Origin of the sequence: Sporomusa rhizae, assembly GCF_041428845.1 — a bacterium.
In the GTDB taxonomy this organism is placed as follows: Bacteria; Bacillota; Negativicutes; order Sporomusales; family Sporomusaceae; genus Sporomusa; species Sporomusa rhizae.
The window spans coordinates 5,687,805-5,745,475 of the sequence record NZ_CP156925.1 but is presented as its reverse complement, the minus strand read 5'-3'; the positions used below and the strand labels follow the sequence as shown (position 1 = coordinate 5,745,475).

Annotated in this window: 57 protein-coding genes, 3 tRNA genes, 1 pseudogene and 2 riboswitches (1 of these 63 only partly in view); of the genes and pseudogenes, 45 read left to right on the top strand and 16 right to left on the bottom strand. The window is 40.5% G+C overall.

Going from position 1 to position 57,671, the window contains the following annotated elements; genetic code table 11:
- The first annotated feature begins 56 nt into the window (after positions 1-56).
- From SRRS_RS26930 to SRRS_RS26915, 4 genes are all read left to right on the top strand, one after another.
- Positions 57-707 (top strand): phosphoribosyltransferase, encoded by a 651-nt coding sequence (locus SRRS_RS26930; protein WP_371364929.1) that lies wholly within the window; start codon positions 57-59, stop codon positions 705-707.
- Positions 708-1,404: 697 nt separating this feature from the next.
- Positions 1,405-1,800 carry a CBO0543 family protein gene (locus tag SRRS_RS26925; RefSeq protein ID WP_371364927.1) on the top strand — a complete coding sequence of 132 codons (396 nt, stop codon included), beginning with the start codon at positions 1,405-1,407 and terminating at the stop codon, positions 1,798-1,800.
- 266 nt (positions 1,801-2,066) lie between these two features.
- A tRNA-Gly gene (locus SRRS_RS26920) sits at positions 2,067-2,141 on the top strand.
- A gap of 191 nt (positions 2,142-2,332) precedes the next feature.
- Positions 2,333-3,289 (top strand): tyrosine-type recombinase/integrase, encoded by a 957-nt coding sequence (locus SRRS_RS26915; protein WP_371364925.1) that lies wholly within the window; start codon positions 2,333-2,335, stop codon positions 3,287-3,289.
- Between the two features lie 78 nt (positions 3,290-3,367).
- Here SRRS_RS26915 and SRRS_RS26910 read toward each other — a convergent pair whose 3' ends face one another.
- Complete coding sequence (locus SRRS_RS26910) at positions 3,368-4,180, bottom strand: hypothetical protein (protein ID WP_371364923.1); 813 nt, start codon at positions 4,178-4,180, stop codon at positions 3,368-3,370.
- A gap of 217 nt (positions 4,181-4,397) precedes the next feature.
- Positions 4,398-4,865, bottom strand: a complete 468-nt coding sequence (locus tag SRRS_RS26905) for a RadC family protein (RefSeq protein ID WP_371364920.1) — start codon at positions 4,863-4,865, stop codon at positions 4,398-4,400.
- Between the two features lie 399 nt (positions 4,866-5,264).
- On the opposite strand from SRRS_RS26905, the gene SRRS_RS26900 reads away from it, so the two are divergent.
- Positions 5,265-5,744, top strand: coding sequence for a hypothetical protein (locus SRRS_RS26900; protein WP_371364918.1), 480 nt, complete (start codon positions 5,265-5,267; stop codon positions 5,742-5,744).
- Between the two features lie 36 nt (positions 5,745-5,780).
- Here the strand turns inward: SRRS_RS26900 and SRRS_RS26895 are convergent, their stop codons facing one another.
- Positions 5,781-6,431 (bottom strand): hypothetical protein, encoded by a 651-nt coding sequence (locus SRRS_RS26895; RefSeq protein WP_371364916.1) that lies wholly within the window; start codon positions 6,429-6,431, stop codon positions 5,781-5,783.
- A 1,190-nt stretch (positions 6,432-7,621) separates the two neighbouring features.
- Here SRRS_RS26895 and SRRS_RS26890 point away from each other — a divergent pair.
- A complete protein-coding gene (locus SRRS_RS26890) occupies positions 7,622-8,056 on the top strand; it encodes a hypothetical protein (RefSeq protein WP_371364914.1) in 435 nt (144 codons plus the stop codon).
- Between the two features lie 552 nt (positions 8,057-8,608).
- Here the strand turns inward: SRRS_RS26890 and SRRS_RS26885 are convergent.
- From SRRS_RS26885 to SRRS_RS26875, 3 genes are all read right to left on the bottom strand, one after another.
- Entirely contained in the window at positions 8,609-9,934 is a 1,326-nt protein-coding gene (locus SRRS_RS26885; protein WP_371364912.1) for a phage/plasmid primase, P4 family, read from the bottom strand.
- A gap of 82 nt (positions 9,935-10,016) precedes the next feature.
- On the bottom strand, positions 10,017-10,610 hold the full coding sequence (locus SRRS_RS26880; RefSeq protein WP_371364909.1) for an ERF family protein: 594 nt from the start codon (positions 10,608-10,610) through the stop codon (positions 10,017-10,019).
- Positions 10,607-10,936 (bottom strand): DUF6166 domain-containing protein, encoded by a 330-nt coding sequence (locus SRRS_RS26875; protein ID WP_371364905.1) that lies wholly within the window; start codon positions 10,934-10,936, stop codon positions 10,607-10,609. Before SRRS_RS26875 ends, SRRS_RS26880 begins: the two co-directional genes overlap by 4 nt.
- A gap of 930 nt (positions 10,937-11,866) precedes the next feature.
- Between SRRS_RS26875 and SRRS_RS26870 the strand changes: the two genes are divergently transcribed.
- From SRRS_RS26870 to SRRS_RS26860, 3 genes are all read left to right on the top strand, one after another.
- Positions 11,867-12,088: a hypothetical protein gene (locus SRRS_RS26870; protein ID WP_371364903.1), complete on the top strand. Its 222-nt coding sequence runs from the start codon at positions 11,867-11,869 to the stop codon at positions 12,086-12,088.
- A 36-nt stretch (positions 12,089-12,124) separates the two neighbouring features.
- On the top strand, positions 12,125-12,805 hold the full coding sequence (locus tag SRRS_RS26865) for a hypothetical protein (protein ID WP_371364900.1): 681 nt from the start codon (positions 12,125-12,127) through the stop codon (positions 12,803-12,805).
- Positions 12,806-13,084: 279 nt separating this feature from the next.
- Positions 13,085-13,864 (top strand): hypothetical protein, encoded by a 780-nt coding sequence (locus SRRS_RS26860; protein WP_371364897.1) that lies wholly within the window; start codon positions 13,085-13,087, stop codon positions 13,862-13,864.
- 81 nt (positions 13,865-13,945) lie between these two features.
- On the opposite strand, the gene SRRS_RS26855 is transcribed toward SRRS_RS26860, so the two are convergent.
- Positions 13,946-14,536: a tyrosine-type recombinase/integrase gene (locus tag SRRS_RS26855; RefSeq protein ID WP_371364894.1), complete on the bottom strand. Its 591-nt coding sequence runs from the start codon at positions 14,534-14,536 to the stop codon at positions 13,946-13,948.
- A 297-nt stretch (positions 14,537-14,833) separates the two neighbouring features.
- Here SRRS_RS26855 and SRRS_RS26850 point away from each other — a divergent pair, with 297 nt between their 5' ends.
- From SRRS_RS26850 to SRRS_RS26810, 9 genes are all read left to right on the top strand, one after another.
- Positions 14,834-15,796 carry a DUF1837 domain-containing protein gene (locus SRRS_RS26850; RefSeq protein WP_371364891.1) on the top strand — a complete coding sequence of 321 codons (963 nt, stop codon included), beginning with the start codon at positions 14,834-14,836 and terminating at the stop codon, positions 15,794-15,796.
- Positions 15,793-18,360, top strand: a complete 2,568-nt coding sequence (locus tag SRRS_RS26845; protein ID WP_371364887.1) for a DEAD/DEAH box helicase — start codon at positions 15,793-15,795, stop codon at positions 18,358-18,360. Before SRRS_RS26850 ends, SRRS_RS26845 begins: the two co-directional genes overlap by 4 nt.
- Before the next feature lie 78 nt (positions 18,361-18,438).
- The gene (locus tag SRRS_RS26840; RefSeq protein WP_371364885.1) at positions 18,439-18,930 is read left to right on the top strand and encodes a hypothetical protein; all 492 of its coding nucleotides are present in this window, start codon (positions 18,439-18,441) and stop codon (positions 18,928-18,930) included.
- 84 nt (positions 18,931-19,014) lie between these two features.
- Entirely contained in the window at positions 19,015-19,881 is an 867-nt protein-coding gene (locus tag SRRS_RS26835) for a hypothetical protein (protein WP_371364883.1), read from the top strand.
- 37 nt (positions 19,882-19,918) lie between these two features.
- Positions 19,919-21,373, top strand: a complete 1,455-nt coding sequence (locus tag SRRS_RS26830) for a reverse transcriptase domain-containing protein (RefSeq protein WP_371364880.1) — start codon at positions 19,919-19,921, stop codon at positions 21,371-21,373.
- An 857-nt stretch (positions 21,374-22,230) separates the two neighbouring features.
- Positions 22,231-22,401, top strand: coding sequence for a hypothetical protein (locus SRRS_RS26825; protein ID WP_371364878.1), 171 nt, complete (start codon positions 22,231-22,233; stop codon positions 22,399-22,401).
- Between the two features lie 275 nt (positions 22,402-22,676).
- Positions 22,677-22,752, top strand: a tRNA-Gly gene (locus tag SRRS_RS26820).
- 463 nt (positions 22,753-23,215) lie between these two features.
- Entirely contained in the window at positions 23,216-23,782 is a 567-nt protein-coding gene (locus SRRS_RS26815; protein WP_371364876.1) for a GH25 family lysozyme, read from the top strand.
- Positions 23,783-24,174: 392 nt separating this feature from the next.
- A riboswitch (cyclic di-GMP riboswitch) is annotated at positions 24,175-24,260 on the top strand.
- Positions 24,261-24,317: 57 nt separating this feature from the next.
- Positions 24,318-24,452 carry a hypothetical protein gene (locus SRRS_RS26810; RefSeq protein ID WP_371364873.1) on the top strand — a complete coding sequence of 45 codons (135 nt, stop codon included), beginning with the start codon at positions 24,318-24,320 and terminating at the stop codon, positions 24,450-24,452.
- Between the two features lie 103 nt (positions 24,453-24,555).
- Here the strand turns inward: SRRS_RS26810 and SRRS_RS26805 are convergent, their stop codons facing one another.
- Positions 24,556-26,214 carry a hypothetical protein gene (locus tag SRRS_RS26805; RefSeq protein ID WP_371364871.1) on the bottom strand — a complete coding sequence of 553 codons (1,659 nt, stop codon included), beginning with the start codon at positions 26,212-26,214 and terminating at the stop codon, positions 24,556-24,558.
- 253 nt (positions 26,215-26,467) lie between these two features.
- On the opposite strand from SRRS_RS26805, the gene SRRS_RS26800 reads away from it, so the two are divergent.
- Positions 26,468-26,788 (top strand): carboxymuconolactone decarboxylase family protein, encoded by a 321-nt coding sequence (locus SRRS_RS26800; RefSeq protein ID WP_371364868.1) that lies wholly within the window; start codon positions 26,468-26,470, stop codon positions 26,786-26,788.
- 104 nt (positions 26,789-26,892) lie between these two features.
- Here the strand turns inward: SRRS_RS26800 and SRRS_RS26795 are convergent, their stop codons facing one another.
- Both SRRS_RS26795 and SRRS_RS26790 read right to left on the bottom strand, forming a co-directional pair.
- Positions 26,893-28,089 carry a glycosyl hydrolase family 18 protein gene (locus SRRS_RS26795; protein ID WP_371364866.1) on the bottom strand — a complete coding sequence of 399 codons (1,197 nt, stop codon included), beginning with the start codon at positions 28,087-28,089 and terminating at the stop codon, positions 26,893-26,895.
- Positions 28,090-28,217: 128 nt separating this feature from the next.
- Entirely contained in the window at positions 28,218-28,469 is a 252-nt protein-coding gene (locus SRRS_RS26790) for a hypothetical protein (RefSeq protein WP_371364863.1), read from the bottom strand.
- A gap of 234 nt (positions 28,470-28,703) precedes the next feature.
- Between SRRS_RS26790 and SRRS_RS26785 the strand changes: the two genes are divergently transcribed.
- From SRRS_RS26785 to prfH, 6 genes are all read left to right on the top strand, one after another.
- Entirely contained in the window at positions 28,704-29,612 is a 909-nt protein-coding gene (locus tag SRRS_RS26785) for a hypothetical protein (protein WP_371364860.1), read from the top strand.
- Between the two features lie 245 nt (positions 29,613-29,857).
- Positions 29,858-30,307, top strand: a complete 450-nt coding sequence (locus SRRS_RS26780) for a hypothetical protein (RefSeq protein WP_371364858.1) — start codon at positions 29,858-29,860, stop codon at positions 30,305-30,307.
- A 251-nt stretch (positions 30,308-30,558) separates the two neighbouring features.
- Positions 30,559-30,726, top strand: a riboswitch (Lysine riboswitch).
- Between the two features lie 111 nt (positions 30,727-30,837).
- A complete protein-coding gene (locus tag SRRS_RS26775) occupies positions 30,838-32,259 on the top strand; it encodes an amino acid permease (protein ID WP_371364855.1) in 1,422 nt (473 codons plus the stop codon).
- Positions 32,260-32,678: 419 nt separating this feature from the next.
- Entirely contained in the window at positions 32,679-34,040 is a 1,362-nt protein-coding gene (locus SRRS_RS26770; RefSeq protein ID WP_371364852.1) for a nitrogen regulation protein NR(II), read from the top strand.
- A gap of 365 nt (positions 34,041-34,405) precedes the next feature.
- On the top strand, positions 34,406-35,473 hold the full coding sequence (locus SRRS_RS26765; RefSeq protein ID WP_371364850.1) for an RNA ligase RtcB family protein: 1,068 nt from the start codon (positions 34,406-34,408) through the stop codon (positions 35,471-35,473).
- 4 nt (positions 35,474-35,477) lie between these two features.
- Positions 35,478-36,086 carry a peptide chain release factor H gene (gene prfH / locus SRRS_RS26760; RefSeq protein WP_371364848.1) on the top strand — a complete coding sequence of 203 codons (609 nt, stop codon included), beginning with the start codon at positions 35,478-35,480 and terminating at the stop codon, positions 36,084-36,086.
- Positions 36,087-36,203: 117 nt separating this feature from the next.
- On the opposite strand, the gene SRRS_RS26755 is transcribed toward prfH, so the two are convergent.
- Positions 36,204-37,199 (bottom strand): WYL domain-containing protein, encoded by a 996-nt coding sequence (locus SRRS_RS26755; RefSeq protein WP_371364845.1) that lies wholly within the window; start codon positions 37,197-37,199, stop codon positions 36,204-36,206.
- A 24-nt stretch (positions 37,200-37,223) separates the two neighbouring features.
- Complete coding sequence (locus tag SRRS_RS26750; protein ID WP_371364843.1) at positions 37,224-38,474, bottom strand: WYL domain-containing protein; 1,251 nt, start codon at positions 38,472-38,474, stop codon at positions 37,224-37,226.
- 123 nt (positions 38,475-38,597) lie between these two features.
- On the opposite strand from SRRS_RS26750, the gene SRRS_RS26745 reads away from it, so the two are divergent.
- From SRRS_RS26745 to SRRS_RS26735, 3 genes are read left to right on the top strand one after another with little or no spacing between them, the layout of a single operon-like run.
- A complete protein-coding gene (locus tag SRRS_RS26745; protein ID WP_371364840.1) occupies positions 38,598-39,833 on the top strand; it encodes an RtcB family protein in 1,236 nt (411 codons plus the stop codon).
- 30 nt (positions 39,834-39,863) lie between these two features.
- The gene (locus SRRS_RS26740; RefSeq protein WP_371364837.1) at positions 39,864-40,679 is read left to right on the top strand and encodes a nucleotidyltransferase domain-containing protein; all 816 of its coding nucleotides are present in this window, start codon (positions 39,864-39,866) and stop codon (positions 40,677-40,679) included.
- Positions 40,658-41,209, top strand: a complete 552-nt coding sequence (locus tag SRRS_RS26735; protein ID WP_371364835.1) for an SGNH/GDSL hydrolase family protein — start codon at positions 40,658-40,660, stop codon at positions 41,207-41,209. The genes SRRS_RS26740 and SRRS_RS26735 overlap by 22 nt, the downstream gene beginning before the upstream one ends.
- 54 nt (positions 41,210-41,263) lie before the next feature.
- Here SRRS_RS26735 and SRRS_RS26730 read toward each other — a convergent pair whose 3' ends face one another.
- Positions 41,264-42,367: an efflux RND transporter periplasmic adaptor subunit gene (locus tag SRRS_RS26730; RefSeq protein WP_371364832.1), complete on the bottom strand. Its 1,104-nt coding sequence runs from the start codon at positions 42,365-42,367 to the stop codon at positions 41,264-41,266.
- A 460-nt stretch (positions 42,368-42,827) separates the two neighbouring features.
- Here SRRS_RS26730 and SRRS_RS26725 point away from each other — a divergent pair.
- From SRRS_RS26725 to SRRS_RS26710, 4 genes and pseudogenes are all read left to right on the top strand, one after another.
- A pseudogene (locus tag SRRS_RS26725) lies at positions 42,828-43,223 on the top strand (M23 family metallopeptidase); the annotation flags it as partial.
- 153 nt (positions 43,224-43,376) lie between these two features.
- Complete coding sequence (nrdD, locus tag SRRS_RS26720) at positions 43,377-43,649, top strand: anaerobic ribonucleoside-triphosphate reductase (RefSeq protein ID WP_371364829.1); 273 nt, start codon at positions 43,377-43,379, stop codon at positions 43,647-43,649.
- A 134-nt stretch (positions 43,650-43,783) separates the two neighbouring features.
- Positions 43,784-45,040, top strand: a complete 1,257-nt coding sequence (locus tag SRRS_RS26715) for an HD domain-containing phosphohydrolase (protein WP_371364827.1) — start codon at positions 43,784-43,786, stop codon at positions 45,038-45,040.
- Between the two features lie 54 nt (positions 45,041-45,094).
- Positions 45,095-45,170 (top strand) — tRNA-Thr (locus tag SRRS_RS26710).
- 164 nt (positions 45,171-45,334) lie between these two features.
- Here the strand turns inward: SRRS_RS26710 and SRRS_RS26705 are convergent.
- Positions 45,335-45,559, bottom strand: coding sequence for a hypothetical protein (locus SRRS_RS26705; RefSeq protein WP_371364825.1), 225 nt, complete (start codon positions 45,557-45,559; stop codon positions 45,335-45,337).
- A gap of 94 nt (positions 45,560-45,653) precedes the next feature.
- Between SRRS_RS26705 and SRRS_RS26700 the strand changes: the two genes are divergently transcribed.
- From SRRS_RS26700 to SRRS_RS26675, 6 genes are all read left to right on the top strand, one after another.
- Positions 45,654-46,139: a sigma-70 family RNA polymerase sigma factor gene (locus SRRS_RS26700; protein ID WP_371369934.1), complete on the top strand. Its 486-nt coding sequence runs from the start codon at positions 45,654-45,656 to the stop codon at positions 46,137-46,139.
- 99 nt (positions 46,140-46,238) lie between these two features.
- The gene (locus SRRS_RS26695; RefSeq protein ID WP_371364822.1) at positions 46,239-47,426 is read left to right on the top strand and encodes an Ig-like domain-containing protein; all 1,188 of its coding nucleotides are present in this window, start codon (positions 46,239-46,241) and stop codon (positions 47,424-47,426) included.
- A gap of 2,038 nt (positions 47,427-49,464) precedes the next feature.
- Positions 49,465-50,007 carry a hypothetical protein gene (locus tag SRRS_RS26690; RefSeq protein ID WP_371364819.1) on the top strand — a complete coding sequence of 181 codons (543 nt, stop codon included), beginning with the start codon at positions 49,465-49,467 and terminating at the stop codon, positions 50,005-50,007.
- Between the two features lie 224 nt (positions 50,008-50,231).
- A complete protein-coding gene (locus SRRS_RS26685; RefSeq protein ID WP_371364817.1) occupies positions 50,232-50,501 on the top strand; it encodes a hypothetical protein in 270 nt (89 codons plus the stop codon).
- Between the two features lie 1,143 nt (positions 50,502-51,644).
- Positions 51,645-51,848, top strand: a complete 204-nt coding sequence (locus SRRS_RS26680; RefSeq protein ID WP_371364814.1) for a hypothetical protein — start codon at positions 51,645-51,647, stop codon at positions 51,846-51,848.
- A 266-nt stretch (positions 51,849-52,114) separates the two neighbouring features.
- Positions 52,115-52,768, top strand: a complete 654-nt coding sequence (locus tag SRRS_RS26675) for a dienelactone hydrolase family protein (protein WP_371364811.1) — start codon at positions 52,115-52,117, stop codon at positions 52,766-52,768.
- 301 nt (positions 52,769-53,069) lie between these two features.
- Here SRRS_RS26675 and SRRS_RS26670 read toward each other — a convergent pair whose 3' ends face one another.
- Positions 53,070-53,207 (bottom strand): hypothetical protein, encoded by a 138-nt coding sequence (locus SRRS_RS26670; protein WP_371364808.1) that lies wholly within the window; start codon positions 53,205-53,207, stop codon positions 53,070-53,072.
- Between the two features lie 251 nt (positions 53,208-53,458).
- On the opposite strand from SRRS_RS26670, the gene SRRS_RS26665 reads away from it, so the two are divergent.
- Complete coding sequence (locus SRRS_RS26665; RefSeq protein ID WP_371364805.1) at positions 53,459-53,629, top strand: hypothetical protein; 171 nt, start codon at positions 53,459-53,461, stop codon at positions 53,627-53,629.
- Here the strand turns inward: SRRS_RS26665 and SRRS_RS26660 are convergent.
- The gene (locus SRRS_RS26660; protein WP_371364804.1) at positions 53,626-53,994 is read right to left on the bottom strand and encodes a helix-turn-helix domain-containing protein; all 369 of its coding nucleotides are present in this window, start codon (positions 53,992-53,994) and stop codon (positions 53,626-53,628) included. The genes SRRS_RS26665 and SRRS_RS26660 overlap by 4 nt on opposite strands.
- A gap of 254 nt (positions 53,995-54,248) precedes the next feature.
- Here SRRS_RS26660 and SRRS_RS26655 point away from each other — a divergent pair, with 254 nt between their 5' ends.
- From SRRS_RS26655 to atpA, 6 genes are all read left to right on the top strand, one after another.
- Positions 54,249-54,656 carry an ATP synthase subunit I gene (locus tag SRRS_RS26655; RefSeq protein ID WP_371364802.1) on the top strand — a complete coding sequence of 136 codons (408 nt, stop codon included), beginning with the start codon at positions 54,249-54,251 and terminating at the stop codon, positions 54,654-54,656.
- Between the two features lie 21 nt (positions 54,657-54,677).
- Complete coding sequence (atpB, locus tag SRRS_RS26650; protein ID WP_371364799.1) at positions 54,678-55,370, top strand: F0F1 ATP synthase subunit A; 693 nt, start codon at positions 54,678-54,680, stop codon at positions 55,368-55,370.
- A 2-nt stretch (positions 55,371-55,372) separates the two neighbouring features.
- On the top strand, positions 55,373-55,624 hold the full coding sequence (gene atpE, locus SRRS_RS26645) for a F0F1 ATP synthase subunit C (RefSeq protein WP_371364797.1): 252 nt from the start codon (positions 55,373-55,375) through the stop codon (positions 55,622-55,624).
- A 68-nt stretch (positions 55,625-55,692) separates the two neighbouring features.
- Positions 55,693-56,193, top strand: coding sequence for a F0F1 ATP synthase subunit B (atpF, locus tag SRRS_RS26640; protein WP_371364795.1), 501 nt, complete (start codon positions 55,693-55,695; stop codon positions 56,191-56,193).
- Positions 56,190-56,723 (top strand): ATP synthase F1 subunit delta, encoded by a 534-nt coding sequence (gene atpH / locus SRRS_RS26635; protein ID WP_371364793.1) that lies wholly within the window; start codon positions 56,190-56,192, stop codon positions 56,721-56,723. Before atpF ends, atpH begins: the two co-directional genes overlap by 4 nt.
- A 29-nt stretch (positions 56,724-56,752) precedes the next feature.
- Positions 56,753-57,671 carry the 5' portion of a F0F1 ATP synthase subunit alpha gene (gene atpA / locus SRRS_RS26630; RefSeq protein ID WP_371364790.1) on the top strand. Its footprint extends 590 nt past the window's final position, so the window shows 919 of its 1,509 coding nt (coding positions 1-919); the start codon lies at positions 56,753-56,755; its stop codon lies beyond the right edge, outside the window.

Here is a 57,671-nt window from a genome sequence, read left to right as displayed (position 1 = left end):
CATTAAAAGAACGACAGCCACAAATCATATAAATATGAATTTAAGGAGGGTGAACTATGTTTGACGACCGTAATCATGCCGGACAAGTGTTGGCGAAAAAAGTAGCCGAGCTCAACCTGAAAAATCCTTATATCCTGGCAGTTCCTCGCGGCGGCTTGGCAGTTGCATCCCCGGTTGCAGAAAAGCTCCAATGCAAAATGGCTGTTCTTATTGCCAAAAAGGTCGGACATCCGCTCAACCCTGAAGTGGCGATTGGCGCCATTATGCCTGACGGTAGCCTGATTCATGACAATCAGTACGTCAGTGGGATTGGCGTAAAACAGGAGAACTTTGATAGACTTGTTGCCGAAGCGCGTAAAGCTTTTGACGAGCGGGTTAAAGTTTATGAAGCTATGATTATAAAAAACCACGAAGTCAAAGATCGCGATATTATTATTGTTGATGACGGTATTGCGACAGGCTATACCATAATGGCTGCCGTCAAATGGGTTAAAAAATGGAACCCCGCCAGCGTGACCATAGCCGTACCTGTTGCTCCCAATGACGTTACCTATAGATTGCGTGATCAACAAGTTAACATTGTTTGTCTACTCGAACCTGACGTGTTTACGGCAGTAGGCAGCTATTACAAAGACTTTCGGGATATGACCGATAAAGAAGCACTGGAATATCATCGCTTGGCCCCTGACAGTATCATCAGACTGTAGTAGATACAATAAACCGCTAAAACCAGTTGCAATGGCTTTAGCGGTTTTAGTTTTTGCAGGTGTCTTAAAACTTTTAATTATTTAAGAAAAACTAATCCTATCGCCATTGCCAAGATAAATATCATTTTCCTGCCGTTACGTATCCGGTACAGTGGTTGGTGTCGAGCTTCTCAATATATATTCTTTTAGGGTGATTAATAGGTCATCAAATTTAGGATCCCAGTTTTCAAAGGGTGAGATAGGTGATATTTATATTTTATTTATCAAAATAATATTTTGTCTGTATGATGTACTTCGCCCTATGTAAAAGTTTTCCTCCTGACTAGCTGTCGTCTTTTGGATATTGAAGGTGGCGAATTAAATTGCTAGTTTTATTGTACAAAGAGCTATTCCAGTAGCCCTTTAACTAAGCTGAAATATATTTTAGATTTTTGCTTGGTATGGATTTTTCACAATTTTACATATCGAAGTGGTGAATATCTCTATTAGGATTTGGAGAAAAGTAAGTATTATGGAAAAGTATTAAATTCTCAGAGGGGAAACATGACAGGTATGCCTTCCCACGAACAACTCGTCCAGATGACAAAGGATTTGCATCAAGCACGGTATGCAAATTGGGTAGCAAATGAGCTGTTTACCTGGCAGTGGTGGATTATACTGGTAACACTTATTGCTCCGTGGATTGTTTTTTATTATCTTGCGGACAGGAGCTACCACGTTTAACGCTCTTTGGCGCATTCCTAATTATAGTGGTTTTTCACTTGAACAAGTTGGCTTTGAGCATGGCATTTGGAGTTATCCTTACAAACTTTTACCGGAGGGTGCGATTGTTGCCTATATTGATGTAAGTCCATTGTCAGTAATCTATATGTTGGAATATCAATATTTCCCAAGGTGGAAAAAGTTCATTAAAGCTGTTATTGTAACGGCGCTTGTATTTGCATTTATTTTTGAGCCAATCCTTGAATTAATAGGACTGTATTTGCCTCTTTCCTGGTATCATTATTATGGAGTGCCCATTTATATTCTTCTGCCGATTTTAATGAGGCTGGCTGTAGAAAAAGTGTTTGCGTCCGTAAATAAGACTTACTGATTTTTACCTTAATGTTTGGAGCTACTAGCTTAGTTTAATTCGCAAATTACTAATTCCTAGCCAGACATATATGTCACGAAATGACTATAGGGCGGGGGTTAAACAAAGTCATAATAAGGCAAAGCACATTCGAGTGGTTTTAATGTAATTTTTGTCATAATTTTGTCAGTTTTTCTTCTATGGGACGCGGGAAGCGATTACCCTCTAAGCATTGACATTGCTGCGTTCTTCATGTACAATAATAATCGTTCCTATTTATATATGATGCGGGCGTAGCTCAGTGGTAGAGTACCGGCTTCCCAAGCCGTGGGTCGCGAGTTCGAATCTCGTTGCCCGCTCCAGTAAAATAAACAATGATGCGGCTTCTCAGCCTTAGAATTATCTCTCAAAACCCAAAGGAACATCACTTTGGGACGTCAGAAATCCGAAGAGGATGATAGAGAAAGAGAGAGAAAAACGAAGATTGAGGAAGATGAAAAACGTGTCAGTGTTTCTTAACCAACGTACCCAATAAGGGGAGGTTGGTTTTTTTATGTCTAAAAAAGATGAAGACGGGATACTGATGAAGGTGAAAAAGACGGTTGATTTCGAACTATTGGCGGAAGAGTATATTTTGATGAGGGAAGCGGAGGTATCAAAGTACACGGTTAATTCCATCCGTCGGACGTTAAAGCACTTTCTTACTTGTTTTGATGACGCATTAACAGAGAAAAGCTTAAAACTGAAAGCGCTGCAGTTTCTGAGCGGCAAAAACAACGAACATTATAATAAGCAGCTTCAGGCACTTCGCGGTTTTCTTCAATACTGCGCAAGCGAGGGATACTTGGAAGCTAATCCTTGTGCGGCAATCAAGTATAAGCCGCATACGAATCGTATTGTTCAGCACAGCGAAGAAGTCATTCGCAAACTTTTGGATGCGCCAGATAGAAACACTTGGGCTGGACTGCGTGATTATACGGCTATGATTCTAACTTTGGATACGGGTATTCGTCCCAATGAGTTGATTCAGTTATGCATTTCCGATTTTGATTTCGCAAATGGCTACTTGTATTTGCGGGAAAGAGTTACCAAAACAAAACAGAAAAGAACGTTGCCAATATCAGATGTGTGTGTTTCCGCAATCAAAAAACTTATTCATTATCGACATGCAAACTGGGAGAGTCAACTTGTTTTTTGCAGTTGGCGTGGCGAGGAAATTACAACAGGAGATTTAAGGGACAGATTCAGGGCGTATTCAAAAGCAATTGGCACTCAAATTACACCGTACCATTTACGGCATACTTTTGCCCTTTATTTCTTACGGAATTCATCCAAGACAGGAGTATTTGCCCTGCAAAAAATTATGGGACACAGCAAATTGGAGCAAACAAAAAACTATGTAGCTTTGCTGGATGCGGATATTCAGCAGGCGCACCAAACCGCATCCCCGATTGCCAATTTGCTTGGACGAGGCACAGGCAAGAAAAAAGCAGTACTAATGAAAATATGAGATAATAAGAGGGGGTCAAACTACTTTACGTTTAGATAATACCTTTTATAATTCTATTTTTTTAAAGCGATGAGCAGGCTACTTTGCCTGCTCATTATCTTTACTTATTTTTGGGAACTTTGTTGCTACCTTTAAAATATCCTTAATTACAATGCCTTCCCAAAATATAAGAATAGCCTGCGTTATATGGTCAAAGCGTAGTTTTCCAATATCTCCTAATGTTATTTGAGAAATATCAGGAGATTTACCTGAAATTGCTTCAAATATAAGATTTATTATTTTTGTCTCTTCACCTATTACTGGATAGTAGGCATTGTATATGCTAAGAATCTCAAATGTATAACCTATTATAACCGCTGAAAAAATTACTCCAGTTAAACTTCTTAATGGGAGACTTTGAACAATTTCAAAAATTGATAATACCAAATAATATAATGGAAATAAACAAAATGCGATAGCAGCACATAACGTAATTACATTTGGTATACGGGATACTAAAAATCCCATCTCAATCCACGTTGGTAAAAATACTATTATATTTAAAGATGTAACGATTATTGTAAACCATATATTATTGGATTCTTTAACTAGATTTTTACAATACAAGGACCAGGATATAAAGTACCAAAAAATCCATAATAGAAGACCATATTTAAGCATATCGCTTCTGTTGATGAAACCTATTATTTTCTGTTCTGCTACAAAGCTTGCAATCATTAAAACCAAAAAGACTATAAAATTAATTGTCACAAATATATGTTTCAGTATCAGTCTATCTGTTCTATAAGTACCAAGTTTCCATCGTTCCCTTAAAGTCAATGGGTTTTGATTCCGTTTATTTTTAAGGTTAGAATAATATCTTTTGCCTTTCTTTTTTATGATTTTTGTCATTCTCCACATTAGGACACTTAAAATAAAGAAAAGAAGTACCGCGTATATATAATTCATAGCATAACTCGCTTTCTAAAATAAATTACTCTAGTTATATACTTCAATTGTTTAAATATTCCCTTCACCTGATTAATAGTGTTTGTTCTGTAGTAACAAATGAACTTTTATCACCAGGGTAAACTAAAAAAAGGGTACGCATTTTGCGTATCCCTTAGCATTAGATAATACCTTTCTCCTTGAAACTTACATAGGTGTTATCCGAATAAATAATATGGTCTAATACACTGATATCCAGTAGTTTCCCAGCCTCGATGAGCCGTTTTGTCAAGGAAATATCTTCTTGGCTTGGCGACGGGTCGCCGCTGGGGTGGTTATGAGCTAAAATAACCGAGGTAGTTGTTCCTCCCTGCAGCAAAGCTATCCGAAATAATTCCGCAGGACGGACAATTGAACTATTTACGTTGCCGCTGCTGACAATACTAACCGCTAACACATGGTTTTTGGTATTTAGCAATATGGCAACAAACTGCTCTACTATAAGTCCTTCGAATATTTTTTCAAGCAGGGGAATCGTATTGGAAGGCTGACGGATAATTTTTGGTTCTGCAGTAATAATACTGCCTTCCCTGACAAGCCTAACCGCTACTTGGGGAATATAGTGCCGTTTTGTGCATTCACCATTCATTTGTTATTCCTCCCTAATGTTTAAATAAAAACACTAGGAGGATGCTGATGCCCTACCCAGTGTTAACTGGGCAGAAGCCCTGATTTTTTGTTAGTCCATTTGTCGTAATGGAGTAAACGCTGTTCAGAAAATGAATGACGCTCGCCGTGACCAGTCGGCACGCTGTGCAATATAGGATGCCCAGAACCTTTATCAGTTTCTAAGATTATATCCATTGTGTTATACGAAAACAAATAATATAGAAGTTTTTTTGTGATAACCCTCGAAAAACAGCCATTTTTCAAGAAAAAAAGTACAATTTTGGTACAATTATAACGTAGGCAATTACCAAAACTGACTGCAGCAGTAACGCTAATTGTTAATCACAATAAAACCTCAAATACCAAGGAGTTGATTGATATGAAATTGTTAGACCGCAAAACCGTTTTTGACCACTATAATATTACCCTCAATCCTGAACTGGCTCCCAAGGATTATCCCGAAGAACTGACTAAGAGCGTTTCGGGGCCAAGTTACGAAGACATTTGGTGCAGTAATGATGAAGATAATATCGCAAACTCGATAATTGCATCACTGAAGCAGCGTTATCCTAACGAAAGCAATGTAGCTTATTGCTCTTTTGTTTCCGTAATTACGGAATATTTTTTGAAGCGGGGAATTTCTTATGGTACTGATATGTATGAAGCATTTTATGCCAAAGAACATGCAGCGCAGAAATTGCTTCTAGATTCTTTTGCCGAGCAGCCAGTAGCTGAGTTGGAAGAAGGAATGCTTCTGGTTTCTAAAAAGGTGGTGAATAGACTTTATCAGGAAACGTTAAATGCCGAAGAAACCATGAAGCGAATTAAGCTCTTAGAAAACTTCTATTTTGAACAATAAGTCGGATTGAAAAAGAACCCGCCAGAAATGGCGGGTTCAACTTTTTGCAAACACTTTGTATCGGTGTAAGCGAGTATAAATGCGCAGTTGAGAAGCTTTAAGAGGCAGTTGATGACGGTGTGCCTGTTTAACTAAATAGGCGGCAAGGGAACGTTTTTGCTCAATGATGCCTGCATAGGCTGGTATACCGTTCAATTTATTGAATTCATAGCAAATCTGTTTGATGCTTTTAGACCGTGTAACATTGCTCAAAGCAGCTTTCGCGCCTCGGAACATGCCAGGCGACATTCGTGCCGATACAGATATCTTATTGCCGATAGCCCGTTGGACATAGATGGATAAGGTAGTGCTCTCGCTGATGGAGAGCTGTAAAGCATGGCGGCGAATATCAAAAAATGTATCGTCATAGCAAAGGTCATCTGCCACGATACCCTGTGAATGCAAAATAAAGCCGATATGTTGCCACCGTAAGTAATAGAAATTGGCAAAGCCCTGCTCTTTACGGCGGCAGCGTTGGAATTTAGAACGGCGGACCTGATATTTTTGCATGAGTTTTGCATCAGTCTTTTCCCATTTTTCCTGCTTGTCCATGCTTAATTGAATGGGGCAGTAAAAATAGTAGCCGCGCGATAGCAAGTAAACGAGCATTTGCAACAATCCCTGCCAACTAAGACAAATAGTGTTCATGTTTTCACCTCCCGATGACGAAGAACACGGCATCCCTGCCAAATTATTCGCCATCCCTATAAACCCAAGGTTGGTTTACACGGATGGGGAATAATCCCCAGTACGAAAAATTGCATGCGGCAAGGACTTTCGGCAGGTCTTCTCGTCAAGTGCCACCTTGACAACCAACGCACTATTACTGACCAGCAACAGCGTCGCGCTTGTTAAAGCATCCTACTCATCCAATCTCTCAACCTTCGCACGGCGGTTGCCACACCGCCGCCGTTCAGGTCTTGCCTTGTTAGTCAAAATCATCAAGACTGCAGTCAAGTTGCTATTCGTTAGCTTGTGTGCCTTGCGGTACGGGGTAGAATATGTAAAACCCCCGCTACTTTCAGCAAATGCTGATTTCTCTACACTAACGACATCAACGCAGTTGGTCACTTCTCTGCAGTCTCTTACACGGTTGCCCCAACCTTTTCCAAGCTATGCTTCGGTGTAGGGGCTTTAGACTGTACCTTGCTACAGTTCCTTTACGGGTTGAGCTATTTACCAGTTGTCTTTCGACACTTGACTCCCCCGCCGTGCCTAGCGTTACGCCGTTTCCGAACGTCCCGCAGGATGGATTTGCACCATTTTGATTTCAACAGACACACGCCCGCAGGTGGGAATGCATCGTTTCCAAGTCGCCCATATTTGCTTGGTTGCAGTGGGTAGAAGCGGTATTGCCCGCAGCCCCCATCATAGCGACGCAAGCACCTCTCGATGCACGTCGCTTTGCCGATGCTGTCTGCATATCCGCTTGGCAGGCGGACAGTAGCGACAGCATAGCCAACTCTGCAGATTGGCAATCTGCATGTTGACCCGCAACTTTGTCGTACAAGTTATCTATCATAGACGACATTGACCATGTCGGAATTAGCTTCCGAGGGGTTCGTTATTCCATATTCCATATAGGAGTTGCGGAATGGTTAAAAACTCAAAATTACCAGACCGAATCTTAATGGTACTGTCTATCGTGCCAGTAAACCGCCTCTAATGCGAGGAGCATCTGTTCTGACGTGCCCAGTGACGCTCAAAAAATGAGAATTTGAAAACATTTAAATCGTAACAAAAAATATTATGTAGTTCCAAAGAATAAACGGGTTTATTTTTTGGTAATGGAAAAAAGTTTTGATATTATTTCTATATCTGAATGGAGGTGACAAAATATGAATAAAAATAAATTAGTTAATCGATTTGCACACATTATCCGTGAAGCAGACAACTTATCCATGTTGCAAGACGAACATGCACTATTCTATTACATTCAACGAGTGGCTCTGGACAAAATGCTGCTGACGGTGGAGATTGAAGCTCCTGAAGAAGTTCTGAATGATACGATTGATACTGCTTTATCGCCGCAGCAAATTGCTGAGAAGGTTTTTCAGACGCAAGGTTTCTATGACCATCTTTCCCGAAAGGAAGCATTGCAACGGCGCCCTGCTGTTGCTAGCATCTGCATGGACTGCGGCAAACTAATTGAGGTTGGCGAGGAACGCTTCCCTGATTACGATACTAAGCAGGTCCGCTGCAGAGAGTGTTTTTTAAAAGAGATGGATAACTGGATGCACGGGAAGCCCAATTCCGATAGTGGCGATAACTAATAGCGGTAAGATGTGATGACACAAGACGCATAAGGGGGGAATTTGCTAAGCGATATCCATATGCGTCTTGTGCACTTAAATGTACATAACGTTCAGCAAATGATGAAAAAGCGTTCTTTTAAATCAATAAGACCTTTAAGACGGGTGGCTGTGCTTACTTCTATTTACTGTTATCTCTGATTTTCTGAAAATCAAAGTAGTTGGCAAAGGGAGAAGTAATGTGCAAATCCTGTCTTGGCGTCTTTGGTTTTGGGGAAGAGCACAGTATCTTGTTAAATTGAGGTGAAAATTTATAATATGATTACAGTTCAGTGTTTCCACAATTAGCAAAAGTCGTTAAGACGTGAGGGACTGGCTATTTTTGCTGTTGCTTTGTAACCGTGAGCAAGTTATGCAAATAAGAAGTAGTGCCAGGCTGAGTCTTAACGTCTTTGCCATTTTCCGAACGTATTTCTTCATTAAATAGTGGTACGTGCTTAGCATGTAGTTCCAGCTTGAAATGCAAAAAGGCAGGACATAATGCCCTACCTTTTTGCAGAAGTTTATATGAAGTTAAGAAGCGTTGCCAATAAAGACTATTCCCTTCCAGTGACGCCTGCTATGGTTACGGTCTTCTTTAACTTGCGGATAAAGTTGCATTAACCGTTGAGTAAACTGCTTGATATTGCAAGGCTTGTAGTTGCACGATTTAGCCCATGCCATGTATGCGTTAAACAAGTCTTTTTTAGGGTAAAGCTGAGTCGGCTCCACTTGGCAATTTTCGTCTAAAAACTCAGCTACAGAGTCATTGGCTGTGCGGTAAATATTCAACTCTTGTATGACAGAAAGGGGAATGCTGAATTTTTTATTACTCATTAAACGGCGGAGTGCAGGGATAGCAAGGTTCAAAAGCCCTGACAGTTCTTGTGGTGTTGTTAGCTTGTCCATAAGGTCGGGGTCGGCTGTCCCAGGTAAGAATTGATTTGGGAAACGCAGGATTATCCAGCGGCGGAAAAAGCCATCACTGACATCATCGCAGTTGGGAAGGTGATTGGCGGAGAAAAACAACTTAGCAAAATTACAGGTAGTATAGGGCATGCTGTACTTCTTCTCGACAGAAATCTCATCCCCAGTGGTAAGTTTTTTGAAGGTTTCGCAGGAAGGGAGTTTCTGTCCTGAGATATCTGCGCAGATGTTTACCAATTTCCCCGTTAAACTAGCTAGACGGAAGCGATTTTGCTCAATGTCGTGAAGTGATTCGGCAGAAATATTATTTGCGCCAACGAAATGTTTTAAGAGTTTGAGGAATGCGGACTTTCCATTCCCGCCGTTGCCAACTAGGAGAGTGGCGATATCTAGTTTGGTAGTAGGCAACAAGCAATAGGCAAATAGCTCAATGACCAAGTCATGACATTCTATAGGAAGCACTTGCGCAAAAAAACGTTGAATGTTTGGGCAAGTTGCGTTAGGGTCGTAGGTAAGTGGAACTCGAATGCTCGATAGGTGGTGAGGAGAATGCTCATATAGTGTGTTAGCATTCCAGTCGAGCAAGCCGTTTTCAAGATTAATAAGCTGAGTTGATTTATCTAAAGTAGTAGGTTGACTGCTGTAGCAATCGTTGAGGTAACGATGTACTTCGTTGCTGTGGGATGAACGAAACTTATCTCCCAATAGTCGGACAACCATATTACTAATGTGTTTGGAAGCGCCTGCTTTATAGACGCCGTTATTATAATAATGCAGTTCGCCATTTGCAAATAAGAGATGGTATTGTTGAACGATGTATTCAGATAAAGTAGGGGCGTTAATGACATCGCGCCCATTTTGGTCTTTTTTCAGCCAGGAGTCTTTGATGATAACGGGTGTATTTGATTTGTTTGTAGTTTGGTTATTGTTCATAAAAATTACCTCGCTTTATTCCTGCCTAGGCAGGTTATTTTTTTACACTATATAGCTCCTCCTTTTGAGAGAGTAATTAAGGTTAATGCCTGTTCTGACAAGCTATACACAGCGGACGATTGAAAATGCGTTGGGAATATTCAGCTATATTAGGCGATATCTCTTTGGTGCACGAAGAACATGTTTGTACAGTGGTAGATGCTGGCTTTTGTATGGTTTTCCGTGGCTTTTGTACGTCTGTTCCTATCATGCGCTCATCGACGCTGAGGTCGGCTTCAGGGTCAGCACCGCAACAGCTCATATTAAATGCCTGGATATAGGCATATTTTAAAGCAGCAGTCTCGGCTTTCATAACAGCTTTATCCCCCAAATCCTGACCAGAGCCAAGTCCTGTGGTAGTGACATATTCCCCTGTTTCGGTATCAATAAGTGTTACAGTGGCTTTTACGGTAACAATGCGTTCTTCCTTGCCGCTTTTGTTGGTGGTAGTGTCAAAGTGTAAGACTTCGTGAGAGACAGTTGAAGCGATACGGTGTTTGGTAAACGCGGAATTTATTGCCTTGGCGACGTCTTGGGCTTGGGTGTAGGAGTAATTATGGTAGTCGTTTTTACCGTTTTTGGTAACGGCAGCGCATTCTTGAGAGATGTTAATCAGTTTGTTTGTAATATTCTTCATATAGTTTCCCCCTTTTGTTGCTCTTGGCGTGCGTTGCGGATTCGTCGATAGAGCCATTGACGGACAGTGGAGACTTTAATGCTGCCGCCTTCGGGTGGAAGTTGTGCAACCCACTTACGCTTGAATTCTTGATAGTATCGCCAGGCGATTTTCTCTTTGGTAGTTATCATCAGTAGAGCGTTCAAGGCGAAATCGGCAGGGCCACATCCGTTATAGCCAATTTCAAAACCTCCAGGTGAATGGCTGATGACTTTGTGAGGAACGTTGGTTACCAGATGACCAGATTTGAGACGTTTGATGTAGATATTTTTCTCGTGGGTTTTCATAGAATCACTCCTTTACAATTTTTTCTTTCCTGGTGGACAATTCATAGCATAACACGTCTAAAAATACTTTTTCTGAAAAAACGGGGGTATATAAAAGTTTATTTTAATGGATAATATTTACAATGAGCCCACTGGTAATGGACACGACTAACTAAAACTAACCAAAACAAAGCAATTTGTCTTTGATGCACAGGACATGGTACCAATGTGCAAAAAAGTGACTGATTTTGAAGACGATTTGAAAAATATTTTTACCAACGATTCAATCCATAAAGTGGAAAAAACAGCGTCGAGAACCTGCGTATAGGATTAATGTATTAGCAATGTCGCGGTGCTAAGACATATTAGCTAATGGCCAAAATGGCGCCTGGCATAATGGGCTGTGGTATCCTGGCGAGGCTGATGGCGGAAGCGGGTTTCCGATAATGAAAAAGAATATACTATTGCAATAGAAACAAGAACTATGACAAGTGAAAAGCCAGCAATCCTCTGGGGAGCGCTGGCTTGATTTTTGGTTAAAAGAGGTTATATCTATTATTTGGTGAAATAATTAATCGACAATCTTAATTTGACTACAATTGACTTTGCGTAGAGGAGTTACAGAATTGATTTCGTATAAAGAACGCATAGAGGTATATCGAATTAGCAGAACAGGCATGTTTGTATAAAGTATTTTAATGTAAAGGAGATACCAATGGCTAGGATACAATGTAGGTGTGGTGCAACATTATGGAATGGCATGTCGCCAAACGATATTCAACTAATTGTTTATACCGATAAGGAATGGGACGCTATAATCAATTGTGATTCAATCGACCCTTTAGGCCTGCCCTCTCCTAAATATGATGCTTGGAGATGCCCAGAGTGCGAGAGAATATACTTTTTTGAGTGCGGTAATGATAAAGCGGTCAAGATTTATGCGTTAGAGAAATGAAAAGAAGTGAATATATGAGCAATCAAGGATATAGTTGCTGTTTTTGCGGTAATAAAATTAAGTCTGGTCAGATGGATGTTACAGGTTTAATCGTAATTTCAAATTGGGATAAAACACTTGAACGTCAGCAAGAGCAGCAATTGTTTTGTCACATGAACTGTTTAAAGAAGAGTATTAAAACTGATGTACCGCTTTATATTGCTGAGATAATTGACTAATATTGGTTGTGCTGATTTCAGTGGAGGAGGTGGGGTATGACTGCCTTATCTAAAGAATTTGGGAGAATGCTATTCGACTTCTTAGATGGTAAATCTGATATAAAGAAGCTAGAGAAGTGGGTTTATAACAACGAAGAAGTTTTAGAGCAGAGCTTATCGAAGACCGAATATCTTGAATTAATATCATTTGAGTACCATCAAAAGGATGCTTGCTATAATCTTATAAAGTTGATAAGCGGTATATTAGAAGTGCGAAGGATAAATCGAGAGAGCTATATCGAAAGCAAAGCTTTGGAAGCTTTATGTGTTAAGAATAGAGGAAAGTATGAGGCTAAAGACCCAGAACGCAATTTTGATGGTTTTACTATTGGAAAAACATATAACGTCATCAGTATCCAGCATAAATTTTTACCCAAAGTGGGGTATTCTCTTAACTACACAATAATAGATGATAGCGAGCAAATATACCTAGCTCCAGCAGACTTGTTTAAACTTACTCAGGAAGTAATACCTGATGGCTGGGTTTTTCATAATTATTCTATAGGAGCTATCATTGGGCCTAAAGAATGGCGTAACGATTTTTGGGATGATTTTCATAATGGAGAGGAAAAAGCAATATTGGAATTTGTGGAGGTTCTTCAAAAGTTAAACATTAAAATTCCTGAAAAATATAGAGTTTACGCCTATAAATTATTATTTGGTCACGAGCATAAATAAATTATAAATCACAATATTTATGTTCCATTCATATGAAATCCCAGTTAAGGGGCAAGTTCCGAAGGAAGAGGTCAAAATAATTGAGGTTTTCGCTGAAAAGGAACTAGCGGAAGCTACCGCCAAAGATTATAAAAGTCTTCCAGGATTCAGGGAATATCCTAATGGTTTCCACGTTTCCAAATATAACCTCAACCAGAAATGGTGGACCGAAGGTTTTATAAAGGTTTGAAACGAGAGGGCTTGAATAATTAGCAGAGGTAAGGAGATGAATGAGGCTCTATGATTAGACGCTATTGCATGATTTTGCTTGTGGCTTGCATATTTGGTCTTTTTCCTTTTTGTGTTTATGCAAATTCTGGCGAGTTAAGTGAAAGTGCGAAAGCAGCTCTTTTTAATAAAACGATAGATATGCCAGTATGGGTTGAAAAAACCGTTTCTTTAGGCCATAGCACAGTTGAGGATGCAAAAAAATTTGCGGAAAGTGGTGCACGATTTGATGCTCGTCGAATTTTACGTGAACGAATTATTCAAACGGAGGGTCTTAACCTTACAAGAGATATTTTTGATGTTCCGACAGAAGTAATAGATGAAGATACCACAGGCAAATATGGAAAGTCGTTTTTTGATGAGGGCACAGGAGTAACCAAAATAACGTTTCGATTTAAAGTTCAATGCGAGAAATCAAGAAATATAAACCCATTTGAGAAAAAGGGACCTTATAATCGACCTGCTATTATTAAAGAGTTTAAAGAGACGGATGCCTATTGGGAAATAGTGGCTGTAGGTTATGGATTTTATGAAAGCTTTGAGGGTATAGACTCTAAAAACAGAATTAGTGGCGAACGCGGGATTGATAGTGCGTGCGGGTTAATAATTAACAAAGTTAAAGAATTAGGAATAACTGACCAAGTGGCGCAAGAAAATATAGCCAAGTCGATTAAGGCAAAGAAAAATTATGGAGGCACTTATCGTGTCTGGGGTTGCGGAGTTGAAGTGGAAGCTCACGTGCCTATAAGAATTAATAAGAAAGATGCTTCTGTATCTTATATATATAACTAAAGACTTGTAAGTTGACGGAAGTTATTGAACTGGTACTGAGATATGTGGAGTAAATGAGTGTATAAGATAGATTATTTATTATCACCATTGTAGGTATTCCGCAAACTGCCGACTATCAGTTGCCAAAACTTGCGTGTAGACAAGTGTATTATAGATGTCTCTATGACCCAACCAACTCTGCAGGACGGGAATAGGCACGCCATTCAGGATAGCATTTACAGCAAAAGTGTGGCGTAAAGTATGTGGATGGCAGCGTTTATCATCAAAACCAGCTTTCCGACAAGCCTTTTGGACTTTAATATATGCGGTTTTTCTGGTAAAAGAGAATAGTTTATCGTGTCTTTGAAGCCCAATGCTTGCAATATACTCAGCTATGACGCCAATGACTTCACCTGTAAGAGGAATAGCTCGTTCATAAATGTCGCGGCGTTTTAGGATTCGGGCGCGAAGGGTACGGGATGAAAAATCAATGCTTGCTACGGTAATATTAATTGCTTCAGTAATACGGCACCCTGTTCGCGATAAAAAGAAAACTAAGAACCAACTTGAATAGTCTTTTTGACGCAATTCTTCTGATAAAATTAGTCTTAGTTCCGCCTGATTAAAGTATTTTGGTAATTCACGGCGAAAAGTTTGGGATAATGCACGGGGAAATATTGATATTGGTAACATAGGGATACCTCCTCGAAAATGAAAAACGAACTAGAAGTTAATTGGCTTCCAGTTCGTTTATTTTTATTTTGGTAACATATGAAGTTTAATTTGTTACAATTCTACCAAATATTTGATTGAATTTCAAATCTATGGATATAAATCATATGGGAAAAGTGTTATAATTATGCTATTATTTGTAAAATTATAAATCAAAAAATTTGAGGAATGTAACAATATACGTTATTTTGTGAAAAGTTTGGTTGGGTAAAACCGACGTGGTGAAATATAAAAACTAGGATTTAAATGGAGATAATTATGGATTTCAATCAGGCATTAGTTGACTATGTAAAAACTAGAGGCCATAACGGAACGAATGCACGCTTTAACGAAGTTTCTTATACCTGGGAAGTACAGGGTATGAATGTTTCAGGACGCTTTTTTTATCTACCATTTAAAAATGGACAACCTACGATAGATGAATTTATAGAGTTCATTTATTGGAGGGTTGTAAAGTTTTGCATACCTAACGATGTAATTCTCGAATATCGTCAAAAATATATTGCTACTAATGACGAACGTTATACTATTGAACTTCAAGATAAGGCAAAGAATTTATTTATTAGAGCAAAAAATATGCAAAACACCACGGGTGAACCTGCTGAACTAATACTGTTTACTATACTTGAAGCAATACTTGGTGCACCGCAAATAGCGTGCAAAATGTACCTTAAAACTAACTCAAATATGCCTGTACATGGCAGTGATGGTATTCATGTGTCCTTCGATAATAATACAAATATGTTGCAATTGTACTGGGGAGAATCGAAGTTGTATCAACAGTTGTCATCAGCACTAGATGAGGTTTGTGATTCAGTTAAACATTTTGTTACTGATGATGGGACAGGGGCACCTCGTGAGCGAGACCTAGAAATTATCAAAGACCATATTTCGATTAGCGACCCCAAACTGAAAGAAGAATTAATCAAGTTTTTTGACCCGTATGAAGCAAGGTCGAATAACGTACAGGATAAGTTTGCCTGTTTTGTCGGATTTAATTTACCTCTTTTATCTAAATTGCAGCAATTAGACAAAACAAGATTTATTCAAGATTTTGAAGAGCAGTATTTAGAACGTATTGTTTCTGCTTGTAAATTGTTCGAACAAAAAATCAATGCAGAAAATCTCCAAGATTTGCATTTCTTATTTTTTTTGTTGCCATTTGAGGATGTAAATCAGATAAGGCAAAAATTTTTATCGAAGCTAGGTGTTGCTTTATGATAGAAGAACTGGCATGGCGTATATGGGGTCATCAAGAATTTCATGAAGACTATAACCTTATTTTATCTGCGGCAGTTAAAAAATCACTTGATTTAACATTGGCATTAAATATTGAAAGAAAGATTACAAAACGCCTATTACAATGTGCAGCCACATTTTCATCATCTACTGAGCCAAAATTTAGAGAAGCTGCTTATAAGATAGCTATTTCAATCTGGGTATTAAGTAAAAATGAGTATGATGGCCTACAAGATATAATCACTTTAATCCTTTCGAGGCTGGGAAATTTCCCGTCCATAAAATTAATTGAAAACCAAACTGAGCTTAAAGGCTTTCTTACTCCTCTACCGCTAGCCTTAGAAAACTTGTGGCATGAAGATAATAATACGGTAGAAATATTTAGGGGAAAGAGATTACTATTTACAGATTTTCAGCGGAAATTATGGTCGTTCTTAGAGACGGGTATATCAGTTTCAATCAGTGCTCCGACTTCGGCAGGTAAATCCTTTGCGTTTCAGCAATATATTGCAAATAAAGCTTTAACTACAGAGAATTTCATAGCGGTATATTTAGTTCCTACGCGGGCATTGATTAATCAAGTCTCAAGTTCTTTACAGAAACAAATGCGTGAGGTTTCAAGTAATATTACTGTGTCGACAATTCCAACGGTATCGAATGAGAATGCTCTGTCAAATAAAATTCTTTATGTATTAACACAAGAACGACTTCAAATTCTGTCTGAAACCACTGAATTAGTATGTGATTTGTTAGTTGTTGATGAGTCACAACTTATTGCAGAAGATAGTAGAGGTATAATTTTACAAACGGTTATTGAGAAGTCGTTGAACCAGTTTCGCAAGCCTCAAATACTATTTGCTGCACCTCTGACCAGTAATCCCGAAATGCTACCTGATTTTTTTGGGATTACTGCTAATGTAATTAATGAGCAGGAAAGCCCCGTGACACAAAACATAATATTTCTTGATACTATTCCGACGAACCCGTATGAGGTTTCTGTTTCAATGTTTTTAAACCCAAAGAAGCATTTTCTTGAAACAAAAACAACTAGACGAGGACTTTATGATGATACTTCTATATTAGTAAATTTAGCTTGGGAATTTGGATGCTCCGAAAAAAACTTAGTATATGCTGGTGGACCTGCTGAATGCGAAGACATTGCACTGATGCTTTCAGATATAAAAGAGCAAGAGAGGAGTAATAAAAAAGTTGACCCTTTAGTTATTGAGTTTGCAAAATTTATTAAAGAGCAAATACACAAGGAATATCGACTTGCTTCAACGTTAGAACAAGGAATTGCATTTCACTATGGTAATATGCCTGCAATTATTAGAAAAACGATTGAGGATTTATTTGAAGAAGGAAAGCTAGAATATCTGGTTTGTACTAGCACTTTACTTCATGGCGTAAATTTACCTGCCCAAAATTTATTTATGCTAAATCCAACCAAAGGAAGAAAATGGGGTAATAGTCAGCCAATTCCAATTTCCGTCCCCGATTTTTGGAATCTCGCAGGTCGAGCAGGTAGGTTAGGTAAAGATTTGCAAGGAAAGTTATTTTTAATTAATCTATCCAACTGGCTAGTTGACCCGCTTACTGAAGACAAAAAGTTGCCGATTTTTCCATCGTATTTATTTAATATTATTGAAAGAACCGAAAAGCTTATTGCCTTTATAAAAGACACTGAACATTCATCTGGACAGCAACAAGGGCTCGAAAATACATTTGTAAAACTATTTAATGAATATCGTAGCAATTCATTAGATATAACGTTTGGGAAAATCAATTTAGAAAAGCGCGAGGCATTAAAACAACAAATCATTCCATTTATCGAAGAGGCGTCTAAACTTATTAATGTACCTGAAGCCATTCTAATGAAACATATAAGTATTTCTCCCTATCGCCAGCAACAACTATTAGAATATTTAGTAAACAAAATTAGGGAACGGGGGGCGTCTTACGTAGTTCCTGTTCATCCTCTTGTAGAATGGAAATATTCTTATGAAAGTCTGTGGAAAATGTTTAAGCGGATACACACTAATCTAGAGAAACTGCCAGGGAAAAACCGAGAGCATTTTTATTTTGCCCCATTAGCTTTGCGTTGGATGCGAGGAGAACCTTTAGCTTTGCTTATTGAAGATGCTTATAAATATAAAAGTAAAATGGCTAAGCGTAAGATATCTATAGCAACAGTAATTAGAGAAGTAATGAATGATGTTGAGCAAGACTTAAGGTTTAGATATGTAAAGCATACTAGCTGTTATATTGACTTACTTAAGGAAGCTTTACAAAGAACAGAAAATGGTAGTTTAATTGATAAAATCCCTAACATAGCCACATTTTTAGAATTGGGGGCATCGTCAAAGACCATGGTAAGTTTTATTGGCATTGGTCTTTCACGCACTACTGCGGCTACTTTAACCAGTAAAAATGCTAATAAGGATATGGACAGAGACCAAGCACATGAGTGGATAATCCGACAGAATTTTGAGGAACTAGGTATCAATAATATTTGTATCAGAGAAATTAATAAAGTATTAGGATAGGTGTTTTTTCTTTGAAAATGCGTCATTTGGAAGGTCGACTGGCATCTCTCAAGGAATGAATAAAAAGTAGGTATTGGTGTGAAGAGATACGTTAAAGTTAGGAATTTAAGTATTTTCATAGGAAAAATTATACCTGAATGGTTGCTCCCATATATTAAGCTATTACTGGCAATGCTCTTTATTGGGATAGTATATATGGGACCGTTGTCGACGATGCCAATAATGCACGTTACTGTTAAATATTTAATGGATTCAAATGTAATTAGTTATGACCAAGCTGTGAAGTGGGGGAAGATATATATTTTTCTTTTCCCATTGACAGTATATACAGCAATTTTTTTAGCTTTGAAGAAAAACATCTTGGAAAATAAGGACTATTACAAAAAAATATTTGATTGCATCACTTGCTTAGGCTTATTTATATTATTCGGGAATCAATATTGGGAAATTGATAATCTCAAAATATTTTTTGGAAATGTAGGGTTTATGGGACTTCCCCTTACTGCTCTCTGGTTTCGCTTACTTATTATTCTAAATGAATTGGTGAATCCCCAAAACACATGGAATTAGCATAATGAATTTATTGAAATGAGGTTTGTAAGAGCCGTGAGAAATTCTGACTTATGGCGAACCCGTTATTTAAGCGATAGGTACATGGAGAATCTAACAGAGGATGAATTGCTTCAAAGATGCTTGGACATATTGCATAATGTTTTAACAATAAGTGACCAAGGTAAATACTCTTTACGATTGCCAGATGAGAAGAGTAAGTTTTGGTACCCGATACTTACTGAGATGCAGGTTGAACTGGCTCTAAGGGGCATGCAATTTCCACCTAGGGAAATTGCCGAAGACCTAAAAAAGCTGCTGATTTTTAATAACATGGCAAGTTTTGTAGATGTAATGGAAAAAATGAGTTTACCTAAAAGTAGGTATTTCGTTAAATACGGTAATGCTGAACATCTGAGTAAAATGTACGAGAGTGGGGAGGTATTAATAAATCCTGCTTCAATTTTTACTAATGGCGATTTAAATTATGCACAACGTGATGATGAACTTAGGAGAGAGTTAAATCTACATCCTAATAGGGTTAGAATAGTACAGGGAGAACAGAAAATACCTATAAAACCTGTAGGGAATATTAGATTGTGTTTAGAGTCACCAACGGATTACTATATTTACTGCGTAGCGAAAAAAGTAGATATTAGGTTGTTCCGAGACTTTGAAAAAAATGCATGTCTTATTATAAAAAACCCTGAATTGTTTGTGAAAAACGTAATTGATGCCATTAAAACACAGTTCAATAAAAAGGGGGGTGGATTTGGTATCCCAGTCCTATATATAGACCCATTAAATCCACCAGCGACACCGCTAAGTGTTTTTGGAACAAAGTTATTTAATTACTGGTATCAGCTAGAATATAGAGTTGTCTTTGTACCGTTAGAGTCTATAAATAGATTAGAACCAATAAAAGTTAAAATTGGTTCTATGAAAGATTATAGTAGCTTAATTATTGTTTAATTAAACAAGCCTTGCATTAATGCTTCTGGAGGAGAATATGAAACTCATTGAATATATTGCGCAGGACAATATAAGAGGACTAATGCCATTAAGGAGCACGGCTTTATTAGCAGAACTTGGTGAAGCTAAAATTCGAGAATATCTCTTCTCGCAAATATTATCTGCGAATGACCATGCTTCCTTCTTACCATCACCAGTTGTGTATGCATTAAAAGACAAGTTTCATGCAAGAAAGATATTGCAATTAGACCCTGTATCAGCATTTTATATATATGATTTTACACATCGTAATTCAGCATCATTCCAGAAAGATAAAACTCCAAAAGCAAATAAAAAACAGTATGGGTATTCGTTTGATAAGAATAATCCCGTTAATTCATTGAAGGAATATCATGCCTTTAGAATGCGTAAGTATGACCTAAAAAAGGAATATAAGTATTATGCAAAAGTAGATATAGCAAATTGTTTTAATAGTTTTTATCATCATGATGTTGTCAGTTTTATTTCGCGTAATATTAATCAACCCGAAAGCGAACAATTGGGGCAGTTCTTACGAGAGATAAATAGTGGTCGTTCCGTGAATTGTTTTCCGCAAGGGATTTTTCCAGCTAAAGTAATAGGCAACTTTTTTTTGAACTTTATCGAAGGGTCTCTTGAATTGAAAAGTTCAGCCATTATCAGATACTTAGATGATGTCTTTTTATTTTCGAATAATCTCGATGCCCTCGAGCAAGATGTGCTGAAATTACAATCTATTATCGGTGAACGTTGCCTGGCTTTAAATCCTGAAAAAACTAAATTTGGTTCTAAATTATCCGATTTTGAGGAGCGGAAATTGGACAAAATTCAGAAATCGTTGATGAGAAAGCGTGAGTTCGCGAAAGACTATGATGGTGATGAAGATATTGAGGTAGAACTTGAACCCAAGGAAATAGAATATCTCAAGTCATTGTTAAATAAAAAAAATAGTTTAGCAGAAGAAGATGTTGAGCTGGTGTTGGCTCTTCTCAAATCTGACCAGTCGGAGGCTTCTTATTTAATTGAACTCGTTTTGAGTAATTATCCAAGCTTGACCAAGAATTTATATCAGTATATGAGTGATATAAATGATAATGGAGAAATTTGGGGGATTGTTAAACAAAAGATTGCTCAAGAATATATACATGAGTTTGAGCTGTTTTGGATTACTCGTATTATTATTGACCGCTTTTGTTTTGGAAAAGAGTATGCTGAAATACTATTAAAGATATTTAACCATAGGTGTTCGACCCCAATAATACAAGCGGCAATTTTAGAGGTCGAGAATAATAATTTTGGGTTGTATGAACTTAAAGAAGTATATCTTCGAAATTCATCAAGCAGTATACCAGCAGCTTGCGCTGTTGTCGGTTTGTTAAAATTTGAAAAGGCAAAAAGAAATCAAGTCTATAAGTACGCAGGCAACGGAAGTAACTTTATGCATTTAGTTTGTGATATATGTACGAATAATTAAAGAACTAGTTACAGAATGGTAGATACATATTTATGAAGTCCCAGTTTGCCCCACATTAATTTCCCAACTTCTCTTATCTTTGGGTAGTCAGAAGTCGGTATCTATGTTATACTGTACTCGGACGTAGGTTAAGAAAATACAGTATTTATGCGGATTCAGAGGTTTCTTATCTCGCTCTCCTCTCGGCTCTTCCCAAGCCGTGGGTCGCGAGTTCGAATCTCGTTGCCCGCTCCAGTAAAATCAATGGTTCTCGGATGTGTCCGGGAACCATTTTTCTATGTAGGAATGCAATTGGTGTGCAGATTTTATTATAAGTGTGTAATAATTTCCGTTGCCAAATATAATTAATAGCCGTCCGAAATGGACGGCTATTTTGTTAAGGGTGCGGATGACAAATGTAAGGCCGACATCTACGTGGATAACATGGCCTAGGGTAACAGTACAATACTGGATGGCAAGCATAAGGATTACATGCAACTCTAAAGTTTTGCTTTTCTTCTTGCTCTTCCCAATATTCTATATCTGGATATTCCCGCAATCTGCGCATACTTTATATAGCACCTCCGTTCTATTAATATAATATGTTGATTGAGTCGACTTGTTGATAGTGCAGGAATTATTTCTCGAATTGTTTACGTGTAAATGTACTTCTTAAAAATAGATTAAAGCAAGAGGCCGGAAAATTGAGGCTAAAGTTAACGGTGATTGATTGGCGGTCATTGAATTGCGCTGTCTGGGATGCCGAATGGGGAAATACGGACGACATAAAGGATATATGTGGAATTTTACTGATAATCTAGAAATTGGTGACCGGTTGCTTGATGGCAACATAAAATATGAGTAGGGAGGAACGATCTATGGACAAAGAGCAAGTTAAAAGCAAGATTATTAATGCCGGTCAAAGAATTGATGATTGGGTAAAATATACTGCCGTCAAGCATAACCATCCTGAGTGGATAATATATGTAAGCGTGATAATTGTTGTGCTGGCAGTTGCGGGACTGTGTTGGCTGGTAGGGGCTCTGTAATGGAAGATATGAACAAACGCATATACTATAAAAACAGAAGGTTGTTTTTCTTGCTTTAGGTGTAGTATAATAACATTGTTGCAACGGAGTATGGTGGGGTCTACTAACTTTGGGGAAAGTAGTAGATTGGGAGGCGCTCCGTTGCTCGGTAAAAAAAATACTGCTCATCTCTCGGTCAAATGGCCGAGGGAAGAGCTTTTTTTTGATAAAAAGATTTTATGATTGACATAAATTTATTTTTACTGTAAAATAATAGTAAGTTTATATTATAAATTGCGGAAATAGCTTAGTGATAGAGCGTTGGCTGTCCAAGTCGAAGGCGATGAGTTTGATCCTCATTTTTCCGCTCCATTGGAATCAAAGCCTTTCAGTATTATACTGGAAGGCTTTTTTTGTTTAGTCTCTTGACGTACGCATGACCGCGTTGGAAGCAAGTATTAACGTTATTAAAGAGCAGGAAAAAGCTAGGAAAAAACGGAAAACAGGGTATTTATTAGGTGATTATCTACCGCGTGCCCATATCGCTATTGATAGCGGTTATTTTATGCATGCTTTTACTAAGGTGTTTATTTTCGTAACCTTTAAGAATGTATGGAATTAGATGGGGGTGGGGTAATGAAAGAGATCTACGAAAAATGTAATAGTTGCAGCTCAGGTAGATAGAATGGCTGGTGGTGGCGCATTTTTTTACAGGCTTCCTGGTACTATCTGCCGACGACAGACACTATAAGTATAGTAGAGAAGCTTAGGGATGCGGGGTACAAGGGTTAGAACCATTCTGGTATTTAGTAGAACGAAGTTGGGAGGGATTGAAGTGATTAAAGGTATTGATGTATCTAAACATAATGGTATTGTAAATTGGCAGGCTGTTGTGGATGCCGGCATTGAATTCGTTATGATTCGATGTTCATATGGCCTTTATTCAAGAGACGAAATGTTTGCCGAAAACGTGGAGAGAGCAAAGGCAGCCGGGCTAAAAGTTGGGGCGTATCATTACTCCTATGCCTTGAGCGTAGAAAATGCAATTCAGGAAGCAGCGAATTGCCGCGAAGCGATAGAATTTGGTTGTGTTACTTTGGATTTGCCTGTATTTTTTGATATGGAAGATGCTGACGGCTACAAGCAGCGAAAAGGTTTTGCTTTTGACCCGGAGGAAATCACTACCATGTGCAAAGCATTTATTGATAACGTTGGCTTTGATTGCGGCATATACGCGTCTTATTTCTGGCTAACTGACTATATCGATTGGCGTAGTCTTGGCTGCGCTGTATGGAATGCACAGTGGGGCCAGAATGATGATATCAAAGGGTACATGTGGCAGTATACTGATAACTTGGATATAAACGGCCAGACCTTTGACGGGAATATCTGTTATATATAAAAAAAATAGCCGTTTTTTGACGGCTATTAATGGGAGAGGAGTAATTACTTTTAGTGTAACCAAACGCCAGGCGGCTATACTGCGTGACGTTATTTTACATTGTTTAGTTTTATCGCTCACCTGAACGGCTTTTCCATTTTCGGTAACCTTTCTAAAGATATTCTAAAAATAAGCATATATAATTCTAAATATAGGCAGACGGAAATCTACAGGGAGAATTAATTCCCTGTTCATATAGACACTCCTATATTATAACACCACCCTATAAACACCTAGTAACTTAGTTGCTAGGACATTTTTTTTGTCAGGGTAACGGGGATATTACAACTAAGAAAAGTATTTTTTCTTAACTATTGAAGGATTTTATAGAGTAAGGTATAACAATAATATAAATGAATATTTGGCAAACCTTCTGAAAGGATGGGGCGCAAAGCTATGGGTCTAAAGACGATTTGTCTATGATTGCCAGGTTGCACTAAATAGTGTTATCTGGCTTTTTTGTTTTTTGCAATTAAAAAATGCAGGGAGAGTGGAGGTGGAGTATATTTCCGTTAATAATGAAAATGAAGATTTGAGCCAAGAAGAATTGGAGAAACTAATGGAAGAGCTGCCCAAAATAATAGCGGAATTAGAAACAATGGTTTCAGATAAGCCGGGTCATTCTACCTGACCCAAGAAGAACCCCTTCCGCAATTTTGCTAGAAGGGGTTTTGTTGATTCTTTAAAGACGTATATAATTACACAGGACATAGAGTAGGTTAAATGGCGGTAGATCAGCCCTTGTCGAATAGCTTTTCCAGTAGCTTTTCAGTAACTTTTTCAGTAACCTTTTCTTTAACTTTTTCTTTAAGTTCTGTGCTTGTTGCCGGCAGATTGCGATCATGAAGTCTTTCTATTACACTTTGGCTCAGTTGCTCAGGATAAAAGACTCCAAAATCTGTTTTAATAACTAGGTTGCTGACTTCCACTTCAGCCGATCCCTTTTTTATGAAATTGCCAGTTAGCGTTCGAAAAGATATGCCATAGGCTTTTCCGTTATGAATGGCAAAGCTGCCTTTAACGGTAGCTGTGGAAGTAGAGCCGGATGCCGATCCTGTTAAAGACAAAGGGCCGCTAACATCTTTTTTCGATAGTTGCGAGGTATCAAGACCACTGCCGGAGATTGATAAGCTGTATTGCTGTGTAGCCGGGTAGATGGTGCCGCTGGCTGCAACAGAGCCGCCAATAGTGGCGCCTTTAGCCGTCAGCAATTGTAATGTTTGCTGTGTATAAGAGAAAGTGCCATTGATATCGCTGATTAGCATATCTCCGAATTGAAGACTGCCAAGAGTAAAGTTACCGGATAACACAGGTGAAAACGCAGAACCGCTAACTTTACCCTGTGCGGTAAGGACTCCCCCAGCCTGCAGATCGGGTAGCATCACTGCCGGGTCGCCGGCTGGCAGTTGAATAGCAAAATCTAAAGTTTTTTCACCGGAAGGTGCAGTTAACACTTGGCCGGAAGCTGTAATAGTCTGACCTTGATATAGAGCTTGCCCATTGCTAAACTGAAAAGCGTCACCTTGCTTTTCAAATTCGGCACTGCACTCAGTTAAGACCAGGGCGCCCGTTGTAGTAACATTGGAAAAGCGTCCTGCTAATGTTTTTACCAATATTGCGCCTGATGAATTATCTTTACCGATTTTGACAGTTAATTCATCAAGACTGCCATCGGCTAATTGCAGTGGGGCGTCCGCCGTCGTCAGGCCTAACTTGGCTACTTCCATTCCTTTGGCGGACAATGTAATTTCCGAAATACCTTTAGGTATCCATTGACCGTCCAGCCTGAGAGCAGCCTGATCTACTTTCCCGGTGGCGGAAAGTCCGACTTCATCTTCCTGACGAAACGCAAGCTCACCGGTTAACTGATCCGCGGTTTTTTCAAAAAAATCCGTTTCCAGATGAAGTTTGCCATCCTGAATTTTTACAATCCCGGCAAAACCGGATTGTTCCTTTTTCGTTGTCTTGAGAAAACCATCCCAATTCAAGCTATCTTGATGACAGATAATCCAGAATTCGGGTTTTTCCAAAGTAACCCTCTGTATCAGTTGCGGTCCAAGTTGTCCTTTTATCAAATCACTCCAGTTATAGCGAATCTGTACCCGGTTTATTTTGGCCAGTGGCTTACCTGCGGCGCTAATTACCTGAACTTCTTTCGCTTGCACATAACCCAATATGGATAAGTCAATGTCGCCAACTATGATCTGGCCATTGACCGCCTCATTGACTTGTACCAGTAACGCTTGCTCTGCCGCTTGCCGCACCTTGCCTGCGGCCAATTGAAAAAGAATTGTTCCTGCTAAAAAAACTACAGCAAAAATTAGCAAGCCAATTTTTTTCTTACTCCATTTTTTTTGTGGATTTATTGTTATTATTTGTTGGTTGTCAGCCACAGTTTACGCCTCCATTTATTTTCCGGTTGAATGATTTCCTGCATTGAAATTGCGTTATTTGGTAGAATCTCCTTTAGATTATTATAAAGTGTCGGCATTATGCTGGACAAGACTGGAAATATATTTTGCCGGAGTAAAGAGCGGCCAGGGCATTTATGTAAGCACTCCAGGCTGGGGCATATATTAGCAGGATAAATGTGGAATTATGTTTAAATAATCTAAAAAGGAATGTTACGATGGGAGGTTCACAAGAATGGATAATAAATTATCGGTAAGTAACGCTTTTCAGGTATTTATGAAAGAAGCCCCAAAACAACAGGAGATATGGCTGGAAACAGTGCAAAAGTTAGGAGCAGCCAGTAATTTGGATGCTAAAACCGAAGAATTGGCATACATAGCGGTTTTAGCTTCAGCTAGACTGGAAGGTGGCTTGCCCTTTCATGTAAAACATGCCAAATCGCTGGGAGCGACAAGAGATGAGATCATTAGTGCCATTCTGGTGGGATTGCCTGCTGTGGGAAATATAGTAATTCAAGCCTTACCAATAGCTCTTAACGCATATGATAGCGAGTGATTATAGGTGATGTTATAGATGGAGTTACTTTTTTGTTAGCTTGTGAGCGCCATCTTAATAAGTACAAATGGGGTATGTCTTTAGACATACCCCATTTGTTTATCTTACTTAAACGCGCTTTTGATTACATCCCAGTCAGCCTGATCCTCTTGACCTAATTTCCAGAGAGCAATTCCGGCTAGATCATATTTGTTAACAAGATTGAGCTTGTACTGCAAGCTTTGATGGTTTTCATACCAAACCTGGTGTTTTACTTTGTCGTTACCGGTATAGGTGAAATGGGGGGATTTGGCGGTGTCATCCCATTCGACGGTAGCACCAAACTTATTAATCAAATTAGCTATTGCGCCATACTCCAGGCTTTGATTTCCTTTAGAGGACCAATCGTAGCCATAGCCGGCAACCCCAAGATAAAGCTTATTGCTCGGTATTAAAGTAAGTGCATACTTAATATCTTGCTCGACCAGTGGTAAATCAGCTACGGCTCCTGGGCTGCCCCAACCACCGTGGTAGTCATAAGTCATTACAAAGATTTTGTCGGCGTACTTGGCTAGTGCCGCATAGTCGTAAGCGATAGCGATATCTGTTGTTTCATTGTGTTTAGGGAACACGTCGATGGTTACCAGATAACCAGCCGGCTTAAGACGACCAGATAGTTCCTTCATAAACTGGGTTAGGTTATCCTTGTCCCAAGGCTGGACACCCTCAAAGTCAATATTAATGCCCGTAAGGCCATATTTTTTGATATAAGCCTCAAGATTATTGATTGCTTTGGTACGTATTTTAGCATCGGTCAAAACAGCGTGGATATCTCCATCGGCAGCATTCACCAGCAGTAAGGTAGCAATGTTATTGGCGTTTGCGTATTTTACTACTGCTGCATGATTGGCACCGCCACGGTCGATTACGGTTCCATCTTTTTTTAGTCCTGCCCAAAGTGGGGCGATCGTGTTAATGGCATCATGATGTTTGACCAGATCATTGTAGCTGGATTGGTCATCACTGTGCCATTCGGCATAGAAACCGACAACTTCTTTTTTTGAATTTGTTTTTACTGACGGGGTAACTGGGGGAGTCGGCGTTGTTGGTAAAACGGGTGGCAGTGTGCTTACCTGTTTATTATCAGATAGGTCTAACCTTGAGAATATGGTTGAGTTGAGTAAGTTAAGTAAGACACCTAAGATACCACCGGTTTCAACAGTGGGTGAGTCTAAGGAAACGGCATGAGCCGGAACAGGTGAAAGAATGCTGGTAGACATTACTAGTAGTAACGCTGCCACCATTAATTTTAACTTATGCATCCTTACCTCCTTATCTTATTTAATACTAGCACTTAAGGAGGCTTGTAACCATGATAAATTTCTGGTAACTTTCTTATGGTCTCGTTTGCCAGCAAAAAAAAGTAGCAGGATCATCAAATTCCCTGCACTTAAGGATCAATTTTTATGCTGCTATTTAAACTTGCAATAGCCCCCGATACCGCTATAATACTGGTCAGATTTGTGATCGGGTTTAAGGCGAGGTGTTCAAGTATTTCTTGTAACAAAAACATGGTGAAGATTACTACGGAGTTGCCGGCACATACAGTTCCCCGGTTAGAGGTGCCTATTTTTCTCGCTTTACTCTCTAATTCTTCTATACACAAGCAGCTAAAAGTAAAAGGGTCTTGATTGGTATCCATGAAGTACCCCTCCTCTATACCTTAGTATATTCACTAAGGTTGCAAGTGCTTCGCCAGATCTGCTTTTTTGAAAGTGGTTCCTTGATAAACTTATTAGTTCTAGCTAGTTCATATGACATGGAAAAATTTCGCAATAGGGTTTAAAATAAGAGTATAATTAAAATTCCGGTTTACTGCTAAATGAAGTTAGGGCTTGCGTAGGATATTTTGAGATAAAAAAGGAGGAAGGGGAAAGTGAGACGTAAAGGAGTAATTTTGCTTTGCATGGTGCTGTTATTGGGAAGCTGTGTATTAACTGGAGTTTCAGCTATGGCAATGTCTTCGCCCAATTTGCCTCCAGAGCAATGGGTGGGAAAGACGTTTCTATTTCACGCGTTGCCTGCTGACAGACAGGGAGATGGTTATGAGATTTTCAAGACAGGCGATGCCGAACGCGGTTGGGCTGAAGATCGTTCTGTCTGGATTCCTTACGCCGCGCACGCTTACAAACGTGTCAGGGTTACCAATGTGGTTGTTTTCCCCGCAGGTACCGATCAGAAAGAATATCTAATTTACATGATAGAGAAAGATACCGGAATGAAACTGGTAGGCCGTACAGTTCGTAGTCAACTTGAGGGATTATTGCTGGAAGCCGACTTGAATCAGGCTCGCAAACAGTTTATTGGCAAAAAAGTCTATGTGAAAAAGCGATTTTTGGAACTTGAGGATAAGCTAGGGGGTGACACGCCGCAAACAATAGCAGTAAAAATTGCCAGCGGGGTCCAGGTAGTTGGAGTTCGCGCCGGAATCCGTACCGACGAGCCAATACAGTTAATTGTTTTGGTCGATGGGCAAAGAGCGGTCTTGCCCCTTGCATATAGTTGGACTAATATACGTAGTTCTGCCTGGAAACAGACTCAGCCATGGCAGGAAGTGCTATTTACGGAAGACCCACGCGCCAGAATGGGTTGGCCGCAAGAAGTCTGGGATAAGGTTGAAGCCGGCTCAGTAGATACGGGAATGACAAAAAATCAAGTAGAGCTTAGCTGGGGACCGCCCGAAGATATAATTGATGATCCTTATGGAAGCTGGAAATCAGTTTGGAAATATGGCACCAGCTCGCTAATATTTAAAGGTGACTGCCTTATATCGGTAGAAAACTAGTAGTTAAATCAAACGGCGATGCTTTGGAGAAAGCGCTGCCGTTTTTTTTTGCTGTTAAGTCTCTTTTGCAATAGCAGATACATGATATAAAATAAATGGATAATATATAAATAATAATTCGATAGCAACAAAGGCTATCGCAACAATTTGTCGAATAGACTTATTATAAAAAGAATCCTTTGGTTTATTTCCTATATTGCTGCATAGTTAGTCAAGTCTGAGCTATTGGTGAGGAGGTTCAGCGGGTGGATTATCAAATGTTGAAAACACAAGATAGTATTGTAAGAAATAAAATATTGATGGCAGAGTTAGATGAGGAAAAGATTAAAGTACTCCGCAAATATGATCTTCACTGTAATACCGATTTATTTTGGGAAAGGCCTAAGGACAAATATCCTCAAAAGATTTTTTTCAGTCATAAATTTGTAAAAAAGTCTTCAGTTATCCGAGTTATATTTTATATATACCAGTTATGTTTTGCCAAGGTAAAATATTTTGAGCGAAACTGGGATGAATTTGTACCGTATATCCATAGCTGGCGCGATGGTTTTGTTGAATGTGAACTGTATGATATGGAGTTTATAAAACATAAATACTCAGATATTATTTTTGATCTGCGGGATTTGAAAAGAATTACCGATATTAAAGAGTTTCTTGCAATTTGTGATTATCTTGACGGTTTAAAGAAACGATAAATACTGCTAATACAGAGTTGGTTGTTTAGAGAAAAAAACCTTCGGGCACCTGCTTTGAGGACTTTTTTGTATGATTTTTGTCAGGTTTTATATACAAATAATCATTAATGATCAAAACATGTAAGCTTGTATAAAATATTCAGAAATATTTTCGCTGATTTTTTATTGACAGCAATTATTAATAATACTAAAATTAGAGACGAAGAATTTTTGTCTTCGAAATAAAAACAAAATACTAAGATGTCCTTTCAGGATGAAGTAGAGGCGCAATTAATATGAGTACCTGCGGTGAGGCGGCAGCGATGAGCCGCAGCAAAAGGATTGATTGCCGAAGTCCAGATGACGCCAAGCACTCTGGGCTGGGCGTACAGTGAATAACTGTGCGACTGTCGCCGATATGGTGGAGCGCTATCTCATTCGGGCAACAATAGCAGTGTATGGTTTTGTTGTCTGGAGCTGTTTTATTAAGACAGTCGATCGCGCTTTCGACTGTCTTTTTATTTTGGAGACGTAGAAAGAAGGGAATTATTATGTCTGAAGCAACAGTGGATTTTGAGAAACTGTGTCCTGACAAGAAAGGTCTTAAGCGGGATTTGAAATCGCGCCATCTAATGATGATTTCTGTCGGTGGCACAATCGGAACCGGGTTATTCTTAGGTTCGGGGCAAACGATTAGTCAGGCCGGGCCGTTTGGCGCTATACTGGGCTATGCGGTTGGTGGCATTGTTATGCTGCTGGTATTGTTAAGCCTCGCCGAATTGTCTACTGCTATGCCGATTTCTGGTTCATTCCAGTCTTATGCTTCCCGTTTTATCTCGCCTGGAGCAGGTTTTACGACCGGCTGGCTGTATTGGGTTAACTGGGCGACTTGTATTGCTGCTGATTTTACGGCGGCGGGTATTATTGCTAATAACTGGTTTCCTGAGATTCCTGTATGGGTTTGGTGTGCCGCGTTTGCCATTGGCTTGGCAGTATTAAATTTAATCTCTGTTAAAAATTATGGTGAAGCTGAATTTTGGTTTGCTGGTATTAAGGTAACTGCAATTATTGGTTTCATTATTTTTGGTGCAGCATTAATGTTTGGTGTCGTTGGCAACGAAGGAGCCATTGGTTTGTCTAATTTTAATATTGGACCAGATATTTTCCCTAATGGATTCTTTGCCGTATTTTTGTCAATGATTGCCGTAGTATATTCTTTCCAAGGCGCTGAGCTTGTTGGTATTGCCGCTGCGGAATGCGAAGACCCTGGCAAAAATGTTCCCCGGGTTATAAAAGGTGTTACCTTCCGGATTATCCTGTTCTATGTAATAGCGATTTTTGTGTTGGCTGCAACGATTCCCTGGCAAGAAGCCGGAGTATTGGAAAGCCCGTTTGCGCATGTATTTAGCCGTACCGGCATGCCGTTCGCGCATACCCTTATGAGCGCTGTTGTACTTACTTCTGCATTGTCAGCAGGTAACTCCGCGTTATACGCCTGCTCCCGTCTTCTCTGGTCCATGTCTAAGGAAAACCTTGCTCCTTCCTGGCTTGGAAAGCTCAATAGCAACGGTGTTCCTTTCAATGGCGTATTAATTACGCTGGCACTTGCCGGTCTTTCTCTGTTGACTCAGGTATATGCTGCTGATACTGTGTATCTTTGGTTAATGTCCAGTACCGGTTTGACGGGGTGCTTAATCTGGATTATTATTGCCTGGTGTCAAATCAATTTCCGCAAAGAGTATCAGAAACTTGGCGGTAAGCTTAGTGATTTGATTTTCCGGACTCCGATGTATCCCATTGTTCCTATTTTGACTATCATTTTGAATTTCGCAATCATATTCAGCTTGTACTTTGATGAAACACAGCATATTGTGTTGTATGCCGGTACAGTTGTAGTAGCCGGAATTTATCTGTACTACTGCTTGTTCCACAATAAAAAGAAGGATATAACCTCACAATCTTCGGCTAATTAGATGGTTTTATGATCAGTTACCTAGAGTCTTGTTTTGCATGTGCGCTTATGGTGTAGACAAGGATAAAGAGGCTAGTAGAGTATTGATTTAACTGCATATAACATAACCGCACCTTTACGTTGAAGTTGAAAGGTTGCGGTTATTTTTTTAGTAAAGTTTAGCCTATAGAAATATAAAAATTTTGGCGAAGGGTGTTATTTTTGCGTCTTTCTTAAGAAAAGAGTTTATTTTCCTTTTTCAGATAAATTTTACTAAAAAAGGAAGGAATATCCAAGTGAATTGCAGAACATTATTACTCGAAGGAGGGAGTAGTACTGAGTAGTTCAATAGTTCATAAATTTTATCTTCTTATAACAGTAGTAATAACTGCAATAACTATCTTTGTCGGTTATCAATATATCGAACAGGAACGACAATTAATGATGACAAGTCTACAAAATGAACTAAAGGATGCAGCTTCCGAAGTTGAGAGATCGTTTTATAGAAATCAATTTGCTGAAGATAACGTAATTGGCGCATTTGACGAAGAAGATAAGGCTTCAATGTTAAACGCAAAATACCAGCCATATATTGACCAGTTACAAAATAAATATCCTAACTATGGATTGGGTATTTACTCTCGAAATTTGGATCGAGTGATAGCCGTAACTGACCCAACTCCGGATAAACTAAATAAAGCAAAATATGACGACAGGTATTTTAAAATCTTTGAGACTGGAAAAATAGAAAAACAGGAGAATACACCTTCCATTGATTTTTTAAACAGCCGGATTCTAAATCTGCAATATCCAATAAACGTCGATGGAGAAACAATTGGTTTCACATGGGCTTGTGCTAAAACAGCGGATATTCAAAATGCTGTAAACGATATGATTTTCCGGTTGACAATATACTGTATTCTCATCTGGTTTATTTCTATTATATTAGTGCGGATGATCTTTGACCGATTATTAAAAGCTATAAATAATCTTATCACTCAAATTAAAGAGGATAATACAAGTGCTGAGAGCTTTAAGGATTTTCCCGAACTTATCCCGCTGGTAAATACAATTACAGAACAACGGGTAGCATTAGAAAATGCCTATCAGCAACGCGAAAAAATGCTTGTCGAATTGGCACGAATTAATCGTTTGGATTTGGTAGGGGAAATGGCGGCTAGTGTTGCCCATGAAATCAGAAACCCGATGACGTCGGTTCAGGGCTTCCTACAGTTCGCGCAAAAAAAGTGTGATAGAAAAATAGCCGAATACATGGATACCGCGCTAGAGGAATTGGCGCATGCAAATCAGATCATTGACGATTTTTTGGCCTTAGCACGGAACCGGTTCGTAGAAAAATCCCCGGAAAACATAAATGAAATAATTCGTCGCTTAGAACCTATAATATATGCTGACTGTATGAAAAAAGGAATTGTGTTAGATCTTAACCTCAAAGATTTACTCCCTGTTTTTGCCTCCGGAAAAGAAATCAGGCAGCTAATTTTAAACCTAACCCGGAATGCTATGGATGCCATGAGTAAAAACGGTCGCCTCATAATACAGACCGAGTACGACGAGGGCTTTGTTAAATTGACAATTGCCGATAACGGAAAAGGTATACCTGTGGATGAATTTGAAACAATATTCGAACCATTCTTTACAACAAAGGATAATGGGACAGGTCTCGGGCTTGTAGTTTGTCAAAGCATTATCGAGCATCATGGCGGAACGGTAAAAGTCAACTCTGAAGTAGGAAAAGGAACTGTATTTACAATTACATTGCCTGTATATCAGGGAGAATGAGAGAAAGACAGGCGTTGCCTTTGGAACATCCAGAGACAACGCCTGTCTTTTGCTAATGGGTAACTAGAATTTGAGTTTTTAACGACCTGAGTAGTAGTCTTGACAATCATAGGTAAAAGCCATATTATAGTATTAATACAAATATTAGGCAAAAGGGGTGCTTTGTTATGTTGGTAATTGCTGTTTTCGAGGTGAACGAAATTTAATAGTATTTTTTTAAGACAACCACACGCCTAATATTTTTATTGATTTGGCACGATAGGTTATCGTGTTTTTTTGTTGCCTTTTTTAGGGTAGCTAGTAGGGTCGCAGTTTGGTTGCTGCGACTTTTTTTATTTTTACAAATAAACAATAAGGGGAATTGCATGAGCAATATAACAATTATATCGAATGAAAAGAATTGGATAGAACAGACGGCCATCAATCAATTAGAAGCACTGGCAAACTTGCCAGGGGTAGTACAAACAGTGGGACTGCCGGATTTGCATGCTGGAAAGTCACCGGTCGGAGCGGTGGTAGTTTCTGAGGATGTAATATATCCACATATTGTTGGTGGGGACATCGGTTGCGGGATGGGACTATATGACACGGGGATTGAAAGCAGAAAGTTCAAGCTTGACCGATGGGTTACAAAGCTCAGCAACATTCGGGAGTTAGCCGATATTCAGACAGATAATCCATATGAAGAGCCAAGTCCCATTTATGACTTAGGAACTATTGGTGGAGGTAACCATTTTGTGGAATTTCAGGTAGTGGATAAAATTTACGACAAAGAAGTCTGTATGGCGCTGCAATTGGACGAAGCAATGCTAATGTTGTTAGTACACAGCGGCTCCCGTGGCTACGGGCAAAGCATTTTGAATACGTATGATAATCCTCAGGGCCTTGCGGCAGATGATGAACAAGTGGAGTGTTATTTAACAGAGCATGATAATGCCGTGTTGTGGGCTGCGCGAAATCGTAAAATAGTAGTTAATAAGCTGCTTGCTTATTTGGGATATACTCCGCGGCCGAAAAAGTTAATTGATTGTCAGCATAATTTTATTGAGCGAAGAGGCGATAGGTTTATTCACCGTAAAGGTGCCGTGTCTGCCGAGAGAGGGCCTATTATTATCCCGGGCTCGCGCGGTTCACTCACTTATGTTGTAGAGCCAACAAAAAACACAGCCATGGCGGCCTTTTCGCTGTCCCATGGTGCTGGCCGGAAGTGGGCAAGGAGTCTGTGCAAATCACGTATCCGTAACAAGTATGATCGTGATACTATTCGCCAAACAAAATTAAAAAGTCGGGTGGTATGTCATGATACCGACCTATTATTTCAAGAGGCGCCGGAAGCATACAAAAATATTGATACTGTAATCGATAGCCTTTTGCAATTTGAGCTAATCAATGTTGTTGCGACGCTTAGGCCAGTGCTGACTTATAAGGGGTGATACTATGCTGATTCAAATAAGTTCCGGAAAAGGTCCTTTAGAATGCGAACTGGCAGTCGGAAAGTTTCTAAAAGCATTACAGATAGAATTTGGCGATTTGGAAATCGTGAGCCAAGTAAAAAGCAGCTATGTCAATTGCTTCAAATCTGTAGTTATAAAAACAGACAACAAGGTAGATGAAATTATCGGTACAGTCAAATGGATAGCGCAAAGCCCATTCCGTCCAAAACATAAGCGCAAAAACTGGTTTATCGGGGTTAGCCTCTTTAAAGAAAACCGAAAGCAGGATTTTGATACAGAACTTGTCCGCTTCGAAACATTCAGAAGCGGAGGCAAGGGTGGACAAAACGTGAATAAGGTTGAAACCGGTGTTAGGGCGACACATATTCCTACCGGTGTTAGTGTTGTATCTACTCAAGGCCGCGACCAGCATATCAACAAAAAACTGGCGCTAATCCGATTAAATGAAATCATCATGGAACAGAATATTGCGCAGGAAATGCTGTTGAAACAAACCATGTGGATTCAACATGAATTGCTAGAGCGGGGAAAACCTGTCCGGGTTTATGAGGGGGCGGAGTTCAGACTGCTCAACGCGGAGCATAGGAAATAGCGCCATGACGCTGTTTAGATTCTATGCTTTGTAAATGAAAGAAAACTATTGCCTGTCAGGCAATAGTTTTCTTTCATTTTTAAGATAGGGCGCGAGAACATTTAAAACTACAAGGCACTATACTTCATCAGAAACTTTAACAAGTAGCTGCTTCTGGTTTGCTATGCGTTCGACGAGTTGTTTTCTAAAATCCGCCGGTCCCAATACTCGAATAATTGGGCCAAAGGATAGAAGCGTAATCAAAAGTTCCATCTCATCTACTTCATAATAGTAAATTTTCATAAAACAGGTTTTTGTGATTTCATCATATTCCGAGATGCGTTCGAAATTAGACAGTTGAGTAAAGATGCGCTCAAAGCCGTTACGCTCATTTGTAATCTCGATTTCAACCGGCTGGGGTATGCGAAGACTCTGGATATATCTTGCGAGGCCAGCAGGCGCATTCCAGTCCATAACTTTTACCGAGGTAATGCGGGAAAGATTTAATTTATAGAGACTTTGCAGCTTTTTCTGGCGTAACCTCACGCCAATGAGCCGGAATTTGTTGTCCTTTAGCGAGTACTCAAGCTTATATGGGGCGATATAGGCGGAAAGGCGGTTGCCTTTGCCGCTCTCGTAGGTAATCAGTAGTACCTTGGCTGTTTGAATGGATTTAAGGATAGTCGAGAAAAGGATCTTATATTCTTTACTGTTGTAATCATCACCGTCATTTGCCATGTCTATAGGCAAAATATAATCCGGATTATAAAGCGGCTCAACATCGGAAAGTAAGGAACGGTATGAGGAGTATTCATTTTCGTCAGCAAACAGGGCAAACCGTTTATCATTTATGATTGCTTTCAGCCAGCGTTTTTGCAGTGTTGTTAAGGTAAGCGGCGGGAGGCTTTTAGCTATTGGCGATAAACAGCCGGAAAAATCTTTTTTTAACAAGCAATAGCTTTCTTGATTGGTGTTTAGCAGATAGGGAGTTAGAGCTAAGGATGTTTCGGTAAAACCAAGTTCAGCAACTATTGCAGCAATTTCACTGGCTGTAAGTTTACGTACGGCAGAAGCCTGTAAGACCTGGTTTATAATGTAAAAGTATCTGCTGTGAATCTCACTAAACAGCTCCATAGTAGTCCTCCGTTCCTAGCGTGACTATTCCTCATATAAGTGTGTCATGCGTTCGATATCATCGAGAAATTGCTTAATAACTTGTTTGTTAGAGCCATTTATCGATATGATTCGTCCAATAAACGTGCGCAGCCATGGTACCATTTCCTGTGTATCGGTGACTTCAATGCGGTATGCAAAAGTATTATCGGCTAATTTTTCAATTATCCCATGTTTGCCTTCGCGTTTAAGCCGGGTAAGTACGTAAGCTTCGGTGCTTTCATTAATAGATAGTATCATTTCAAGCTGTTCCATATAATTCTTTCTGCCTAGGTAGACACCCCAGGTGTGGGAAAGCCTGGTTTCAAGTTCGGCTAATTGTTTTTGAAAAGTATCGTATTTCTCTAATACCTTAACGTTTTTGAGATAGTCCAGACGGTATGAGAAGAAATTGTGTTTTCGATTGTTATAGGCAAGTAGATATCTTCTGCCATGCTTTACGTTGATCGCTATTTTTAGAGGAAGGATTATTTGGCAGAACGGATTTTTTGATCTGCTCCCGCAGGTTTCAATCTGGATCATTTTTTTCTCTTGAATTGCTGAAAGTATTTGGATTAGCACTTCGTCATCCAGCGTATGAGAGGTAAATAGATGACGGAAGGAAAATACTCCGCGATTTTGGCCGCTGTCGCGACGGATAAAAGAACCAAGAACACCGGCTGGAGTAACGTTTTCAAAGAACTGTATAGGGGAGGCAAGCCTGTTTATTAGATCTGGCAGGTTTTGATTGAACAAACTGTCGTTGATATAGTAATGCAAGGTTTTACCATTCTTAATTTTTTTAAACAAACCGACCTCTACATATTCGTTAAGCTTATTGCGAACGGTCATGGTATCAGGCATTGCGTGTTCGGAAAAAGTGGACAGGCACTCATTAGAGAGAGTATCTGCTGCTTCTTGGGCAGTTAAGCCGGGATGATTGCTAAGTATGTCAAAAAGGTAAAAGTGCAGCAAACAGTCATTGATTGTAAAGGATTTGGTTTCCCATACCGAAAACAGCGGATTTTGTGAAAGGTCGCCGGTGTCGGTACTGATGAACAGATTTTTGCCACGCGAGCTGTTTTCCCCGCGAATATAGCCTGCAAGATAACTTTCAATTCTCCGCCGTTCATTATCATAGCTTCGGCTGCTTTTACGGGTGTAGTCGCTGCGGCATTTATAACCGTATACTAAAAAGTCCCGGGCATAATCTCTTATTTTATCAAAATTCTTAATTAGTTCAGTAAATCTGGCCATAGCATCACCTTAACACATTATGTTTTTATAATACCAAATTTGTCAATTATTTGTAAGCTCGCAAACTTTTTTTAATGATGCCAGTGTAATAAGGTGGTAAATTATACACAAGGAGATGAGCTTATGTATGTGATTTATGATAAGGCAAAAAATCAGCACCCGATAAAAGTCTGGCTGCGTGAAGCTGATATATTAGAGGAGGGCTGCCTCCAGCAAGCTACGAATTTATCTAATTTACCGTTTATACATAAATGGGTTGCTCTAATGCCTGACACTCATATGGGAAAAGGAATGCCTATTGGTGGAGTAATAGCAGCAGACGGTGTGGTTATTCCCAATGCGGTAGGTGTAGATATTGGCTGTGGTATGGCCTATATTCAAACCAATATTGAAGCTAGTTTACTTAAAAACACAAATACGGCAAACGGGTCATTGCTTCAAGCAATAATTGGAGATATCCTGCGAAACATTCCGGTCGGTTTTAAGCATCATAAACAGCGGCAGGCGTCCACTGTTATTGACAATGCTATGGCCAACAAGGAACGCTATGCATTTGCTGAAAAGCTGCTTCCAGAAATAGAGGACGGCTATTATCAAATTGGCACCCTTGGCGGCGGTAACCACTTTATTGAGTTACAGGAAGATGAAAAGGGCATGACCGGCATAATGCTGCATTCCGGCAGCAGACATCTTGGACATCAAATCTGCGGATTTTTCCATGAAGCTGCCAAAGAAAACAACAAGAAGTGGTTTTCGGTAGTACCTGCCGAATATCAACTGGCATTCTTGCCTGTTGATAGTAAAGAGGGACAAGCTTATATCGAATGGATGCAACTGGCACTTGCTTTTGCCAAAGAAAATCGCAACCATATGTTAAATGCGATAATGGCAATGTTTGATAAATTGGTTAACAAATTTACCGGCTGTCAGCCCGAGTATTCGAGCCATGTTAACTGTCATCACAACTATGCCGCTATTGAAAATCACTATGGAAAGAATGTCTGGGTACACCGTAAAGGGGCCATTCGGGCAAGAGTCGGCGATGTAGGCATTATCCCCGGTGCTATGGGATCGTATAGCTATATTGTTGAAGGAAAGGGCAATGTAGAAAGTTTTCATTCCTGTTCACATGGGGCGGGGCGTCTCATGTCACGTACCAAAGCCAAGGGGTCTTTTTCGGTAGAGTCGGTTATAACTGATTTGAAAGGCTGCGGTGTTGTTCTGGGCAAGAACAATAAAAGTGACGTAGCGGAGGAATCAAGATTTGCCTATAAGGATATTGATTCTGTTATTGCAAATGAGCTAGACCTGATGACGCCTGTCAAGAAACTGTGTACAATTGGTGTGGTCAAAGGTTAATTTTGGAGGTAAATGTTAGGAGTAATACTTATGAGAGATATAATTCTTGCTAAATTAACTGATATTGAAAAAGAAAAGAACGTTCAAATATTGTTTGCTGTTGAATCCGGGAGCCGGGCCTGGGGCTTTCCCTCGCAAGATAGTGATTACGATGTTCGTTTTGTGTATATCCAAAAACCTGAGTGGTATTTATCTATTGAAAGAAAGAGGGATGTTATCGAGTATCCTATCAATGATTTATTGGATATAAACGGTTGGGATATATGTAAAGCGCTGGGATTGCTGCGTAAATATAACCCTGCTCTAATGGAATGGCTGGATTCGCCGATAGTTTATAGGGAGGGTTATAAAATAAGGGAACGGATGCGAGATGTCCGGGCGGCCTATTTTGCGCGGAGAACTTCAATACACCATTATTTAAGTATGGCTGCTTCCAACTACCGAAGTTATCTAAGAGGCGAAAGAGTCAAGTCCAAAAAATATTTTTATGTTCTTAGACCGCTTTTTGCCTGCATGTGGCTGGAACGGGAGAATAGCCATCCGCCCATATCTTTCCTTACACTTATGGAGACCCATCTTAAAGATCAGCCGCAGCTAAAGGAGCAAGTTGAGGCACTGCTTGCGCGCAAAATAGCCGGCGATGAATTGACAGTAGAGCCACGCATCGATAGTCTGAACAGCTATATTGAAGAGCGGCTAAGTTATCTAGAAGAGTACGCAAAAGGGCTTCCGGCCGATAATTTTTGTGAGACGGAACGCCTGAATATATTCTTTAGAAGTTTACTGCAAGAGGTGTGGGAGTTTTATCCTAAAGGAGATAAACAGTGTCGGACTTTAAAAAGATAATTGCTATAGGGGATTCTATTACCTACGGATTTCCTTATTTTCCATGCTCGTCATGGGTTCATTTGGTCAGTCAAGAGTTGGGGATTCCTATAATTAATAAAGGCGTAAACGGTGATACCAGCTTGCAAATGCTTGAACGCTTTGCGCAGGATGTTATCAGATCTTTACCGTCGCACGTAATTATTATGGGCGGGGCTAACGATGCCTGTGCGAGGGTTGAGGCAGAAGAAGTATATGATAATATTCGTTCCATGGTAGAAATGGCGGAGCAATATGAAATAATACCGATACTGGGACTGCCGATACCCTGTAATTATCCTCAAGATGAATGTATTCTTAGTCTATATCGCGAAGATATGCGCGAGTATGCCGCTGCTAAAAATCTATCTGTGATTGATTTTCACTCAGCATTTTTTAAGTCTAACAGCAAGCAGCCGTATGGTGGGTTCTATACTGATGTGCTGCATCCTAATGAGCAAGGTTATAGAGTTATGGCAGGGATTGCTGTAAACACAATACGAAATATATAAAAGAGCCTTCCGGTGCAGGCCGGAAGGCTTATTACGTTCGAGTACGTTGTTGTGCTATTCTACTACATTAATTACAGCTCCATTTTTAAGCTCATTTAGGTTACTTGTAATAACCATGCTGTCTGGCGGCAGACTGCAGGTAAGTTCAGTCAACTCACCTAGGGTGTCGCCGGTAGTTATTTCTTGGAGGAGCGCTTTGCCGTTGACTGCCAGGTATAGGAACTTTCGTCCCTGGTCATCTTGAAATACTGCGGTGGAGGGAACGGCAAGGGCTGAGGCGGAACTACCGGTATCGATACGGACAGTGGCTGTCATACCTGGTGTGAGTAAGCCGGGTGGATTTGTGGCCAATTTAATATGGGCAAGGAAGGCCGCGACCTGGTTTGCTTCAATTTTTGGATATATTCCGGAAACCTGACCGGTTAAGGTTTGGTTGGCAACATTTATGGCAGTAGGCGTGCCTAAATGGACAAGATAGAGATCATTTTGATTAACCGAAATAACAGCTTCCAGGGTTTGACCGCTGCCTAGGGATAACAGTGTTTGTCCACCTTGGACCGTACTTCCTGCCGAGGCGGCAAGACCGGTTACCGTACCGCCGGCTTGCGCAGTAACAGTAGTAACACTTGGGACAGCGGCTGAAGATGACCCGCCGTCTGAATCGCTGGTTGAGCTTTCTTTAGCCGCTTGTAATTTCGCGGCGGCTGTTTCGAATTGCCGTTTGGATATAGCGCCAATTTCAAATAATTTTTTGTAGCGATTGAATTCGTCTAAGGCTTTGGTGTAATTGCCTTGCGGTGCGGGGGAGGCTGCTGCAGGTTGGGCACTCGTTGTCTCCTGAGACGCCTCAATCTTAAATAATGCTTGACCGGCCTTTACTGTTTGGCCTTCTTTTACGTAGACTTCACTAAGACTGCCGGAGAACGGAGCAGCGATAGGCGTCAATGTAGCATTTTCAATAGACCCGGTACGGGTTATTTGTACTGGTTTATTTACAGAACTCAGAGGAACCGCCGTCAAGTTAATTGGCGGTTTGGTAACCAGTTGCTGTGACCAAACGGCCACGGCGGAGGATTTATAACCGGCAAACAAAAGCAAAACCGCTATTGCTGTGGTTATTACGGCGAGAATTCGATATTGCGGGGGAATTACTTTCACAAAGGTCACTCCCATAAACTAAGGTATAAGTCTATGTTCTCACTTTTCAATTTTTACGTCAAGTATTGTTGTAAAAGAGATAGTAATTACAAGGGGGGAATTTTCCGCTATAATATAGAAGGGGTAGGATAACATTATTCCGAGACCATAGGATAAACAAAATTGTTACAGCACTCAAGCTAGTTAAGGTGCGTATAGTTAGGAGGAGACCCAGGTGGATATTCCGCAGGAATCGCAGAACAAGCATAATATAGGCAACTGGTGGGCAACCGTCCATTCCAAAAAGGGGATGATTGTTCTACTATGTGCACTTGTTCTTTTTATATCCGGAATGGTAGTCATTCGGCATTCTTCGCAAACTACGGAAAGTGTTCCGGCAATGGTTTCGCAGCCTGTCAGAGCTAGTGAAGCCAGGCCAGTTCAAGAGCTGGAGAAAAACGCGAGAAGTATGGATAAATTGGCCAATAAGCCTTCGCTTTGGCCTGTTACCGGAGAGATTACCTCAGTATTTGGCTGGCGAAACTCGCCATGGGGCGGCGGCAGTGAATTTCATCCGGGAATTGACATCGCCAACAATATGGAGACGCCGATTGTTGCCACTGCCGACGGTGAGGTTGTACAGAGTGAACCGGCTGGCGGCTATGGCAATATTGTGAAAATTAATCATGGCAATGGTATTGAAACAATTTACGGACACAATGCCCACTTAGCTGTAAACGCCGGACAAAGTGTTAAGAAAGGCCAAGTTATAGCCTATTTGGGGAATACAGGGAGAAGTACGGGACCACATCTTCATTATGAAGTCCGGGTTAATGGTACCGCAGTTGATCCTATCAGCTTTCTTGTCGCTTATTAAAAGCTGTATTTGTGTGAAGCCTTGAACAATAATGATCAGCTATATTTCACCTGAAAGTAAGTCGCATTATGGAAACCAGCAGCTGCAAATAGGACAAATTCTTCATTGACTAGTGGTGAATAAAGGTTCATATTATTATTGGAGGCGATGCATATGATGGTAAATGGTGTTACAGTTGTTGCCGAAGATGATATTACCGAAGAGGAAATCACGGCTATTGTAAGTGAGGAATTGCAGCTCTGGAAGCAAAAAGGAAAAGAACTGGGCAAAGTAACTTTGAGTCTGGACGGCGAAGAAATAGTCGTAAAGGCGGTTGAACGTTCCCCGATTAGGCGGATTAGGCGGATAACCGGTTATCTAAGTACAGAAGACCGTTTTAATGCGGCCAAACAGGCGGAGTTGACTGATAGAGTAGTACATTTCTAGAGTTATTGAGGATACAATTGCTAACTATTTGTTAAGTTTTAGTTGAGTATATAGAATATTAAATAGTAAAATATAACTATCCGTGATAATATAAAATTATTACGGATAATTTTTTATTTTAGGAGCGGAAAAAAGTGCTGTTTAATATTCGGCCAAGTAATTTGGTGAGTGCATTATCAATAGCGTTGGAATTATCTACAGACGGAATTTCCCGGCACCATTGGCGGACAGCGCTAATTGCGAACAAAATTGCAGAACATATTGGCCTCGAGTATAGAGATCGGCAGATCCTTGTCTTTGCTTCGCTGCTGCATGATATTGGGGCTGTGTCTAATTGGTATGAGAAAAAGAAGTTGTTAACGCTAAATGTAACCCATGACGTATATCGTCATGCCGAAGCTGGATATTTCCTCCTGAAGGATTCGCCGCATTTTGGGATGCTTGCTGAACCTATACGCTATCACCATGACGCTTGGGCAGGACCCAATCCTTCCGGTCTCGAAGGGAAGGAGATTCCGCTTTCTAGCAGGATTATAAATTTGGCCGACCGATTGGAAGTATTACTTAAGGATAAAGTCTACATATTTGAGCAGTGCCAGGATATTCTTGCCGCGATCGATGAGTTAAGCGGCAACTATTTTGACCCTGACTTGGTACGGGCTTTACATGAATTTAGCGGGCAAGAGAGCTTTTGGCTGGATTTAACCAACCCGCATTATTATCAGAACTTTTTCCGTCAATTTGATGCCAACGGACATATAGTGTTTAACATAGATGCCATTGTCAACATTGCGGAGATTTTTGCTACAATCATTGACCGGACCAGTAGCTTCACAGGCATGCATTCCCGTAGCGTCGCCCTGGTTTCGGAGTTTTTGGCTCGAATTAAAGGATATAGCCAGGAAGAAGTGAAACTGATGAAAATTGCCGGGCTATTTCATGACCTGGGAAAATTGGCTATACCCAATGATATCCTGGAAAAGCAAAGTGGATTGACGGACAAAGAATTTTCGATAATCAAGCAGCATCCCTACTATACCTACAGGATACTTGAGCAGATTGACGGCTTTTCCCTGGTAGCTGAATGGGCGGCTTTCCATCACGAGACATTGGACGGAGTCGGTTATCCGTTTCGCATTCAGGAACCTTCTCTTAGACTTGGCTCCCGGATAGTCGGCGTAGCAGATGTGTTTGTGGCTTTAAGTGAGCATAGACCATACCGGGCATCACTGCCTTTGGCGGAAATTGAAAAAATCATGCGTGGGATGGTGGAACGCCGCAAACTAGACGGTTGTATTGTAGCTGATTTGTTCAGTAATATAGATAATCTAAGTAATTTGGTTAACCAAATTTTGACGATGACGACCCCAGATAGTCAGCACGGCAACTAAGAATTGCTGAGTTGACTTTTCCCTTCCCAGCGAGTAAAATGATAATGTCAAAATGCCGGTATAGCTCAGCTGGTAGAGCATCTCATTCGTAATGAGAGGGTCACAGGTTCGAATCCTGCTATCGGCTCCAGTAAAATCAAGGCTCTGTGGGGTGTTCCTGCAGGGTCTTTTTATTTTTTGTCTTCCGATTTGTCTCCAGTCAGGGGTAAAAAATAAAATTTCACACATGTTAACACACTATAACACATGAAAATAATTTATCTTTATTTTTATTTAATTTTTCTTCTAACCATCTCAGCGAGGCGCGTTTTTCAACTGAATGAAATGCGAATATTTTTTATAAGTCACAGATACATCACTATGACCTAAACGCATGGAAACATAGCTTGGGTGATGCTGCTCTAATATTTCATCCTTGTATACCGCATGGCTAAGGATTCTTCTAATGACGGCGCGATTGTATTCTAACAGCGCTTTTCCTACCAGTTTATCTGACTTTTTTTCGTCATAAACCTTCATGCTTCCTTCTGTAGATAAGCTTGACAGCTAATAAACACTCAGCAAACCCTCGGGAAACCGGGGGTTATTTTATTTTTTCCGGGAGGGGAGTCAAATAGATAAACAACATATTGGTCAGCAATTTAAACCGCTCGTTAAGAAGTACGCAGGTATATATAGAAGAAGTGTTCCGGATGCGGAATCCGCAGCGTGGCTGGCCTTACTGCAAGCTATTCATAGTTTTAATCCCGACATTGGAGTTCCACTGGCCGGCTATCTTGAAAGCTGGGTGAAATACGGCCTGCTGAATCTTTGGCGAAAAAAAATAAAAAGAAAGCGAATGGAGTACCAGGGGGATAAGGCCCTTGAGTATGTGGCAGCTCCCGACGATCCTCAGGCTGAGCTAATATACAAGGAAACATTTGAAAGAATGCTGGCGGCGCTGCAAGCGTTGCCTCCCCGGCAACTGCTTGTATTAATTCACGTTTTTGTCTACGGTCATAGGTTGGCAAACATAGCGCAATTACTGGGAATTACGGCGCAGGCAGTCAATCAATTAAAAAATAGAGCGTTAGCCCGTTTAAAAAAACGACTTGCATGAATGTATCTAAGTGAAAGCCGATGTACAGGAAACACACAATGAAAATAAGAGTTCCTTGGCTATGTTGGGTTTCAAAATAATTTAATTGGAGGAATGTAAATGGCTACAGTAGGACAAAAGTTAACAGCACCAGAGGCAGGGTGGAAAAGAATAAACTTAACACTAGATAATGTTTCTTATGGTGGGGGTACAGATTCTTATAAATATGGCGCTAATACAGCCTATTTGGGAGATACCTTAAGATTAAATGTAAAAGGGGCATGGGTGAAGCTCAATTTTAATGGGGACAGAATTAGAATTATTGGCACCTCATCAGATGGTTATGATACCAGTATAAAAATAAATATAGACGGGGAAGATTTTACTTTTTCCGAACGTACTGGAGCTTTCATTTGGCAAGCATTAGTATTTGAAAAAACAGGAATGTCTAATAGTGAACATACGGTTACGATTACGAGAATTTCTGAGTACAAGGGGGATAATCTCCAGGTGCATATTGACGCAATCGATATTGACGAAAATGGAGAATTTCTTCCGTATAATCCATCCCCAGTTCCTGTACCAACAAACCTAACTGTCACTGCAGGTGACGCAAAAGTAACTCTCAACTGGAACGCAGTTACCGGCGTAACTGGCTACAACGTAAAACGAGCTACAACTGCAGGAGGCCCGTATACTACTATCGCCAGCAACGTGTCTGGTACCAGCTATGTAGATTCTGCAATAACCAATGGTACTACCTACTATTATGTAGTGACTGCAATTACCGCTAATGGCGAAAGTGGAAATTCTAATAAAGCGTCGGCTACACCGACCGCACCACCAGATCCCAAATTACATATCGTCCTAGAAGTAGGAGAACAAATCCAACTTATTGGAAATATTCTCCCTGAAATCATTGGCGATCCTAACCTAGAATGGAATTCCGCCTTCCCCAACATTGCTTCGGTTGATGCGACTGGTAAGGTAACGGCCCATGCCGAAGGTGTAACCCGTATTCAGGTCAAGACTGTAGACGGTACATGGACAGACTACGCTCTGGTAGAAGTCATAGCCAAAGAATACCGGCTGTCCATTCTCCTAAAAGTGGGCGAGAGCTGCCTGCTAAAATTTGCGGCTGACAAGGACGTCATCTGGCAGTCAGGCGACTCGGCAGTGGCTACCGTTGACCCCAGCAACGCGCCGATAACCAGAGTAACGGCCCGTGCCGGAGGCCTGTCGTTGGTTACAGTTAAGACCGCGGACGGCAGCAAGCGAGACCAGATTTATGTAACGGTTATTAAGTAAGGAACGTAACGAATCCGCTCTATCCTTCGGGCTAGGGCGGCTTTTTTATTTTGGGCAGAAAAATAAGCTGGCTTTCCGGCTCGCTTTTCAACCTAGGACTGAATAAGGGTAATTTTCAGCGTAATATATTGGTGATGGGTATTTGATTATTTATAAATTGTTCTAAACGAAATTATTGATTTGTTTAGAATGATTGATAATCATTCATCAACACTTACGTTGCATATTTTCTTGCAATATAAATGCGCTGAAAAAAGTAGCATTTTCGGCAACATAAAAAATAGATTGCAGTATTCATTTGGTAAATGTTTTTCATTGTTAGAAAGTTGGGTGTGAAGACGGCGACTGGTTTGGTAATCTCACAGCTAACGTCGAATGTTATATGCATTAATTATTTTATACGCCGCATCCTCCGGGATGCGGTTTTTTATTTCTAAAGAAATTCTAAAAATAACCAAGTACTATAAAAGTATTCGAAGTAATCCAATCTACATAACCCCTCTAAAATACCCGGTCTGCCACGCCGGGTATTTTTATTTCCACTTATTCCCGCTTGCTGACTACAAACACATGTTCTAACATGGCATTGAGGTGGTACATATGAGAACGTTCGTCGGGATTACAGCGCTACACGACAAACAGGGAAATATATACCCAATGGTAATGCATTGGCCGGATGGAAGACAATGGACCGTCGATAAAATCGTGGACATTCGCAAGGCGGTACCAAGTTGGCTAAAAGCGGGGAGGTGCGGAGAATGCAAAAAAATATGAAGAGCGGACGGGCGCCACTCTTCATTGGAGGAGGTTACCTGGGACCTTAGGTACCTGCTATATATTATGTAAAATATGATCGAAGTGTTAAATGATTTTTTTAATTGAGGTGCGGAGGGCGAGTGAAAAAAATAGCCCAGTATTAGCCGGGCTATTGGTATAGGCCAATTAAAATCGACGAAAACGTCTAAATCGACCGAATGGGAAGAAAGGGAAGAATGGGAAGAAACCGAACCCACCAAAGCCACCGAAGCCGCGTCCCCCGAATCTACCGAAGCCACCAAAACGAGGAGGATCGCCAGGAGGATCATCCATAGCCATAAAATCCGATGGTGTACCACATGTAGGGCATTCTTCAGAGCGGCTGACATCGTACTCATTGTCACAGCAGGGGCACACTCTACAGACCTCATAGCAGCATTTTTCATAAACTCTATGCTTTGAAGTATAAGTTCCAACACATCTTCTATGACATGGTCTGCATCTATGTTTTGGCATACACTCATCATCACGCATACGGTATTCCATTATCATACCTCCACAATATTTTTCTGAGGGGCCTATTATATTTTATGCGTAGTACTAACTACCTGTTACGTCAATTAGTGCTTATTAGGTAATCTAAAACGAGGTGCAGACGATGCCAAAGAAAACAGTAGAGAACTAAAATTTGCGAGTAATACATTACTCTTTTCTTTTACCTAAAATCAAACCTGGGCAGTAAGCCCAGGTAAAAGAGGTTAGTCTCGGTGATAGATTTGATGGTGATGCCAGACTTTTAAGCCAACGTACACCACGGCACCTATAGCCAAGAATTTTAATAATGGGGAGTCGCCACAGCAATCGCGATGCGAATGATGATGATGACACATTATTAATCACCTCCAAATCTAGTTTGCCACTTATCATGATAATTATTGCTGGAGGCGATATCAATGGCGCGACGGGAACCTGTTCAGATTCAGAGTGTCGATTCTGTGTGACAATTGGACACAGAATAAGTGGGGAATTTTAGCCGCATCCTTGGGGGGGCGGCTTTCCTATCTCTAAAGTAATTCTAAAGTTAGTTATTTAAAATAAAAACATCTCCTCAATTAATACCATAAACCCCATGCTGCCCGGCCCGTGTTGCTGGGCATTTTTTTTATTTTCTGGCGCAGGAAGCAGCTTTCCATCTCTCAGCCGTAAAGGTTGGGGAATGGGTTTTTGGTATTAAACTTATACACTGGGAAAGAATAAGTTTAAAGAGTAAGGAGGTTCTGAAATGAGTAATCAAGTTATACTATGGAGCCTGACGATTTTACCTTGGCTTACATTATTTTTCATGCCCAAAGACGCTAGAAAGCGGTTTATGCCTGTAGCGCAATTTTCTATAATTACAAGTATATTATTTATAGAGATGGGGCAAACTTTTGGCTGGTTCGTTTGGGAAGAAGCGGCTTATCCACTTAAATCACCATCATACATCTTCGGATCAAATACCGTTGCTACTATATGGCTTTTTTATTTTTTGTACGGTCGGTTTTGGACATACTTAGCAGTGGATACAGTACTAAACTTCGGCTTTATATATTTATTTCATGTTTATTATCTTGGCAATAGAGGAATTTTTCACGAAGTAAGTCTTGATCCTTTATTAAATGTGATATATGCAATTATAATTGGTATTCTGCTATATGGTTATCAGATGTGGCAAGAAGGTATCTTTGCGAGTACTGAAGCTAAATCCACCAGCCACGTTACTAACCTGCAACCAGCAGCAACCAAACCATTGCCTGAAAGCCACAAAGATAACGATGACAAATAAAGGGCCAACTTTGAATTGATTCCAGTAGCATAAATGCCCCGAACTGATCACAGCCGCCTGCCGGGTTCGTCCTGGCGGGCGGCTTTTATTGTTTATTAAAAAGCGGTACAGTATAGGTTAAAGAGTTGTCACTGGAACTTTTTAACTGAAAGATTCTAAAGGAATTCTAAAACTTGTGTAATATTATGTAAACGTGATTTCAATATTCTACGAGGAGGTTTTACATGAAAGATGTAAAAAAGAAAATTATGGTGTTTTCTATGTTAGGCTTAATGCAAGCGGGATTGTTTACGGGTGTGGCATCGGCATCACCTCGATATGCTACTGCATCAGATCCGTCATCCTTTTTTTCATATTTAATGCAATGCTGTGAAGATATCTTCTGTCAGAAGCAGTGTAGCGATTTACAGACAGATTGCGAGCAAGTTCTTTCGGAAAAAGGTAGAAATACGAATAATTTCTATCTACAATTTCAAAAGAAATGTAATAAATAAAATACATAACCCGGATAGCGTTTATTCGCTGTCCGGGCTTTTCACTATATAGAATATATTTTATCTTCAAAAATCAGCTTCCAGTAGCGTGATAGCTACCATGACTGTATCCGCCTGTCGGGTAACTGGTGGGCGGTTTTCCATTTACAGCTGCTATTTGGCACTAATTAAATGAACAATTTTTTCTGTAGCAAAACTGCTCAACTATTCATAGATTATAATATGTATACCCCTTACTTTATGGGATAGGAGGCGCACATATGGGATTCGGTGGCTTTGGAGGTCGAGGCTTTGGTGGTTGCTTTATAATAGTTATCATTATCCTTTTGTTGTTCTGCTTCTGTAGAGATGAGTGTAGCCCGACCTGTTAAGTAATTTTGCCATACGCCAAAACCAAGCGTTACATTCTGTTTATCTCCTTTATCAACGAGCCGTTCACAGTGAACGGCTTTTCCATTCATTCCCATCAAAGGTTAACTATGGTTTGCAGGTTGTCTACAAAACCCATTTTTTTGTTTGTCCGCAACCTGTCTAATATACAAGAAACATACAGTAAATCGGACGCTTTTATTTGTAGCAAAACTGCTCAAATCTTCATAGATTATAGTGTACCATTTACTCTATGCGATGAGGAGGTTTAGTTTATGGGTTTTGGTGGATTTGGAGGCTGTGGAGGACGTAATGGCTTTAGTGGGATCATAATAATTATAATTATTCTTTTATTTTTCTGCTGCTTTGAAGATGAGTGTAGCCCAACCTGTTAAGTGATTTCAAATTAAAGCCAAACCACAACGCAACATAAGAGATACCTTATAAGGCATCACTAGCACTAGTGATGCCTTATAACAAGGTACAAATGAAAATATTCGTAGCAATGACAGATTATGATATTTATAGAAACGATCACCCTCGGGAAACCGGGGGTTATTTTATTTTTTCAAGAAGGGAATGATACCATGTTGGCAGTTCTTAAGAAATTGCCACCAGGGCAACTGCTTGTATTAATTCATGCTTTTATTTACGGCCGTAGGCTGCCGAAATAGTGCATTCAACCAATTTTCTGGGGGATGGACTTTTTTTCTTGGATTTTAGAGTATATAATGTTATAATATTACCAAAATATGGAAATAAGGATGTGGTATTATGGTTAATGGCAGTGGAGAAACATTGATACAAAAGTTAACAACGCGCATACAAGAACAGCTAATAATAAATGGGATTACCGATTTCAAATGTGCTGATGGGAACTTTTATTTTGAGAATACTGATGAAAAGTCCAAAGCAAATGATATAATTCGTAATTGGTTAATCCATTTCCTTGAGAATGATGCAGAACATTTAATGTAATTTGCTGCTTGCCGGGTTGCCCTGGTGGGCTCATAAATTAAAAGCCATTGATCAGGAAAGGCTTTTTGTTTATTTAGCTATTAATTTTTCTAGCTCTTCTTAGAAGGGGCTTTTTTGTAAATGAACCCGTATCTTTGAAAAAAGATGGGGGTTCATTTTTCTTGTAGTAATCCTGAAAAGGTATTGTTTTTTATACTATGAGTTCCGGTAGCTTGCATACCCTAATGCCGTTGCTGACATAGTAATAAGGAATGGAGGGGTACGCTTTGAAAATAACAGAAGAATTAGTACATATTCCGGCAAATCAAGCGGTAATAGAAGGGGCGCTTCGAGTACCGCCGGCGCCCTGCGGCATAGTTTTGTTTGCCCATGGCAGTGGCAGCAGCCGCCATAGTCCCAGAAACAATTTTGTGGCGCGGGTACTGAATGAACATGGCATGGCCACTTTGCTTATGGATTTACTGACAATTGAGGAAGACCGTGATTATGAGACCAGATTTGATATCACGCTGTTAACCGGACGTTTGGTAACTGCTACTACCTGGGTCAGAGAACAAAGTAAAGCTAAAGAGCTGCCGGTAGGTTACTTTGGGGCAAGTACAGGGGCGGCCGCCGCCTTGAAGGCCGCTGTTGTGGGAAAATCGGTCGGTGCGGTGGTATCACGCGGAGGACGCCCTGATTTAGCAGGAACTGATTTGGCTAAGGTTACTTCCCCGACATTACTGCTTGTTGGCAGTCATGACTACGGAGTAATTGAATTGAATGAAGACGCCTTTTCTCAGCTGCAGGGCATCAAAGAACTGGTTTTAATCCCGGGAGCCACTCATTTGTTTGAAGAGCCGGGAACGCTGGAGCAGGTAGCGGCACAAGCCGCTGATTGGTTTCACCGGCACTTGGCTGTAGGTCTGGCTTCACGTTAAGAAACTCCTGTTGTAACCAAAGCTATGGGTATATCATACTATACATTACCAGGAGTAAAGGAGGTATACTTATGGGACGCTTTGGTGGTTGTTTTGGCGGTAATGGCAGTGGGATGATTATTGTGATTATAATCATTATCCTATTTTTCTGCTTTGAGAATGACACTGGCACCTGCTAGCATATCACACAAAAATTTGGGAGTACCGTCCAGCTTAGTTGAACGATAATATAAGCCATCTGCCTTAATGGTAGATGGCTTATATTTTTGATTTCGGGTAAAAAATAGGTGGTGTCTGCTACCTAATCGCGGGGATTGGCTGTAGAATAATTTTCCTTGGATTCTTCTCGTCCGGAGTTCTTGTTCGCGTCTGTTTCCTTTGATTTCTTGGCTTTAGATCGCTGAATGCTGCGAAATTGGTCAAGAGTTCTGCCACCCATAGCAAAACCTCCCTTTAAAATAAATGCGTATGATGGATACCTTCCCAAATATATGATGTGCAAACCAATTTGCTGCTATCCATAAAAAGTGTGTCAGTACAAGTCATTATTTATTTTTGGTTTTTTCTTTATTGATCAAGGGCATACAGGCATACAACCGGCAAAGATGAATATAGATTAGTGACGGTTGGTGCTTGTAAGTGCCTAATTCCTCAAGTCCAGTAAGGGTTTATGGGTTGGAGGTGTCCGTTATGAATAACGGTAATGAAGGTTATCTGACAGGCCGGAAACCCGGTGAAACCCGGCATAGCTATGTCTTGTATGAATGGCTGGGAAAAATTAAATGGTGTTACCTCTGCGGTGTATATTTGGTTGATCCCAAATATGAGCAGGAATTTATGAAAGAACACAGGGCTCATTAACCCTGTGTTTTTTTGTATGTCTTTATAAATTCTATGGCCTGTTCCAGTTCGGCGGGGCTGATACTGGCTTCAACGGCCTTGTCTACTACGACAAAATAGTTAAGATATTTTTCATTAGTAACCAGGGCTTTTAGTTTTACGTTCAATTCTAATTCCTCTAGGGTTGTCACATCTTCACGCAGGAAAAATTCTACAGGCAGCTGCAGTTCACTGGCTAACAAGACGACTTTGTCCCGGCCTAGCCGTCGGCGATTGTTTTCTACATGGGATATATAGGACTGGGTTACGTTCAAGAGTTTTGCAAGCTGCTCCGTAGTCAAGGCAAACTTTTCCCGTACAAAGCGTACTTTATCACCAAATCTCATGGTAGATCCTCCTGTCCCCGGTACAAGTGGTCCTGGGCTTAGCTTAGATGGGGTTAAGACCCACCTGAAGCTACGTCTTCTTTATACATTATTACATAATATTGGTAAATATTCTACTGACTTATTGTCATATAGTTGGCATAAAGAGATAAAAAAAGTAGGCATATACATGACAAAAAGTCATATATATGAACTAAGAAATAGCGGCGCGAGGTACTCTGGTCATACACTACGTTAATAAAACAAAAGGTGGGATGGCTAAGGCCGCATGTATGAAAAACTATGAGCTTAGGGTTAGAAACATGTTGGCACAAATGGCGCTGTTGGGATTGGTTTTCTGCACGCTTGCCTATCTGTATTCGACAATACCGGTAATGATCGGGCTCATTATCGGTCTAGTGACAGGCTCAGTCTACTTTCTCTATCTTTACCGCCAAGTAGAGAATGTCCAGGTTTTTCCCAAGCAAAAGGCGGTAGAACACATCAGGGGTGGCTGGATTATCCGACTGGGAGTTATGGTATTGGTACTTATAGTTATTACCCACTATCTAAAAGTCAGTACACTGGCATTTGTTGTAGGCTTCTTTGTCATGCCGGTACTCCTGTTTTTAAACGGGATGCTGCTGGTCGTTAGACAAATAGGAGATACCAAAAAACGATAATACAAGGAGGTGTAAAGGCGTATGGGCCACGGCGGAGCGGAGATAGGCGGACACAAACTGGCCGTTTTAGCAGGATTGACGTTTAATCTGGATACGCTGTACATGACGTGGCTGACAATGGCCATTCTCGTCTTTGGCTCGCTGCTGGTTCGGCTTAACTGGACGCTTGTTCCAGGCGGCTGGCAGAACTTTGTGGAAATTGTGCTGGAAGGGCTGCTGGCTCAGATTGATTCGACGATTGGTCCAAGTGGCCGTAAAGTCGCGCCGCTTCTCATTACACTGTTTCTGTTTTTGCTCATTGCCAACTGGCTGGGTTTAGTGCCAGGCTTTACCTCGCCGACCAACGACATTAATACTACACTGGGTCTGGCCTTGATGATTATTATCATTGTTCATGGTTTCGGTATAAAAAACAAAGGCCTCTTATCCCATTTTAAACATTTTGTTGAACCTAATATCTTTTTTTTGCCCATTAACATCATCGAGGAATTGGCAAAACCCGTTACACTCTCGTTTCGTCTCTTTGGCAACATTCTGGCCGGGGAAATTCTCATTATTATCCTGGGTATCCTGGTGCCTTATGTTGCGCCGACCTTATGGCTTGCTTTCAGCGTATTTGTCGGTATTATCCAAGCACTGATATTTACCATGCTTTCGATGTCTTACCTAAGTAATTCGTTAGAACCGCATCATAACGAGGAAAAGGAGGGGTGACAGTGGAACAGGCGATTATCATTGCTGCTTCGGTTATTGCTGCTGCCTTAATTGTAGGGCTGGCCGCTTTCGGTGCGGCAACAGGCGATGGGCAGGTGACAGCTAAAGCCATTGAAAGTATTGCCCGTCAACCGGAAGCGAAAAACTCTATCATGGTGACAATGTTGATTTCGGTAGGTTTGATTGAGTCAATTCCCATTATTGCTGCAGTAATAGCCATTGTACTGGTATTTACCAATCCATTTTTAAAGTAAAAAAACAAGGCGCCTGGTAGAATTTTTCTATCAGACGCCTGCTCCCAGAGTGGAAGGGGGGAATGTACTTGATCGATATTAACGCTACATTGGTGGCTCAAATTATTAACTTTCTCATTCTCGTCGCCCTGTTGACCAAAATCGCTTACAAGCCGATTATGACGGCCTTGGAGGAACGGCGGGCTGGTATAGAAAAAAGTCTGTTAGAAGCCGACCGTGAGCGGAGTTTGGCTGAAAAACTGAAGCAGGAAAGCGAAAACCAAATTCTGGAGGCTCGTATTCAGGCCAGAACCATTATTAATGAGGCCATAGCGCTTGGCGAAAAATCACGGGAAAGCATTATTAACAAAGCGAATGAGGAAAACGGACGGCTGCTCAAAGCAACACAGGAAGAAATCGAACACTGTTATCAGCAGGCCATGCTTAAACTTAAAGCTGAAGTAGCAATTATGGCCGTGGCGGCCGCTGAAAAGATTATCGAAAAGAATCTTGATGTGGAAACAAACACTCTATTGGTGCAAAACTTCATCAAAAACCTGAATAAGGAAAAGTATGGTGAGCTGGCATGAAGGCACGATTAGCTGCAAGGTATGCCCGGGCGCTGTTTAGGATTGCGGCCAAGCGACAGATTTTGTACGAGGTAGCTGAGGAACTGACGGTGGTAGAACAGATTTTTTCTCAGCCGGAAGTCAAAGAGTTTTTTAACAATCCAGGAATAGCAGCTGACAGTAAGGCGGATACAATTGGCCGTTTGTTTGGGACCGGTGTCTCCGGTGTTGTGCAAAACTTTTTGTATCATATGACCGATAAGCGGCGAACCAGCATCTTGCCGGATATAATCAAGATCTACCGCAGCCTGGTAAAACAGGCAGGCAATATTCTTGAAGTTGAGGTTATTACGGCAATGCCGTTGAATGAACCTGACAAAGAGCAATTGGCGGCGCAGCTGGCAGCTGTGACCGAAAAGACTATTGAATTACACTCTCAGGTAGATTCACGAATACTGGGCGGGCTTATTATTCAAATCGGCGACAAGCGTATTGATAACAGTGTGACAGCCAAACTGGCTGCAATGAAAAAACATATCCTTGAGAAATAGTTTGGGGAAAGTGAGGTGACCAACTCACTGTGAAAATACGGCCGGAAGAAATATCGGCAATTATCCAGGAGCAAATTGAGCAATATCAAATTCAAAGTAATGTCGATGAAGTCGGGATAGTTATTGAGGTTGGTGACGGTATTGCCCGCTTACATGGCTTGGACAAGGCTATGGCGGGGGAACTTCTGGAGTTTGGCGACGGCGTGTATGGCATGGCGTTGAATTTAGAGGAAGATAACGTTGGTGCCGTTCTCTTAGGTGATGAAGTTAGTGTTCAGGAAGGCTGCGCGGTAAAACGGACAGACCGGATTATGGAGGTGCCTGTCGGCGAGGCGCTCATTGGCCGGGTAGTTGACGCGTTAGGCCGGCCAATTGACGGACGGGGACCGATGAATATAACTGCTTCAAGGCCAATTGAGTGGCGGGCGCCGGGGATTGCTGACCGGCAGCCGGTAAAAGAACCACTGCAGACTGGGATTAAGGCAATCGACTGCATGGTGCCCATCGGGCGGGGGCAGCGGGAACTCATTATTGGTGATAGAGGCACAGGCAAGACGGCTATCGCCATTGACACTATCCTAAATCAAAAAGGACAGGATGTAATCTGCATCTATGTTGCTATTGGGCAGAAAGCGTCGACTGTGGCACGGGTTGTAAAAACACTGGAAGACCATGGCGCTATGGAACATACCATCGTCGTTGTGGCTACTGCTTCAGACAGTGCGCCCCTGCAGTATATGGCACCCTATACCGGTGTAGCTATGGGCGAACACTTTATGTATCAGGGGAAGCATGTGCTTTGCGTGTACGATGATCTGTCCAAGCATGCGGCAGCATACCGGGCTATGTCACTTTTGCTCAGGCGTCCACCCGGTCGGGAGGCTTATCCCGGCGATGTATTTTACTTACATTCGCGGCTTTTGGAACGGGCGGCTAAACTTTCGCAAG

What these genes read in the sequence shown, in the direction of transcription:
- SRRS_RS26855 (WP_371364894.1), bottom strand. Translation starts at nt 14,536, where the DNA reads ATGTTACCAATATCAATATTTCCCCGTGCATTATCCCAAACTTTTCGC.
- SRRS_RS26835 (WP_371364883.1), top strand. Translation starts at nt 19,015, where the DNA reads ATGGAGAATCTAACAGAGGATGAATTGCTTCAAAGATGCTTGGACATA.
- SRRS_RS26865 (WP_371364900.1), top strand. Translation starts at nt 12,125, where the DNA reads ATGACTGCCTTATCTAAAGAATTTGGGAGAATGCTATTCGACTTCTTA.
- SRRS_RS26860 (WP_371364897.1), top strand. Translation starts at nt 13,085, where the DNA reads ATGATTAGACGCTATTGCATGATTTTGCTTGTGGCTTGCATATTTGGT.
- SRRS_RS26775 (WP_371364855.1), top strand. Translation starts at nt 30,838, where the DNA reads ATGTCTGAAGCAACAGTGGATTTTGAGAAACTGTGTCCTGACAAGAAA.
- SRRS_RS26870 (WP_371364903.1), top strand. Translation starts at nt 11,867, where the DNA reads ATGAAAAGAAGTGAATATATGAGCAATCAAGGATATAGTTGCTGTTTT.
- SRRS_RS26705 (WP_371364825.1), bottom strand. Translation starts at nt 45,559, where the DNA reads ATGAAGGTTTATGACGAAAAAAAGTCAGATAAACTGGTAGGAAAAGCG.
- prfH (WP_371364848.1), top strand. Translation starts at nt 35,478, where the DNA reads ATGCTGATTCAAATAAGTTCCGGAAAAGGTCCTTTAGAATGCGAACTG.
- SRRS_RS26900 (WP_371364918.1), top strand. Translation starts at nt 5,265, where the DNA reads ATGAAATTGTTAGACCGCAAAACCGTTTTTGACCACTATAATATTACC.
- SRRS_RS26790 (WP_371364863.1), bottom strand. Translation starts at nt 28,469, where the DNA reads ATGGATACCAATCAAGACCCTTTTACTTTTAGCTGCTTGTGTATAGAA.
- SRRS_RS26690 (WP_371364819.1), top strand. Translation starts at nt 49,465, where the DNA reads ATGAGTAATCAAGTTATACTATGGAGCCTGACGATTTTACCTTGGCTT.
- SRRS_RS26765 (WP_371364850.1), top strand. Translation starts at nt 34,406, where the DNA reads ATGAGCAATATAACAATTATATCGAATGAAAAGAATTGGATAGAACAG.
- SRRS_RS26795 (WP_371364866.1), bottom strand. Translation starts at nt 28,089, where the DNA reads ATGCATAAGTTAAAATTAATGGTGGCAGCGTTACTACTAGTAATGTCT.
- SRRS_RS26910 (WP_371364923.1), bottom strand. Translation starts at nt 4,180, where the DNA reads ATGACAAAAATCATAAAAAAGAAAGGCAAAAGATATTATTCTAACCTT.
- SRRS_RS26845 (WP_371364887.1), top strand. Translation starts at nt 15,793, where the DNA reads ATGATAGAAGAACTGGCATGGCGTATATGGGGTCATCAAGAATTTCAT.
- atpB (WP_371364799.1), top strand. Translation starts at nt 54,678, where the DNA reads ATGGGCCACGGCGGAGCGGAGATAGGCGGACACAAACTGGCCGTTTTA.
- atpH (WP_371364793.1), top strand. Translation starts at nt 56,190, where the DNA reads ATGAAGGCACGATTAGCTGCAAGGTATGCCCGGGCGCTGTTTAGGATT.
- SRRS_RS26890 (WP_371364914.1), top strand. Translation starts at nt 7,622, where the DNA reads ATGAATAAAAATAAATTAGTTAATCGATTTGCACACATTATCCGTGAA.
- SRRS_RS26745 (WP_371364840.1), top strand. Translation starts at nt 38,598, where the DNA reads ATGTATGTGATTTATGATAAGGCAAAAAATCAGCACCCGATAAAAGTC.
- SRRS_RS26670 (WP_371364808.1), bottom strand. Translation starts at nt 53,207, where the DNA reads ATGGGTGGCAGAACTCTTGACCAATTTCGCAGCATTCAGCGATCTAAA.
- SRRS_RS26825 (WP_371364878.1), top strand. Translation starts at nt 22,231, where the DNA reads ATGGACAAAGAGCAAGTTAAAAGCAAGATTATTAATGCCGGTCAAAGA.
- SRRS_RS26750 (WP_371364843.1), bottom strand. Translation starts at nt 38,474, where the DNA reads ATGGCCAGATTTACTGAACTAATTAAGAATTTTGATAAAATAAGAGAT.
- SRRS_RS26770 (WP_371364852.1), top strand. Translation starts at nt 32,679, where the DNA reads ATGATGACAAGTCTACAAAATGAACTAAAGGATGCAGCTTCCGAAGTT.
- SRRS_RS26850 (WP_371364891.1), top strand. Translation starts at nt 14,834, where the DNA reads ATGGATTTCAATCAGGCATTAGTTGACTATGTAAAAACTAGAGGCCAT.
- SRRS_RS26800 (WP_371364868.1), top strand. Translation starts at nt 26,468, where the DNA reads ATGGATAATAAATTATCGGTAAGTAACGCTTTTCAGGTATTTATGAAA.
- nrdD (WP_371364829.1), top strand. Translation starts at nt 43,377, where the DNA reads ATGATGGTAAATGGTGTTACAGTTGTTGCCGAAGATGATATTACCGAA.
- SRRS_RS26685 (WP_371364817.1), top strand. Translation starts at nt 50,232, where the DNA reads ATGAAAGATGTAAAAAAGAAAATTATGGTGTTTTCTATGTTAGGCTTA.
- SRRS_RS26680 (WP_371364814.1), top strand. Translation starts at nt 51,645, where the DNA reads ATGGTTAATGGCAGTGGAGAAACATTGATACAAAAGTTAACAACGCGC.
- SRRS_RS26885 (WP_371364912.1), bottom strand. Translation starts at nt 9,934, where the DNA reads ATGAACAATAACCAAACTACAAACAAATCAAATACACCCGTTATCATC.
- SRRS_RS26930 (WP_371364929.1), top strand. Translation starts at nt 57, where the DNA reads ATGTTTGACGACCGTAATCATGCCGGACAAGTGTTGGCGAAAAAAGTA.
- SRRS_RS26915 (WP_371364925.1), top strand. Translation starts at nt 2,333, where the DNA reads ATGTCTAAAAAAGATGAAGACGGGATACTGATGAAGGTGAAAAAGACG.
- SRRS_RS26875 (WP_371364905.1), bottom strand. Translation starts at nt 10,936, where the DNA reads ATGAAAACCCACGAGAAAAATATCTACATCAAACGTCTCAAATCTGGT.
- SRRS_RS26895 (WP_371364916.1), bottom strand. Translation starts at nt 6,431, where the DNA reads ATGAACACTATTTGTCTTAGTTGGCAGGGATTGTTGCAAATGCTCGTT.
- SRRS_RS26695 (WP_371364822.1), top strand. Translation starts at nt 46,239, where the DNA reads ATGGCTACAGTAGGACAAAAGTTAACAGCACCAGAGGCAGGGTGGAAA.
- SRRS_RS26755 (WP_371364845.1), bottom strand. Translation starts at nt 37,199, where the DNA reads ATGGAGCTGTTTAGTGAGATTCACAGCAGATACTTTTACATTATAAAC.
- SRRS_RS26740 (WP_371364837.1), top strand. Translation starts at nt 39,864, where the DNA reads ATGAGAGATATAATTCTTGCTAAATTAACTGATATTGAAAAAGAAAAG.
- SRRS_RS26665 (WP_371364805.1), top strand. Translation starts at nt 53,459, where the DNA reads ATGAATAACGGTAATGAAGGTTATCTGACAGGCCGGAAACCCGGTGAA.
- SRRS_RS26655 (WP_371364802.1), top strand. Translation starts at nt 54,249, where the DNA reads ATGGCTAAGGCCGCATGTATGAAAAACTATGAGCTTAGGGTTAGAAAC.
- SRRS_RS26660 (WP_371364804.1), bottom strand. Translation starts at nt 53,994, where the DNA reads ATGAGATTTGGTGATAAAGTACGCTTTGTACGGGAAAAGTTTGCCTTG.
- SRRS_RS26830 (WP_371364880.1), top strand. Translation starts at nt 19,919, where the DNA reads ATGAAACTCATTGAATATATTGCGCAGGACAATATAAGAGGACTAATG.
- SRRS_RS26905 (WP_371364920.1), bottom strand. Translation starts at nt 4,865, where the DNA reads ATGAATGGTGAATGCACAAAACGGCACTATATTCCCCAAGTAGCGGTT.
- SRRS_RS26880 (WP_371364909.1), bottom strand. Translation starts at nt 10,610, where the DNA reads ATGAAGAATATTACAAACAAACTGATTAACATCTCTCAAGAATGCGCT.